Source organism: Aestuariivita sp., from assembly GCF_021404545.1.
Lineage (GTDB): Bacteria > Pseudomonadota > Alphaproteobacteria > Rhodobacterales > Rhodobacteraceae > Aestuariivita.
This window is the reverse complement of sequence record NZ_JAAWWD010000001.1, coordinates 1-56,571: the sequence shown is the minus strand read 5'-3', so window position 1 is coordinate 56,571 and position 56,571 is coordinate 1. Positions and strand designations below refer to the sequence as shown.

The following is a 56,571-nucleotide window of genomic DNA, read 5'->3' as shown; positions in this document are numbered from 1 at the left end:
TCGCAGCGGCACGTAACCTGGGCATTGCCGCCGCTGCGGGTCAGGTGGTGGCGTTCCTTGACGATGGCGCGGTGCCGGAACCTTCCTGGCTGGCGCATTTGACTGTGGCGTTTCGCGATCCCAATGTCGGCATTGCCGGTGGATATGTGCGGGGCCGCGACGGCATCTCCTGGCAATCGCGGGCCCAGTCGGTGGATCTGGCCGGTCAGGCCAGGGACCTGCGGATCACCGGGGACCGTCCTGTGGTGCTCACCCCATCGCCTGGCCGCGCGATCAAGACCGATGCGGCCAATATGGCGATCCGGCGCAGGGTCATTGCCAGGATCGGCGGGTTCGATCCGAACCTGCATGCGTTCCTGGACGATCGGGATGTGAATCTGCGGCTCGCCGCCCATTCGGTGGCCACGGCGATTGTGCCGTTGGCGGTCGTACATCGCGGAGACGGGTCCCATGGACCTGACAGGCCGCCGCGCGATCTGACCCAGCTTGGGGCGAGCTGGGCGGTTTTTCTGGGCAAACACTGTCCCGAGTTGAATGCCGCAGATATCTGGCAGGGTATTCAGGCATCGGAGCGCAGGCGGCTCTTGCGTCACATGGTGGCCGGAGAGTTGGAGCCGCGCGACGTGCGCCGACTGATGGCCGGGCTGCGTCATGGCTATGGCCTGGGACACGAGCGGCAGCCGCTGGATATGGCGCCGATCCAAGCCGCGCGCGATCCGTTCCGCCGGTATCCCGCAAACCCCGACCGGCCCGGGATCACGTTGTCAGGACGCCTCTGGTCGGCGGCAAGGCTACGGCGCCGGGCCGAAGAAAACGCAGCCGCGGGGCGCGTTCCATCGGTGTATCTCTTTTCGCCGACGGCGGCCCGCCATCGGGTTTCGTACAATGCCGGAGGGTTCTGGGAACACCGCGGCGGCCTTTTTGGCAAAAGCCTGCCCGCGGATCCAGGTTTTCGCCTGTGGCGTTTTCGCACGCGGGTCGCTCGTGAGGTCCGGCTTTGGACCGCTTATCGCTGATCTGCATGGATTTCAGGCAACTTGGCGGGAAAATCGGCGATCCGCCGCCGGTCATTGCTGGATCATCAGACGTTCCTATGGCATTTCAGAACAAGTGGCATTTGACCCAGACATCACCTGCGTCTGGGTGGGTGGAATTTTGAGAGGGACAATGAAAAAGAAGGTAACAAAGGCTATTTTTCCTGTTGCCGGCATGGGGACGCGGTTTCTGCCCGCGACCAAGTCGGTGCCAAAAGAGATTATGACATTGGTTGACCGCCCGTTGGTGCAATATGCCATCGACGAGGCGCGCGCCGCCGGGATCAAAGAGTTCATCTTTGTGACCTCGCGCGGCAAAGGGGCACTTGAGGACTATTTTGACCACGCCCCGCAATTGGAGCAAGAGCTGCGCAAGAAAGGCAAGGATGCGCTTCTTGAGACGCTGAAATCCACAAATATGGAAAGCGGCGCAATCGCCTATATCCGTCAACACAGGGCGCTTGGTTTGGGCCACGCAGTTTGGTGCGCGCGGCGTCTGATCGCGGATGAGCCGTTTGCCGTCATGCTGCCAGACGATGTGATTGCGGCAGATACGCCCTGCCTGCAGCAGATGGTCGAAGCCTATGAGCAAACCGGCGGTTGCATGGTCGCGGCAATGGAAGTGCCGCCGGAAAAGACGTCATCTTACGGTATTCTGGACGTGGAGGAGGACATGGGCTCGGTCGTGAAGATCAAGTCGATGGTTGAAAAACCCAAGGCCGACGAAGCTCCCTCGAACCTGGCGGTGATCGGGCGCTACATCCTCACACCATCGGTTCTGAGCAACCTCAACAAGATGAAGTCGGGTGCCGGTGGCGAGATCCAGTTGACCGATGCCATCGCGCAAGAGATCGGCAAGGACAATGGCGGGGTCTATGGCCTGCGTTTCCGGGGTCAGAGGTTCGATTGCGGGTCCAAATCCGGTTTCTTGCAAGCAACAGTCTCGTTCGGTTTGGCGCGGGCTGAATTGCGTGACGATCTGGCAAGATACTTGCACGAGGTGGTCGCGTTGGATAAGGCCGGACAGTAAAGATTTAACACGGGGGCTTCCCTTGTGGCACGGCATGTACTGGTGACCGGTGGTGCGGGCTATATCGGCTCGCACGCGTGCAAGGCGCTCAAGGCGGCCGGTTATGTTCCTGTGACCTTTGACAACTTCGAGACAGGCTGGCGCGACGCGGTTCGGTTTGGTCCCCTGGAAGAGGGTGACCTTCTGGACCGTGCCCGTCTTGATGAGATCTTTGCCAAGTACCGCCCCAAGGCGGTGATGCATTTCGCGGCGCTGTCTCTGGTGGGAGAGGCAATGTCCGATCCCGGCCGTTATTGGCGTGTGAACACCGGTGGCGGTCTGAACCTGATCGAGGCGGCGGTGGACTCGGGCTGCCTGAATTTCGTCTTTTCCTCGACCTGCGCCACCTATGGCGAGCATGATCAGGTCCTGCTGGATGAGGATACCGAGCAGGTTCCGCTCAACGCATATGGCGCCAGCAAAATGGCGCTTGAGCGTATCGTGGAGAATTTTGCCGAAAGCCACGGTTTGCGTCATGTGATCTTTCGGTATTTCAACGTCGCAGGCGGAGATCCAGACGGCAAGATCGGCGAGTTTCACCGGCCCGAGACCCATCTGATCCCACTGATGCTGGATGCGATTGACGGGCGCAGGCCCGAACTGACCGTCAACGGAACGGATTACGACACGCCCGATGGGACTTGTGTGCGTGACTATGTGCATGTCTGCGATCTGGTCGATGCGCATATTCTGGGCCTGAAATGGTTGGAAGAGGACAAGCCCAACTCGGTCTTCAACCTTGGCTCGGGGACCGGGTTTTCGGTGCGCGAAGTGATTGCGCAATCGCGCAGCGTGACCAATCGCAAAGTCCCCTTTTCCGAAGGGCCCCGGCGCGCGGGAGATGCGGCAAGCCTGGTGTCCGGTTCGGTGCGTGCGGAGCGCGAGCTGGGCTGGGCGCCCAAACGGTCAGATCTGGAAACCATGATTGCCGACGCCTGGCGATGGCATCAAACCGGTCATTATGACGCCTAAAGCAGTCACAGGCCGGGCACGAAAGGGCGTCATGATATGGCCGTGATGGGCGATGCCTGGAGGGCTTATCGGATGCGCTGGAAGCGGCGCAGGCTGCGCTATCGGGCTTTCCGCAAGCGCCACGAGATCAGCCCGGTCCGCGATCGCACCAATCAGATCTCGAAGACCGATGTGATCGCCTTCAGCACCATGCGGAACGAAATGCTGCGCCTGCCGTATTTCTTGGATCATCACCGCAGGCTGGGGATTCGTCACTTCCTGATCGTGGATAATCAAAGCGACGATGGCACCGCCGCCTATCTTGCCGAACAGCCCGATGTCTCGCTCTGGACAAGTGCGCACAGCTACAAGGCCTCGCGGTTCGGGGTCGATTGGCTGACCTGGCTGATGCTGAAATACGGGCATGGCCGCTGGTGCCTGACGGTCGATGCGGATGAATTGCTGATCTATCCGCATTGGCCTGATCGCCCACTGGATCAGCTGACCGCCTGGCTGGACCAAAACGGCATCCAGGCCTTCGGCGCACTGATGCTGGACATCTATCCAAAGGGCCCGACCGATCAAGCGCGCTATAAGGCAGGTCAGGATCCGGCCGAGGTTCTGAACTGGTTCGATGCCGATGGATACACCAGCAAGCGTCAGAAGCCGCTGATGAACCTCTGGCAGCAGGGCGGCGCCCGCGCGCGGGTCTTTTTTGCCGATACGCCGCGGCTGGCGCCGACATTGAACAAACTGCCTCTGGTCAAGTGGAACCGACGGTTTGTCTATGTGAACTCGACCCATTCGATGATGCCGCCCCGGATGAACCTGGCCTATGACGGTGTCGGCGGCAGCACCCTGTCGGGCGTCCTGCTGCATACCAAATTTCTCCATTCGATTGCGGACCGCTCGGCCGAAGAGCAAGTCAGAAAGGAGCATTTCTATGACAGCTCGCTTTACGATCCCTATTATGACCGGCTCAAGGAGAGCCCTGATCTGTGGTGCCCGGACTCGGTACGCTATGAAGGTTGGGAGCAATTGGTGCGCTTGGGGCTGATGTCTGCCGGAGATTGGCCTGACCAAATCTGAGCGCATACCGCGACCTGTGAGAAGCCGGTTCCCCGCCTGGGCCGTGTTCGTTAGGATTCACTCAGAAAAAAAACCAATACGGTGAGGGATTCAGACTAGATCCACAAAGCGGCGATATACAAGGATAAGTGTGCTGGTGGCCACCTGGCGGCAGGTCTGGACAGCCCCGATATCTGTAATCGTCCCAGGGATGATGTGTTGTGCGTGTTCTTGAATCATATGGGTTGAGATGGTCCCGCCGTCGTCGGTTGATCCGCGCGCTCTATCGGCAGCGGGAACTCAATTGCGTGACCAATCGCACAAACCGGATCCGAGCGGGCGACATCCTCCTTTTTTCAACCCAGCGCAATGAAAAGATCCGCCTGCCGTTCTTTATGGAATACTACCGTCGCCTGGGCGTGAACCACTTTTTCTTTGTCGATAATGACAGCACGGATGGCGCGTATGAATATCTGGCCGATCAACCGGATGTCTCGCTCTGGCATACGCGCGGCAGTTACAAGCGGTCGCGATTTGGCGTGGATTGGCTAAACGGATTACAGCGCAAATACGCCCATGGCCATTGGACACTGACCATCGACCCGGATGAATTCTTTGTCTATCCGTTTTGCGACACGCGGCCCCTGCGCGCGTTGACCGATTGGCTGGATGCCTCTTCGATCCGATCCTTCAGTGCGATGTTGCTGGATATGTATCCCAAGGGTCCGCTCGACGCTCAACCTTATGTCGAAGGGCAGGATCCGCTCGAAATCGCCTGTTGGTTCGACAGTGGCAACTACACCATGCAGCGTAACAAGCGGTATGGAAATCTGTGGGTTCAGGGCGGCCCGCGCAGCCGCATATTCTTTCCTGAAAACCCGGACAAGGCACCTGCGCTGAACAAGATCCCATTGGTCAAATGGAGCCGCAGATATGTCTACGCCAGTTCCACCCATATGCTGCTGCCGCGCGGGCTGAACCTGGTTTACGACGAATGGGGGGGTGAAAAAGCCTCTGGCGCGCTGCTCCATGCCAAATTCATCGATACCTTCAGCGGCAAGGCGAAAGAGGAGCTGGCGCGCAAACAGCATTACTCCGGCTCGTTGGAGTATCGCGCCTATGCCGAGCAGATGGCGCAAAACCCGGAGATCTGGTGCAAATGGTCCGAGAAGTACATCAACTGGCGCCAGCTTGAGATCCTGGGGCTGATGTCCAAAGGGAATTGGGCATGACCGTCGGGATCTTGATGCTGGTCCATACTGCGCTGAACCGCGCCGAGCAGACCGCCAGGCACTGGACGGCCGCGGGGTGTCCGGTGGTGATCCATGTGGACCTGAACGTCACGACCAAAGCTTTCCGGAGTTTTCAGGAGAGGCTTTCGGACGATCCGTTGATCCAGTTCTCAAAACGTCACAAATGCGAATGGGGTCGGTGGGGTCTAGTGGCGGCGACGCAATCGGCTGCCGAGCTGATGCTGGCCTCAAGCGAGGATATCAGCCACGTCTACCTCACCTCGGGGTCGTGTATGCCGCTGCGCCCGGTGAACGATCTGGTGGATTACCTTGCGGCCAGCCCGCGCACCGACTTTATCGAAAGCGCGACAACGGCGGATGTGCCCTGGACCGTGGGTGGTCTGGATGAAGAACGCTTTACCATGCGGTTTCCGTTTTCGTGGAAACGGCATCGGCGGCTTTTCGATATGTGGGTCGGTATTCAGCGCCGCCTCCATCTGAAACGGAGGATCCCATCGGGTCTGGTGCCACATATGGGCAGCCAGTGGTGGTGCCTGACGCGACAGACCCTTTCGGCCATTCTTCAGGATCCCGAACGGCGCCGGTATGACTCCTATTTCAAGCAGGTCTGGATTCCGGACGAGAGTTACTTTCAGACCCTCGCGCGGCTTTACTCGGGAAATGTCGAAAGCCGGTCGCTGACCCTGTCCAAGTTCGATTTTCAGGGCAAGCCGCACATATTTTATGACGATCACCTGCAACTCTTGCGCCGTTCCGACTGTTTTGTCGCACGCAAGATCTGGCCGCATGCGCATCGCCTTTACGAGGTGTTCCTGGACGGCCGTGATGCCGAGGGGAAACGGACCGAGCCAAACCCGGGCAAGATCGACCGCATTTTCGCCAAGGCGGTCGAGCGGCGAACCCGGGGCCGTCCGGGCCTTTACATGCACAGCCGGTTCCCGAACGAGGATTGGGAGAACGGCGTCACCTGTAGCCCCTATTCGGTGTTCGAGGGGTTTTCCGAGCTGTTCGAGGATTTCGAGACCTGGTTCAGCAAGGCGACCGGAGCCCGGGTGCATGGCCATCTTTTTGCCCCCGACCGGGCCGAGCTGGCGGGCGGCCAAAGTATGATCAATGGCTGTCTCAGCGACAGCGCAAAGAAACGCGACTATAATCCCAAAGCCTATCTCACCAGCCTGATCTGGAACACGCGAGGAGAGCGGCAGGTCTTTCAATACGGTCCGGCGGACAATCAAAAGGTCAGCTGGTTACTGGCCAAGGATCCGAACGCGCAGATCTCGGTCATCTCCGGCGCCTGGGCGGTGCCGCTGTTCAAGACCAACCGCAATTTCGCCGATCTGCGCGCTGAGGCGGCAGAGCTTCAACGGGTGGAAAGCAAACACCTCCAGGTTTTGCGGTCTGTTCACGCAAAGGCGCGCATACGGATCTGGACCATGGCAGAGTTCATCGAAGCACCGATGGAGCCGTTGCAGACCATTCTCGACGAGATTGGCGTGGTGCGCGATCGTCGTCTGGCCGAGGCGCCGAAGATGGTCGATCTCGAGGGGTTCGGTCAGTTCCTGCAAAATCTCAAGAATCAGGGGATGCATCCCTATCTGATGGGCGATTTCCCGGTGGATCCGGCGCCCGTGAACAAGGCGCGCCCGCCGCGCAAACCCTATCTGGTCAGGTGATCCCCAATGCCCCCGCGTTTTGAGTATTTTACCGTGTTTGCCGAAATGCGGACCGGGTCCAACTTTCTGGAAACCAACCTCAACGGCTTTGACGGCATCACCTGCTTCGGTGAGGCGTTCAATCCTCACTTCATCGGTTATCCAAACCGGGAGGAGGTGCTGGGCGTGTCGCTGGCCGATCGCGAGGCGGACCCGATGCGCTTGTTGTCACGGATCCGGCGGGCACCCGGGGTGATCGGCGGATTTCGGTATTTCCACGATCACGATCCGCGCGTGCTGGACAGCATTCTGGACGATCCCGCCTGTGCCAAGATCATTCTGACGCGCAATCCGCTCGACAGCTATGTGTCGTGGAAGATTGCGCAGGCGACCGGTCAGTGGAAGCTGACCAATGTGCAAAAGCGCAAAGAGGCGAAGGCCGTCTTCGATGGCGAGGAGTTTGCCGCCCATATCGGCGCGCTTCAGGATTTTCAGGTGCTGTTGCTCAATCGGATGCAGATCAGCGGTCAGACGCCGTTCTATGTGGCGTATGAAGATCTGCAATCGGTTGAGGTGATGAACGGGTTGGCCAAGTGGCTGGGTGTCGATGCGCAGCTTGAGGGGTTGTCAAAGAATCTCAAGCGTCAGAATCCGCAGCCGGTCGCGCAAAAGGTCGCCAACCCCGAAGAGATGGATCAGGCGCTGGGCAGGCTGGACATGTTCAACCTGACGCGCACCCCGAATTTCGAGCCGCGGCGCGGTGCTGCCGTTCCCAGCTATGTCGCTGCCGCGCGGGCGCCCTTGCTGTTTTTGCCGATCAAAGGCGGCCCGACCGAGCAGGTGGCGCGCTGGCTGGCCAGCCTCGATGATGTCAGGCCGAGCGATCTGATCCGCAGGATGAACCAAAAGGCGCTACGTCAATGGATGCGCCGCCATCCCCGCCATCGCCGCTTTGCCGTTCTGCCGCATCCTGCGGAGCGGGCCCATCGGGCGTTCTGTTCCAAGATCCTGTCGAGCGGGCCTAACAATTACGGGCAACTTCGCCGTAGCCTGCGCCGCAACTTTGGCCTGCCCATCCCCGAAGAGACGCCCGATCCGGGCTATAGCACGGCCGATCATCGGGCCGCGTTTGGTGCATTTGTGGCGTTTCTCAAGGCAAATCTGGCGGGCCAGACCTCGCTTAGGGTTGATGGTCTGTGGTGCAGCCAAGGGCGGATCCTGCAGGGGTTCAGTGAGTTTGCCCTGCCCGATCTGGTGCTCCGCGCGGATGAGGCATCGACCGAATTGCCTGCCCTGGCCACGCGGCTGGGCTGCGATGCGGTGCCTTTTCCGGCGTCCGCGCCCGAGGATGCGCCCCATTCCCTGGCCGATATCATGGATGATGCGCTCGAGGCGCAGATCGCCGACGTGTACCAGCGTGATTACGAAATGTTCGGTTTCGGTCCGTGGCGCGCGGCGTGACGGTCATGCGATCGCCGCAAGACCGCTCTTACGCCGCCTGAACGGACCGCCCTTCGGTCAAGAGTGCATAGAGCGTCGCGGGGTCCTTGTTGGCCCGTAACTTGGCGCACAGCGCCGAATCCCGAAGGGTGCGGGAGACCAGCGCCAGTGCCTTGAGATGTTCGACCCCGGCCTCTTCTGGCGCAAAAAGGGCAAAGGCGATATCAACCGGCTGGCGATCCACGGCCGCGAAATCAATTGGTTTCTCAAGCAAAACAAAGATGCCAGCAACCGATTCCAGACCGCTTAGCCGGGCATGGGGCAGGGCCACACCGTGGCCCACACCCGTCGGTCCGAGGCTCTCGCGCTCCAGCAGCGCATCCACCGTCGCACCAGTGCTCAGCCCGCAGGCCGACGCCGCCAGATCGCCGATGTCCTGAAACAGGCGTTTCTTGCTTGAGACGGCCGACAACACCTTCACTGCCTCAGGTCTGAGGATATGGGAGAGTTCCATCTGATCTTTGCTCCACGCCGGACCTGTGCATGACAGGCGGCTCTTAACGTTTGTTTAAGATCCGGGGTCAATCCAACCGATATTGCCGTCATCGCGGCGATATACGACGTTCAACCCGTCCTTGCTTTCATTCCGGAAGACCAAAACCGGGGCGCCTGCCAATTCCATTTGCATCACAGCCTCACCGACCGACAGGGACGGTATCTGGGTCTGCATTTCCGCAACAATGATCGGCTGAAGCGAATCCGGTTCGGTGTCTTCGCCCGCATCTTCCGAGGCGAGGATATACGAGGACGCTCCGAAAAGTTCAACAGGTTCGACGCGGTCGCGATGATGGTCCTTGAGACGGCGCTTGTAGCGGCGTAGCTGCTTTTCCATCTTGTCGCTGCAGGCATCAAAAGCGGCATAGATTTCAGTGGCATGCGCCTTTGCCTGAGCCGTCAGACCAGTCGAAAGGTGGATCGTCGCCTCGCAAACGAATTCATGCGCTGATTTAGAAAACACGATATTGGCATCGGTGGGTCGTTCGGCATACTTCTCGATAATGGATCCCAATTCGGTCTGAACATGGGTCTGCAATGCAGCGCCGATATCGATTTGTTTTCCACTTATTTGATAGCGCATGTGCTCTCCTTCATATCATGTGCTCGAAACCTGGCGCCCGGTTGCCCCGGATCGTGGTGTTCTCAGCTAGGGTAAGGTGTGTAAGGGTCTGAGGGTGTCCTGGGTCTGACCGGACCCGGTCCGCGAACGGAGGATCGGGTCGCATGCCTGGGACTGTCGCAGATCCATCACTCTATTTGAGGCGATCCGCCCCCAACCTGTCAACGAAAAGAGGGGTCGGATTTCCGGTTTTGTACCCGGTCCGGCGGAAACGGTCTGTCGCCAGGTCATGAGATGCGAAAGCTGTCGCCGAGGTAAACGCGGCGGACATTCTCGTTTTCGACCACATCCTGTGGCGAGCCTGACATGAGGACCTGGCCGTCATGCAGGATATAGGCGCGGTCGATGATTTCCAGCGTTTCACGCACATTGTGGTCGGTGATCAGAACACCGATTCCGCGTTTCTTCAGATCCGCGACCAGATGGCGAATGTCGCCCACGCTGATCGGGTCGACGCCTGCGAACGGCTCATCAAGAAGCAGGTATTTCGGTTCCGCCGCCAGACAGCGCGCAATCTCAACCCGCCGCCGTTCGCCGCCCGACAGCGCCAGAGCAGGCGCGCGGCGCAGATGCTCGATCGAGAATTCCGACAACAGCTCTTCAAGGCGTTCGCGGCGCTTGTGGCGGTCGGGTTGGGTGATGTCGAGAATCGCGGCGATGTTGTCCTCGACATTGAGACCGCGAAAAATCGACATCTCTTGCGGCAGGTATCCGATACCCAGGCGGGCGCGGCGATACATCGGCAGGTTGGTCAGGTCCTGCCCGTCCAACGTGACCTTACCAGCTTCGGGAAAAATCAGACCGGCGATGGCATAGAAGGTCGTGGTTTTGCCAGATCCGTTCGGACCCAGCAGCGCGACGACTTCTCCCTGATCCAACGACATCGACACGTCGCGGATCACGACGCGTTTGCGGAAGGATTTGCGCAGCATGTCGATGCGCAGACCACCGGCCCCTTGGGTTACTGTCAGATCCGGACGCGCCATGTTCAATCGCCGCTGCGCAAGATGGTGGACACGCGGCCCGTCATTTCGGCCGATCCCGTTGTCAGGTTGACGGTCATCCGATCCGACGACAACGCGCTGGGGCCTTGGGTTAAAAGCACATTTCCCGTCATCACGATCACACCGCTGTCGATGGTATAGTCGGCGCGCTGGGCTTCTGCGGCATCCGGGCCGCTGACCAAGGTCACGCCGCCCGTCGCCTCCATCCTTTCGATGGCGCGTGTCTCGGCGTTGTAGACGACCAGCACCTTTGGCGCGGACAGCCGCATGTCCCCTTGGGCAATCAGCACGTTGCCCTGGAACACGGCCTCTCCGGTCTCTTGATCGACGTTCAGCGCGTCAGCGGTCACCTCAACCGGCAGGGTCGGATCAACCTGAAGGGAGCCGAAGGCAACCCGGGTTTCCTGTGCCGTAGCGACGGTTACCAGGGCCAGCATACCCAAAGAAATGGCCAGAACTCGCAGCACAATCACACCTTATCGTTCCCGTTTTTTCGGGTCGTATATCAGCTTAACGCCATTTTTGAAAACCAAATGGGCGGCATCTGTTTCGACATCCGACGTAAGCACGAGTTGCCCCGCTTCCAATTGGCCAAGCGGACCGTTGCCGATCACCGGCCCGTCTGTTTGTATCGCTAATTCGGTGATCGCGGATCGCAAGACATCGGTGGTCAGACGGTATCCGGTTGTCGTGTCGATTCGGACGTCACCGTCGAATCGGGCCAGGTCGCCCTCGGGGTCAAAGGTTCCGCTGAGCGCCTTGAGGGTCACGCGTCCGCCGCTCGCCAGGGTGATCTGAGCAGACAGCTCCTCTGCCGCGGCCAGGCGCCCGCCGGATGCGGGTCGCGCGGAAGTGGCCGTAAAGATGATCTGGTCCCCGCCCGTCGTTGTGCCTGAAAAATAGGGTGCGGTGATGCGCTCCTCGCGCAGACGGTCCGAGATTTCGGCCTCTCCAAACGGCAAGGTCGCAGTCGGATCGACGCTGCGTGACAGCAAAAAGAGCGTCGAGAGGATGCCCAGCGCCGCCAGCGGCAAGACCACTTTGAGGAAGGTCACAAGGCGCGTATTGCGATCCACCGAATACCCCTAACCCAGACCCGCGCGCAGGCAGTCATGGACATGGATCAGGCCCACGGGGCTTTCGGTTGCGGGATCGACAACGAACAGACAGGTGATGCGCGGCGTGGGCAGGGTCATGATCGCCAGCGCCTCCTGGGCCATGGCGTCAGGCGCAATGGTACGCGGCGCGTTGGTCATCACCTGGTCCACGGTATGATCGAGAAGGCCCGCCATATTGCGCCGCAGATCGCCGTCAGTGATGATGCCCGCCAGCCCTCCGTCAGAGGCGGTCACCCCGACGACGCCAAAGCCCTGCGCGCTCATGATCAGCAATGCGTCGCTCATCGGTGTGCCAAGCGGGGCAAGCGGGAGTTCATCGGCCCCGTGCATCAGATCCCGCACTAGCGACAGCTGTGCGCCCAGTTTGCCGCCTGGATGGAACTCGCGGAAATGCGCGGCGGTAAAGCGACGATGCTCCATCAACGCGACGGCCAGCGCGTCGCCCAGAGCCAGCGTCATGGTGGTCGATGAGGTGGGCACCACGCCCGTGCCGCAGGCTTCGTCCGCAATGGGCAGGGGCAGCACGATGTCGGATTGGCCGGCCAGCGTGCTTTCCATGCGGCTGGTCATCCCGATCAACGGGATGGCAAAGCGGCGCGCATAGATCAGCAGGTTCGCCAGCTCCGGTGCCTCGCCCGAGTTGGAAATCGCCAGTACGGTATCGGCCTCGGTGATCATGCCCAGATCGCCATGGCTCGCCTCGGCCGGATGCACGAACTGCGCGGGCGTGCCGGTACTGGCGAGCGTGGCTGCGATCTTACGTGCGATATGGCCTGATTTTCCGATGCCGGTGACGATTACGCGGCCCTTGGTCTCCAGGAGTCGTGTCACGGCCTGATCGAACCGGTCGTCCAGCGCGGCACCCAGCGCGCCCAGCGCCTCGGCCTCGGTCTGGATGACCCGGCGGGCGGTATCCTGATAACCGCTCATGAATGGGCGAAAATGTCGATCTCGGGCCAGCCGGCCAGATCGAGACGCGCGCGGGTCGGCAGGAAGTCGAAACAGGCCCGCGCCAGATCGGTCCTCCCTTCCCGCTCCAGCCGGGTGTTCAGCTCGGCCATCAACTGATGCAGATAGAGAACGTCGGAGGCGGCATAATCGAGCTGCGCCTCGGTCAGCGTTTCGGCGCCCCAATCGCTCATCTGCTGGTGTTTCGAAATGTCGATGCCCAGCATCTCCTGCAAGAGATTCTTGAGCCCATGCCTGTCGGTATAGGTGCGGATCAGGCGGCTCGCGATCTTGGTGCAGTAAACCGGAGCCGTCAGCGCACCGAACGCATGATAGAGAGCGGCGATATCGAACCGGCCAAAGTGAAAGATCTTGAGCACGTCCGCGTTTTCCAGCATCGCGCAGAGATTGGGCGCCGATGTCTGTCCCATCGCCATCTGCACGATATGGGCATCGCCGTCGCCCCCCGACATCTGGACCACGCAGAGCCTGTCGCGATGCGGGTTCAGGCCCATCGTCTCGCAATCGATCGCCACAACCGGGCCCAGATCCAGCCCGTCGGGCAGGTCGTTTTGATAAAGATGGTTGGCCACGCGGGTATCCTTGCTGTTGTTGGGGGGTCAGATACGGGCTTTGGCCTCTGAAAACAACTGCCGCAGGGTCAGAGTGGGCAGAGCCGTGCCGCCTCGCGTATGGTGCCCCAAAAGGGGAGAATGACCGATGCGCGCCTATGACCGGGATGATCTGCTGTTTCAACTCTTTGAGGTTGCGGGGCTGGAAGATCTTATCAACGGGACAGACCTGGATCGAGAGGCTGTGATGGGCATCCTTGAGACCGCCGATCAAATCGCCACGGATCATTTTCTGCCGCACGGTCGGCTGCTGGACGAGCAAGAGCCGGACTTTAGCGACGGGCGCGCGATGATCCCGGACGAGGCGGTGACCGCCATTCGCGCCCATGCGGAGGCAGGGTTCATCGGGTCGGGCTATGCGCCCGAAAGCGGCGGGATGGGCCTGCCCGAAACGGTGCACCAGGCCGCCGCGTTTGTCTTTTCGGCCTCCAACATCTCGCTTGCCGCCTATGGGCTGCTGACCGTGGGCGCGGGGCGGCTGATCCAGTCCTTTGGCACCGAAGATCAGAAAAAGCGGTATCTGGAGCCGATGGCCGAGGGGCGCTTTTTCGGCACCATGTGCCTGAGTGAGCCGCAGGCCGGATCGTCTCTGTCGGATATCACCACCCGGGCCGAGCCGCTGGAGGATGGGCGCTATGCAATCTCTGGTCGCAAGATGTGGATTTCGGGTGGCGAGCAGGAGATTACCGAGAACATCGTGCATATGGTGCTGGCCAAGATCCCGGGCGGGCCTGCTGGGGTGAAGGGCATCTCGCTGTTCATCGTGCCCAAGCTACGCCCGGACGGGACGCGCAACGATGTCACGCTGGCGGGGCTCAACCACAAGATGGGCTATCGGGCGACCACCAACTGCGCGCTGAATTTCGGGGATGCGGGCGCGTGCGTGGGCGAGTTGCTGGGGGAGCCGCACAAGGGTCTCAACTATATGTTCCAGATGATGAACGAGGCGCGGATCGGTGTCGGCATGGGGGCGACTGCCCTTGGTCAGGCGGGGTATCAGGCCGCGCTCGATTATGCGCGCGAAAGGCCCCAGGGCCGCGCACCCACCGCCAAGGACCCGGTCAGCCCGCAACTGCCGATTATCCAACATGCCGATGTGCGGCGCCTTCTTCTTGCGCAAAAGGCGGCCGTTGAAGCGGCGCTTGCGTTGTCGATCTATTGCACCGGTCTGGTGGATCGCGACCGGGCGGGCGATGCGCAGGCGGGTCCGCTGCTGGAGATGCTGACACCTGTGACCAAGTCCTGGCCTTCCGAATTCTGCCTGGAGGCCAACAAGCACGCCATTCAGGTGCTGGGCGGAGCCGGGTATACGCGCGATTATCCGGTGGAACGATACTACCGCGACAACCGCCTGAACCATATCCACGAAGGGACCCACGGTATTCAGGGTATGGATATCCTGGGACGCAAGGTGATGATGGGCAATGGTGCCGCGTTCAAAGCACTTATGTCGGCGATGCGCGCCGATATTGGCGCGGCGCGAGGATCGGAATTTGCGGCCCCTCTCTCGGATGCTGTCCAACGCATCGAGGCCGTGACGCTGCATCTGGCCGGAGAGGTAGTGAAGGCGCCTGATCGCGGCTTGGCCAATGCCACGCTCTATCTCGATTGCATCGGTCACACGGTCATGGCGTGGATGTGGCTGCGCATCACTCAGACGGCGGAGCGTGTCGCCGCCCGTGATGGCGACAGCGCGTTCCTGCGCGGAAAACATCAGGCGGCGCGCTATTTCTATGCGCGTGAGCTGGTGCGGACAGAAAGCTGGGTGCGTACGCTGATGGCCAACGATCAGAGTGCTTTCGACATGGCCGAGGACTGGTTCTAGCGGCTCTGACCCGGTCAAAGGCCTTGGCTCCTTAGGCTTTCCTGCGGTTCGCCGCACGAGGGTGCAGATGATCTCTCTGGATCAGAGGGCGCGCGTTCCAGGCGGTGCGATGGCACGGCGGATCGGTACGACTGACCGAGTGGTGCATGGCATCAGGTCTGCGTCGCTGCCTGCGCGGGTCTTTTTTGTGCGGCGACGTCATCAAGTGAACGGTTGCGGACCTTCGCAAATCTGCTGCTTCATCCAGCAATCATGCCTTGCGTCACTATAGCCGATCAAAACAGTCAAGAATGGCTTGCAATTGCTGTCGATCCTAGTACCCAATAGAAATAGTAAACTAATCATCGGAGCGGTCCCGGGCCCTGATCCGAGTGCGGATCAATCACGGGCCGGGTACATCCCTGCTCAAAGCCATCCCAGCAACCCTGGGGGCCCAACGCTGGACTGACAGAGGAAGGTCACGTGACACAGCATTCGGACAGAACGCCCTCCACCGGGACAGATAAACCCCCCGCGATGTGCCGCTGTCGGGTCGGTGTGACGGTCTCCCGCTTCTGCGCTTGGGGCCTGTCATCCCGTTGCACCGACCGCGCCCTGAACCAGACGACCAAGATGCGGATCCGTTCATGAAGCGCGCTGCCCGAATCGAGCCCGATGAAACCGAAATCGACAGGTTGCCCACCTACGATGCGCGGCAACTGGTTGACGGCGGTTTGCAGGCGCGGCTGATCCTGGATGGAACGCCCTATCTTTTGCGCATTACCCGCGCGGGTAAACTGATCCTGACCAAGTAACCCGTTCACCCTTTACCTCTAACAGCAGCCACGAGTGACATGTCCAAAACTCCAAGCCCCTGCATCGATGTCTGTAAATTCAAGCGTGCTGGCCATTGCATCGGATGTTCGATGACCAAAGCGCAGAAGAAACTGTTCAAGTCGCTCAAGCGAGACGAACACCGTGAGGCCTTCATCGATATGCTGATGTCGCAGCAAAGCGCGCTGGGCAAATACAGCCACTGGCAAGTGGCCTATGCCAAAAAATGCAAGAAAAAGAAGATCAAACCGCCAAAGGCTCTAAAGGCGGCGGCATAGCGTCAGCCGACGGGGCCGAGCCGCTTCTGTCTCAGGGTCGCCCGTGATCCAAGAGCGGCACGGCATGTCCGATCAGCAGTTTGACAAACAAGAGCGGCACAAACCACTCCAGACCTGGTGTCGGTCCGACCGCATAGAGTGACAGGCCAACGGCGGCTGCATAGGCCAGGGCCGCAAGTGGGCTGCGCAGAAGGGTGGGGGCGCGCAGCACGATAACGGCGGATAGAAGAAGCCAGCCGCCAATGACCAGCGTATAGACCACATCGAACCCCGGCCCGCGAAACGCCCAGGCCACGACGATGACGTGAACGATATGCAGGCCGATGAACCCAAGATGATCGCGCGCGGTCTGGCCCGGACGGTGATACCAGCGTTTGGTTGTGTGGGTCATGTTGCAAACCGCCCCGCCGATCACATCCGCAGCGATCACCGCGCCGAGAAGGATCAAGGGCCAGGTCATCCCCAACGACCCAAGGTGAGCGGCCACCAACACACCGCTCGTCACTGTGGTGCCGACAAGCAGCAACGTCTCGCCCCGTGTCATGCCAGGTCCGACAAAGCGATCCCAAGTGCCCAGGACGCCCGCGCGGGGATGAGAAACTGACATCGCAAAATACCTCCATCAATGGTGGTCTGGAAAGACATCATGGCGCGTTGGATTGTACAAATCCCTGCCGGGGTGCCAAGCTTTTTGAACGTCGCTCAACCGCTTTTGAAAAACGGTGGAGCTTTGATGTGTCCGCCGTGGCATGCGCGCGAATATGCGGTCGGGCCAACAAAAACCCCGCCCGGTTTCCCGGCGGGGTCGCTGCGGCCTCAGGCCTGCAAGATCACTGTCATCCCGGGTTTCAGCGCAGGTGAGAGCGCAGGAACCAGGCGAATTTCTCATGGGTCTGACCGCGCGCGATGCACAGATCCTCGGTCAGGGTATCGCCATGCTCGGCGGCGATCTCGCCACAGCCCGCCAGCGTGGAGGCGAGCGTTTCCTGCGCGGCTTGCAGCGCGGCGATCATCTCTTCGGCGGTGGCGTGGCCTTCGTGCTCGGTCACCTTAGAGCGTTTCAGCATGCCCGCAAGCGTGCCGTCCGCATGCGCGTCCAGCGCCTTGACTCGCTCGGCCAGATCGTCCTGGGCGGTAAAGTGATCTTCGTATATCTGTTGAAACAGCTCGTGCAGAGGTCCAAAGGCCATGCCGGTGACGTTCCAGTGAAAATTCTGTGCCATCATGGTGGTCACGGCGGTTTCCGCGACAGATTGGTTCAGGGCGTCAACGATCTGTGCTTTTGCATCAGCCGCGAGAGCCACAGCGGTCTGTGTCATCCCAAGTTCCTCTAAATTGTCTATGATTAGGCTGGCTGGCAGGTGGCTGGCTGACCTGCACCCCTACTTAAACCATTGAACGGCATTGCCAAGAGAAAATTAGAACTATTCTAATCCAGACTAAATGTGTCAGTTATTCGCCGGATCAGAAATCCCAGATTTCGGATCGCCCATTTGTCGACACGCGACGCCATCAAAAACGTGAAACTGGCCTCGTCTTTGGTGGCGTGGGCGCGCGCAAGCGACACCAGCCAGCGTTCGTCAAAGGAAATCTCGGCCTCACCGGGTCGAAAGAAGATCGGACGTGTGTTCAAGGCGGAACCGATGCAGCGCATCAACGCGTCGGCATGCGCGTTCCTGGCGCGGTTGCGATCGGTGCTCAGAAGGGCGCAGGCCTCGAACAAATCGGCCCGCGCCGCAGACCGGCACCGCAGGGCGGTCATCCGCAGATGGTTCAGAAGGTCCCGCTCCGCCATGGTCAAAGCGACCGGCAGATTACTCTGCGGGTTGCGTGTCTCGGTCCGGGGCTCAATGCGTCTTAGCTGCATGGGGTCCTGCGTTTTATCGCTCCTTTTGGTCCGGCGACTCATCGGAGCTTATTCCTGACTATAAGTATCAGCTATTGCGTCTCTTTCAACGCCCTTGCCGCACCCTGCGTCATTTTCGTCAGCTCTGTCACGCTGACGTGCTGGAAATGACCGCGATTGACCTGCTCGGATATAGTAAGTACACATAGCAAATGATGTGGACAGAGGAGAGGGAGGAATCCGATGTCGGACCAGCTGGGAACCATTGAAGAGCTGCCGCAGGATTATCGAGCCGCCATGACCGAGGCGGGGGTTGCACCGCTCTGGCCGATGATGCGCAATGTCTTGCCTCATGACGCGCCAAACCCGGTTACTCGATCCGGCCACTGGTCGTTTCAAGCGGTGCGCCCCTTGTTGATGCGTGCAGGCGAATTGACCCCTGTCGAAAAAGCCGAGCGGCGCGTGCTGGTGCTTTCGGATCCGGGCCGCGGGACGGGTGCGATGCAGGCAACCTCGTCGATCTATCTGGGTCTTCAGCTCCTCTTACCGGGCGAAAGCGCGCCCGCCCACAAACACACCCCGTCCGCTGCGCGGATCATTGTGGAAGGGACGGGCGGCTATACGGTTGTCGATGGGGAAAAGCTGCCGATGCAGGATGGCGATCTGGTTCTGACCCCCGGTGGCGACTGGCATGATCATGGCCATGATGGGGACACCCCGGTGATCTGGCTCGACGCGCTGGATCTGCCGCTCTTTGTCTATCTTGAAGGGTCTTACGCAATTGAGGGAGAGTTGCAGGCCCAGCGCAACCGCCCCGATGCCAGCGAGGTGGAGTATCGCGCCGCCGGGCTCGCGCCGTCGCGCAAACTGACCTCACAGGTACGGCGCTATCCGATGATGCGCTATCCTTGGACGCAGACCGAAGCCGCGCTGCGCCAGATGGCCAAATATGGTGAGGGCGAGGTGGCCGAGCTGGACTATATCAACCCCGAAACTGGACAGGACGTGCTGCCCACCATGGGGTTCACCGCGATGATGCTGGCCGCAGGCCAGTCCGAGGCGCCGCCGCTGCGCTCCGCCTCGGCCGCGTTTCACGTGGTCAAGGGGCGCGGAACGTCCCTTGTCAACGGGCAAGAGATCGCGTGGGCGCCAAAGGACACGTTTACCGCGCCGGTCTTTGCCGACATCACCCACCGGGCCGAGGAGGAAAGCTTCCTTGTTCGGATCCATGACCGCCCGTTGCAAGACAAGCTGGGCTATTACGAGGAACGCGCCAAATGAGCGAACTGCTGTTCGATCTTCCCCCCATCCCCGCAATACCGGTCAAAGGGTCTGACAAGGCCTATCCGATTGGTCGTATCTTTTGTGTGGGCCGGAACTATGCCGCGCATGCGGCCGAGATGGGGTTCGAGGTGGACCGCGAAGCGCCGTTCTATTTCACCAAATCGCCCGCCAATGCGATGCTGACCGCGGGCAGCACGCCCTATCCGCCAGGCACAGAGAATTTTCATCATGAGATGGAGCTGGTCATCGCCATCGGCAAACCCGTTTTCCGCGCCAGCCCGGAGGAGGGGATGGCCGCGATCCATGCCTATGGCTGCGGTCTGGACATGACGCGGCGTGACCTTCAGATTGCCTCGCGCAACAAGCAGCGCCCCTGGGATCTGGGCAAGGATGTCGAGAACAGCGCGGTTTTTGGGCCGCTTACCCCTGCGGAAGAGTTCGGCGCGGTCGCCAATCAACGCATTTGGTTGGAGGTCAATGGCGAAAGCCGCCAGGACGCCACCCTTGAGGAGTTGATCTGGAAGGTGGACGAGGTCGTCTCGGACCTGTCGAAATTCTATCATCTGCGCCCTGGCGATGTGATCATGACAGGCACCCCTGCCGGGGTCGGGCCGGTTGCGGCGGGTGACGTGATCACCGGCGGGATTGACGGGCTCCATCCGATTTCACTCACGCTGACGGACCCGGAATAACGCATGTCGGAGCGTATCCTCATCGCAGGTGGCGGTATTGGTGGGCTGGCAACCGCGATTGGGCTGGCGCAGAAGGGCATCGCCTCCACCGTTCTGGAAAAGGCATCTGAACTGGGGGAGATCGGCGCCGGGATCCAGCTGGGCCCCAACGCCTTTCACGCATTCGACTATCTGGGCGTGGGCGACGCCGCGCGGCGGATGGCGGTCTACATCGACAACCTGCGGCTGATGGATGCCCTAACGGGAAAAGAAATCACCCGTATTCCGTTGGACGAGGCGTTTCGCACGCGATTCGGCAATCCGTATGCGGTGGTTCATCGTGGGGATCTGCACGGGGTATTCCTCAAGGCCTGCATGGCACATGATCTGGTGAGGTTGCGCACCAGTGCCGCCATAGCGGGTTATGTCCAGAACGGCGAAAGGGTCACTGCGACCCTCGCGGGAGGGGAGCAGATCACGGGGCGCGCCCTGATCGGTGCGGACGGGCTTTGGTCCACCATCCGCAAACAGGTGGTTGCCGATGGCCCGCCGCGCGTGTCGGGGCATACCACATACCGCTCGGTCATTCCGACCGATCAGATGCCCGAGGATCTGAGGTGGAACGCCGCCACGCTCTGGGCCGGGCCAAAATGCCATATCGTGCACTACCCGCTTTCGGGCTGGAAGTATTTCAATCTGGTCGTGACCTATCACAACGATGCGCCCGAACCGGTGGCCGGGGTGCCCGTCTCTCATGACGAGGTGCGCAAGGGGTTTGACCACGTTCACCCCACGGCGCGGCAAATCATCGACAAGGGTTCCGACTGGAAGCTGTGGGTGCTGTGCGACCGCGACCCGGTGATGACCTGGGTGGATGGACGGATCGCCTTGCTGGGCGATGCAGCGCATCCGATGCTGCAATACTTTGCCCAGGGCGCGTGCATGGCGATGGAGGACGCTGTGTGTCTGTCCCATGAGATGAGCCAGACCGACGATGTCCCGCAGGCCCTGCTGGCATATCAGAATCGCAGACACCTGCGGACCGCGCGCGTGCAACTGCAGTCGCGCCAGATCGGTGAGCATGTCTATCATCCCGCAGGCGCGCATGCCGCACTGCGCAATGCGGTGATGAGCGCGCGCGGACCGCAGGACTGGTACGATCAGATCGCATGGCTCTATGGATCGACCGGGTTGGAGGGGGCCATTTCGGCCGAGACCCGGCAGGTTGGCTGACAGGTCATGACCGGAGGTGCATTATATGCCATAAATGGCAAAATAGTGCGGATTGAGGGCGTGATGCTTATCAGTTTGGTTAATCTTAATGCGGCTTTCCGTTATATGGAATAACTAAACCTTGATCGGTTGAAGCGACCGTACTTATTCTAGCGGCGGCATTGATGCGCGCCGCGGTCACATGTCAGGGGAGGAAATGACATGACCACACGCAGAACTCTTATCGGGCTTTTGGGCGGCGTTGCGCTGGCTGGCGTGATGGCCACCGGGGCTGTCGCGCAGGAGGTAACGCTCAAGCTTCACCAGTTCCTGCCGGCGCAAGCCAATGTGCCGAAACTGGTGCTGGATGTCTGGGCAGACCGGATCGAAGAGGCCTCTGACGGCCGGATCGAAATTCAGCGGTTTCCGTCGATGCAACTGGGCGGCACGCCGCCGCAACTGATCGATCAGGCCATAGACGGTGTGGCGGATATCGTCTGGGGTGTGAACGGGTTTACACCTGGCCGGTTCCCGCGGACGGAGGTGTTCGAGCTGCCGTTCTTTACCACCGATGCGGCCTCGGCCTCATCCGCGTATTGGCAGATGTTTGAAACCCACATGGCCGATACCGATTTCCAGGACCTCAAGATCCTGGGCACCTGGGTCCATGGCCCCGGTATGCTGCACACCAACCGGCCCGTTGCCACACCTGCAGATATGTCCGGCCTCAAGGTGCGCGGCGCCTCGCGCATGGTGACGCAGCTTTTGGATGAGCTTGGCGCGACGTCGGTCGGGATGCCAGTTACGTCGATTCCGGAATCGCTCTCCAAAGGGGTGATTGACGGGGCCGCCATCCCATGGGAGGTGACAACCGCGCTCAAGGTCGCGGAACTGGTCGACAACCATACCGAATTCGCGGGCCCCGCGCTTTACAACGTCACCTTCGTTCTGGCGATGAACAAAGATAGCTACGAAAGCCTGCCCGATGACCTCAAGGCAATCATTGACGCAAACTCGGGCCACGATTTTTCGGTCTTTGCGGGCACAACGCAGGCCAGTGCAGATGGCCCCGCACGCCAGCTTGCCGCAGAACGGGGCAATAACATTATCACCATCAGCGCGGAAGAAACTGCGCGCTGGGCTGAAATTGCCCAGCCTGTCTATGACAAATGGGTGGCCGATATGGACTCCCAAGGCATTGACGGGCAGGCTCTGATCGATGAAGCGCGCAGCCTGATGGAGGCGTACGCGTCAAACTAATACGGGCGGCCCGGTCGGGGCCTCCCCAACAAGGTCAAAAGGGAGGATACCAATGACCAAACGGAGAACGCTTCTGGGTCTGGTAGGGGGTGCTGCAATTGCAGCCCTCTCGACCGGATATATGGCGACCCAAGCCTATGCCCAGGAAGTGACGCTGAAATTGCACCAGTTCCTGCCTGCGCAAGCCAACGTACCGAAGCTGGTTCTGGACGTCTGGGCCGACAACATCGAAGAGGCATCCGAGGGCCGGATCAAGATCGACCGCTTTCCGTCGATGCAACTGGGCGGGCGCCCGCCCGAGCTGATTGACCAGGCTATTGACGGTGTGGCGGATATCGTCTGGACCGTCGTCGGCTACACCCCCGGTCGGTTCCCCAGCACGGAGGTGTTCGAGCTGCCGTTCATGATGACGAACGCGCGCGCGGCCAGCCGTGCCTATTGGGAAATGTTCGAAAAGCACATGAAGGATACCGAGTTTCAGGACGTGCATATCCTGGGCACCTGGGTCCATGGTCCCGGCCTGATCCACACCAAGGATCCCGTGACCGCGCCCGAGGATCTGCAAGGCATGAAGATCCGCGGCGGCTCGCGCTCGATCAATTCATTGCTGACGCTTTTGGGCGCAACCCCGGTTGGCATGCCGGTGCCTGCCGTCTCGGAGGGGCTGTCCAAGGGGGTGATCGACGGCACCACTATCCCGTGGGAGGTGACGGCGGCGCTGAAAGTGCCGGAACTGGTATCCAATCATACCGAGTTCTCGGGCAACGCGCTTTATGTGCTGACCTTTGTTCTGGCGATGAACAAGGACAAGTACGAAAGCCTGCCTGCCGATCTGCAACAGATCATCGACGACAATTCGGGTCTTGAGTTTTCGGTCTTTGCCGGTGGTACGCAGGAAGACAGCGACGGCCCGGCGCGCCAGCTTGCGGTGGATCGCGGCAACACCATCATCACGCTGGATGCGGATCAGACCGCACAATGGCGCGAGGTGTCCCAGCCGATCTACGACCAATGGGTCGAGGATATGAACGGGCGCGGCATCGACGGTCAGGCTCTGATCGACGAGGCGCGGATGCTGATCGACAAGTACACGCCAGAATACACGAACTGATCGAAGCGATACCTTAGGCCACGGCGCGAGGTCCGTGCCGTGGCCCGATCATGTCCGGGGCGCCGATTGGGCAGGGAGAGATCATGTATAGACTGATGTTGGGGTTGGCCAAATTGATGGCGATCCTCGGGGGGTTCGTGCTGAGCGCGCTGATCCTGCTCACCTGCATCTCGGTGTTGGGACGCAGCCTGAACGGCATCTTTCACAGCGATGTCATGGAGCGGATCGCGCCCGGGTTTTCGCAGTGGATGATCGACATCGGGGTCGGGCCCGTGAACGGCGATTTCGAGCTGGTCGAGGCCGGTGTGGCCTTTGCCATTTTCGCCTTTATTCCGCTGTGTCAGATCACATCTGGGCACGCGGCGGTGGATATCTTTGCCAATACGTTCCCGCGATGGCTGGACCGTGCCTTGCGCACGCTGACAGAAGTGGTCTTTGCCGCCGTTCTGATTCTGATCGCGTGGCGGCTGTTTGAGGGTATGAGTTCCAAGATGCGGTTTGGCGAGACGACCTTTCTTATTCAGTTTCCGATCTGGTGGGCCTATGCGGCCAGTCTGGTTGGCGCTGTCGTTGCCGCGCTTGTCGGCGTTTATATGGCCTGCATCCGGGTCATCGAATACATTACCGGCCGTACGCTGGTCCCTGAAGGTGCGGGAGCGGACCATTGAGCACACTTGAGATCGGGATTGTTTCTTTCCCGGCATTGATGGCGCTGATCTTTCTGCGGGTTCCGATTGGATTGGCGATGTTTCTGGTCGGGCTGGTGGGCCTGGTAATCGTCACCGACGGCACCAACGTCGCCTTTTCGCGGCTCAAGAATGAGACCTACACGACGTTTTCCAGCTATTCGCTGTCTATTGTACCGATGTTCCTGCTGATGGGGCATTTCGCGACGCTGGGTGGCATGTCGACGGCGCTGTTTAAGGCCGCCGAGGGGTTTCTGGGCCACCGCAAGGGTGGCGTGGCCATGGCCTCCATTGGGGCGTGCGCAGGGTTCGGTGCGATTTGCGGCTCGTCGCTGGCTACGGCGGCCACGATGGGCCGCGTGGCCCTGCCCGAACTGCGCCGTTATGGCTATGCGGGCGGGTTTTCAACCGCGACGCTGGCGGCGGGCGGTACCTTGGGTATTCTCATCCCGCCCTCGGTCGTGCTGGTGATCTATGCGATCCTGACCGAGCAGAACATCGCCAAACTCTTTCTTGCGGCGTTTATCCCAGGCCTGTTGGCCGCGCTGGGCTATGTCATCGCGATCTCGATCTATGTCCGGCTTTATCCCGAAAGTGCAGGCACGCGGGAACCGATCCCGATGGGCGAACGGTTCCGCAATCTGGTTGCCGTCTGGCCGGTTCTGCTGGTTTTTGGCCTGGTGGTTGGCGGTATCTATGCCGGGTGGTTCACCCCCACCGAAGGCGCCGCCGTGGGTGCGGCAGGCACCGGGCTGATCGCGCTTTTGAATGGTGGGCTGACACGGTCGACCCTGATCGAAAGCTTTCTGGTCACTGCGCGCTCGACCGCGATGATCTTTTTCATCGTGCTGGGGGCGGCGTTCTATAACGGCTTTCTGGCGCTGACGCAGGTCCCGCAGGAACTGTCGAACTGGGTGGTGGAGCTGGGTCTCTCGCCCTGGATGGTGCTGTCGCTGATCCTGGTCTTTTACCTGATCTTTGGCTGTCTGATGGATAGCCTGTCGATGATCTTGCTGACCATCCCGATCTTTTTCCCGGTGATCAGCGTCCTCGATTTCGGGATGAGCGCGGAAGAGGTGGCGATCTGGTTCGGTATTCTTGTGCTGATCGTGGTCGAGGTCGGGCTGATCACGCCGCCGGTGGGTATGAACCTTTTCATCATCAATGCGATGGACCGCACCACCCGCATGATCGAGACGTACAAGGCTGTGTTGTTCTTTGTCGGATCCGATCTGGTCCGGGTGGTCATTCTGGTGATGTTCCCGGCAATCACGTTGTTCCTGGTTCCGAACTAACCCGAAGAACGGGCGCCTTGACGGGCGCCCCTTCGCGCGGCATATTAGTTATTATTAATAACTATTATTCAAGCCACCTAAACCAGAGAGGTGTTCGATTATCGCCAAGATGCCTGAAACCGATGTCCTTTTGATCGACATGCAAGGGGATGTTGCGGTTCTGACGCTGAACCGTCCTGACAAGCGCAACGCAATGTCCGAGGGGATGTTAGACGCGCTTGAGACGTTCTTTGCCGCGCCGCCCGACGGGGTGCGCGCGGTCGTGTTGCAAGGGTCCGGCGGGCACTACTGCTCAGGCCTGGATCTGAGCGAGCACAAGATGCGCGATGCAGAAGGCACCATGCGCCATTCGCGCAACTGGCACGGGGTGATGGACAGGATCCAGTTTGGCGGGCTGCCCGTGATTTCGGCCATGACAGGTGCCGTGATCGGCGGCGGCCTGGAACTGGCGACGGCCACCCATGTGCGCGTCGCCGAGCCTTCGGCGGTGTTCCAGTTGCCCGAGGGGCGGCGCGGCATCTTTGTCGGTGGCGGTGCGACGGTGCGTGTGGGGCGTATCCTGGGCGCCGACAGGATGACTGAAATGATGCTGACGGGGCGCACATACACCGCAGATCAGGGGCTTGCGCTGGGTTTGTGCCACTATGCTGTCGAGGGCGGCGGCGCGTTGACCAAGGCGATGGAGCTGGCCCATGGCATCGCGCAGAATGCAACCCTGTCGAATTACATCATGATCCAGGCGCTGGCCCGGATCGAAGATATGTCAAAGGCCGACGGTCTTTTTACCGAAAGCCTTGCTGCGGCCCTGACACAGACAAGTCCCGACGCGGTCGAGGGGCTGGCTGCGTTTCTCGAAAAGCGCAAACCGGGATTTCGCTGAGCCATGGCGCGCAAACACAATCCCGCCGATCCACCCCCCACGATCAGTGACGCCACGCTGCGCGGGTTTTCCGGCTATGTGATGAAACGGGCCTTCAACGCGATCCAGGCTGACGTGAATGCGTCGCTGGCGCCATTGGATCTGCGGATGTTGACCTTTTCCGCGCTGTCGGTGATCGTCGACAATCCCGGTCTGCGGCAATCGCAACTGGCCGATGCGCTGTCGATCGAACGACCGAACCTGGTGATTGTCGTGGACGAGCTGGAGCGGCGCGATCTGATCCTACGCAACCCGGCCCCGGGTGACAGGCGGGCCTATGCCTTGCAGGCGACACTGAAGGGGATGCGGCTCTATACAAAGGCATTGGGCGCCGTTCAGGCCCATGAGGCTCGCATGACCAAGGGTCTGAGCGAAGACGAACGTCAGGCCCTTATCGCCATGCTGTCACGGATCGAAACCTGAGTTTGGGAGGACCGACATGACCCGCTATCGCCCGCATAACGTGATCCGCGAGGACCGCGCCGATGGGACGGTGCTGCTGCGGTCGGGGTATGAGATGTCGGAAATTGCCGAGACATCCTCTGTCTGGCTGCGTCGCTGGGCCGAAGCGCGCCCCGACACGGTGTTTCTGGCCGAGCGCAGCGGCTCGGGATGGCGGGACGTGCCCTATGCCGACGCTTTGGAGCAGGTCGAGAATGTGGCCGCCGCCTTGTTGGCACGTGGCCTGGCGGCGGAGACGCCCATTCTGATCGTATCAGGCAACGGGGTCGATCACGGTGTTCTCAGCTTGGCCGCACATCTGGTCGGCATTCCCACCATCCCAGTGGCCGAGCAGTATTCGCTGATCCCGGGGGCCGAGAAACAGCTGCAATATATCGCGGCATTGACCCGCCCTGCTATGATCTTTGCCGAGGATGGAGAGAAATTCGCCCGCGCGTTGACCGCGCCGGGCCTCGCCTCGCTACAGATTGTCGTCAGCCGCAACGTGCCAGACGGGGCAACCCCGTTCGCCGATCTGCTGAAAGGCGCGCCTGCCGTCGATCTGGCAGTAGAGGAGGCCAAGGTCGGACCGGACTCGGTCGTGAAGATCTTGATGACGTCCGGCTCCACGTCCGACCCCAAAGGGGTCGAGACGACGCATCGGATGATGTGCGCCAATCAGGCGATGATCGCCGATGCGCTGCCGTTTCTGCGGGATCGCCCGCCCCGGATAGTGGATTGGCTGCCGTGGAACCATGTCTTTGGCGGCTCGCATAACTTCAACATGATGCTGGCGCAGGGCGGCAGCCTCTATATCGACAATGGCAAGCCGATCAAAGGATTGGTTGAGGCGACGATCGAGAACAACCGCCTGATGAACGGCACAATGGCATTCAACGTACCGGTGGGCTTTGCCATGCTGCGCGATGCGATGCGCGACGACAACGCCTTGCGTGAGATGTATTTCAAGGACCTCGACATGCTGTTTTACGCCGGGGCGTCGCTGCCGCAGGATGTGTGGAGCGACCTGCATGAGATGGCGATGGACGTGCGCGGAGACGTGCCGCTGATGAACTCCTCCTGGGGGCTGACCGAAACCGCGCCCGCGCATCTCGTGCAGCATGAGCCGACGGAGTTGTCCGGTGTCGTCGGGGTGCCGATGACCGGCGGTACAGTCAAACTGGTCCCGGATGAGGGCGCCCGTTGGGAAGTGCGGGTCAAAGGCCCCAACGTTTTTGAACGCTATTTCAAAGAGCCCGATCGGACGGCGGAGGCGTTTGACGAGGAGGGGTATTTTCTAACCGGCGACGCGATGGTCCTGCTGGATCCGGACGACCCGAACAAGGGTTTGCAGTTCGATGGCCGCATCTCTGAGGATTTCAAACTGATGACGGGCATCTGGGTGCGCGCGGCGGCTTTGCGGCTGGCGCTTTTGCCTGCCCTTGCGCCTTTGGCCCAGGATGTGGTGATCACGGGCGATGGGCATGACGAGGTCGGAGTGTTGATCCTGCCCACACCCGATACGGTCGCGGATCATGAGGTGACCGAAGATCGGGGGGTGTGGCGTGGGCCGGGTTTGGAGGCCGACATCGCACAGCGCCTGGGTGCTATGGCTGCGGCGGCCAAGGGCGGGTCGAACCGGATCGGACGGGCCTTGATCCTGTCGGAGCCGCCCTCCCTCGCGGAGGGAGAGATCACGGCCAAGGGCAATCTCAATTTCCGCAAACTGCTGACCCGCCGCGCGGCTCTGCTCGACCGGCTCTACTCCAACGATCCGGCTGTGATACGGGTCTGAGCGGATGATCGACCTCGACACCATTCGCGCCATCGACATCCACGCACATGCGGAGGAGCCATGCGGATGTCACTCCGATGACGGCTATGATGCGTTGCAGGCCAGCATGGCTCAATACTTTCGCGCGCCCTGGACGCATCCGCCCACCGTGCTGGAAACAGCGGCGCATTACCGTGCGCGCAACATCGCCGCCGTGATCTTTCCCGTCGATGCCGAGCGTGAGACCGGGTATCGGCGTTATGCCAATGAGGAAGTCGCCGAGATCGCCGCCCAGAATGCCGATATCCTGATCCCTTTTGCCTCCATCGACCCGCACAAAGGAAAGATGGGCGTGCGGGAGGCAAGGCGCCTGATCCGTGACTTTGGTATCAAGGGGTTCAAGTTTCACCCCACGATGCAGGGCTTTTATGCCAACGATCCCATGGCCTATCCACTTTATGAAGCGATCGCAGAGGAAGGCGGGATCGCCCTCTTTCATACCGGCCAGACTGGCGTGGGATCGGGTATGCGTGGCGGCAACGGGATGCGTCTGAAATATTCCAACCCGATCTACTTGGACGATGTCGCAGTCGATTTTCCGGACATGACGATCATCCTCGCGCACCCGTCGTTTCCCTGGCAGGAGGAGGCATTGGCCGTCGCCCAGCACAAGCCCAACGTCTATATCGACCTGAGCGGATGGAGCCCGAAATACTTTCCCGAGATTCTCGTCCGATACTGCAACTCGATCCTACGCAAGAAGGTGCTCTTTGGATCGGACTGGCCGATGATCAGCCCTGAGCGCTGGTTGAGTGATTTTGAGGAGATTGGGATCAGGGATGAGCTGCGTCCTGATATCATCAAGAACAATGCAGCCCGGCTTCTGGGTCTAATGTAAGGCAATATATTGCAATAACAGCAGTATGTTGCATAGCGCGCGCTTTGGTGCATGATGTCGATCAAGACGCGACTCGCGCTGATTGATGGGAGGAAATCAGTCAGTCACCCGGGTCCGCGTCAGACGGACGACCCTCGCCCCAAGGGAGGCGGGACCGGAGGGAGGATAGGATGGAGAGCAACCGCAACGCGGCGTGCTGGTTCGTGGATCGGCATATCGCCGAAGGTCGCGCGGATAAGGTGGCCTTTCGCAAAGCCGCCGCACCCCGGCGCAGCCTGACCTATGGCGCACTGGCCGAGCAAAGCGGCCAGGTGGCCGATGCGTTGACCCGCGCGGGCATCATGCGTGAGGAACGCGCGGTGATGCTGATGCTCGATCAGCTCGAATTTCCGCCGGTCTTCTGGGGATGCCTTAAGGCCGGTGTGGTGGCCGTGCCGCTCAACACGCTCTTGGCGACGGATGTCTATGAGGTAATCCTTAACGACGCGCGTGCCGCGATCCTCTTTGTCTCGGCCGAGCTGTTGCCGATCGTCCTGCCCGCGGCGCGCAAGACGCGCTCGCTGCGCCAGATCGTTGTGATCGGAGAGGCGCCCGAAGGCACGATCAGGTTCGACAGTTTCACCGAGGGCGCGCACGCCATGGATCCGGTTCACGTGAGCGATGATGAATGTGCGTTCTGGCTCTATTCCTCGGGATCGACCGGGCAGCCCAAGGGCGTGCGCCATGTCCATGCCAGCCTTAAGGCCACCGCCGACACCTATGGCGCGCAGGTTTTGGGTATTCGCGAGGACGATACCGTCTATTCGGTGGCCAAGCTCTTTTTCGCCTATGGGTTGGGCAATGGCATGACCTTCCCGCTCAGCGTGGGCGCTACGGCGGTGCTGTTCAATGGCCGCCCCACGCCGGACGGGGTGGCCGATATCCTGGCCGCTGAACGCCCCACGATCTTTTGCGGTGTGCCCACGCTTTACGCCGCGCTGGTTCAGCACCTGACGAGCGTGGGCACCCCCGACGCCCCGTTGCGCGTCTGTATCTCGGCGGGCGAGGCGCTGCCCGAGGAGATTGGCAAATCCTGGGCCGGGATCTGGGGGGTCGATATCCTCGACGGTGTCGGCTCGACCGAGATGTTGCATATCTTTCTGTCGAACGCGCCGGGCGATGTGGTTTATGGCACCTCCGGTGTTGCGGTGCCGGGATATGAGCTGCGGCTGGTGGACGAGACCGGCGCCGATGTGGGCGCGGGCGAGATCGGTGAGCTGTTGGTGCGCGGGGCCTCTGCCGCGGACGGCTATTGGAACAAGCGCAACAAGAGCCGGTCGACATTCGAGGGCGAGTGGACGCGCACCGGCGACAAATACGAGCAGCGCGCAGATGGGCGGCTGGTTTATTGCGGGCGCACCGATGACATGTTCAAGGTCTCGGGCATCTGGGTGTCGCCGTTCGAGGTGGAGCAATCGCTGATCTCTCACCCTGCCGTGCTGGAGGCCGCCGTGGTCCCGGCCCGCGATGAGGAAGGGTTGGAAAAGCCCAAGGCCTTTATCGTACTCAAGGATGGTGGCACCGTGCCCGCTGCCGCCCTTCAGGATCACGTCAAGGACAAGATCGGCAAATGGAAATACCCCCGTTGGATCGAATTCGTCGACGATCTGCCCAAAACGGCGACGGGCAAGATCCAGCGTTTCAAACTGAGGGAGACAACATGATGGACTGGTCTGGGTCTGGCCACGTGACGGTCAAGGGAATCGCGCTGGAATACGCCTGTTATGGCCCGCCACCTGCGGAGGCGGCCACCATCGTGATGCTGCATGAGGGGCTGGGCTGTGTCGCGCTTTGGCGTGATTTCCCGCAAAGGGTGGCGGATGCGACGGGTCTGGGCGTCTTTGTCTATTCGCGCCAGGGTTATGGTCAGTCCGATGCCGTGAACTTGTCACGCCCGCTGGATTTCATGACGCGGGAGGCGGTGGATGTGCTGCCGCCGCTGCTCGACGCCATCGGGTTCCGGCGCGGCATTCTTTTTGGTCACAGCGACGGGGCCACAATCGCCGCGATCTATGCGGGAAGTGTGGAAGATCTGCGCATTCGCGGTTTGATCCTGATGGCGCCGCATTTCTTTACCGAACAGAGCGGTCTGGCCGAGATCGCAACGGCGCGTGAAGACTATCTTAACGGGGACCTGAAAGCGCGTCTGGCCAAGTATCATGCAGATGTGGACGGCGCGTTTTTGGGCTGGGCCGAGACCTGGCTCGATCCCGGCTTCCTGGACTGGAACGTGGCCGAGGCGATAGATTACCTGCGTATTCCGGTGTTGGCCATTCAGGGGCGCGAGGATCAGTACGGGACGCTGGCGCAGGTGCAAGAGATTGACGACCGTGCCTATTCTCCGGTGGATATGGCGATCCTGGATGATTGCAAGCATGCGCCCCATCTCGAACAGCCCGAGCAGACTTTGGCGGCGGTGACCGATTTCATCACCCGGTTGGAGCGGATCGAAGCGGCCGAGGTCGAGATTGCCTGAGATCGACCTGCCCGGTCACGCCTATATCCCGGGGCAGACCCCGCGCCACGATGAGGTGGCGTTCGAGAGGTTCCATGCCTCCGTCACGCCGGGGATGGATACGGCCGCCTTGCAGCGGACGCTTGCCTGGCGGGCCGGGCTGGTGTTCCTCGATCAGGGGTTTTTCTGGGAAGCGCATGAAGTGCTGGAGCCTGTTTGGATGGCCACCTCGCGTAACTCGGCCGAACATCAAATGGTGCAGGCGGTGATCCAGCTTGCCAATGCGGCGCTGAAACACAAGATGGGCCGTGCGGGCGCCGCGCGTCGGCTGTGTGACCTGGCCCGGGGCCATGCGCGCGCCGCGCGGTCCGCGGGCGGGGCCGAGGTGATGGGTTTCGCGGTGGATGATCTGGTTGATCGGGTCGAATCGTTGGAGCGGGAGATGGCGAGAGATATGCAGTAAAATGCATTTTTTGAGATGTAGGCGGGGCGTACTTTAACCAAGTGCCTGATGATACTGCGGATTTATTAAGCATTATCATGCATCACGACGCTTTACTCATACCGCATAGCGCATTAAAGTGCATGCAACTTACAGCTTAGGGAGGGCTGTCGATGTCCAAGGTGATCGACTTTCAAATGGACCCGTCAAAGTACCGCCATTGGCGCGTCGACTATGACGGGCCGGTCGCGACCCTTTACATGGATGTGGATGAGGCAGGCGGTCTTTTTGACGGCTATGAGCTGAAGCTGAACTCCTACGATCTGGGCGTGGATATCGAGCTTGCCGACGTGGTCCAGCGGATGCGGTTCGAACACCCCGAGGTCAAGGTCGTCGTGATGCGGTCGGGCAAGGACAATGTTTTTTGCGCCGGGGCCAATATCCGGATGCTGGGCGGGGCCGCGCATGCACATAAGGTGAATTTCTGCAAATTCACCAACGAGACGCGCAATACCTATGAAGCCGCCGAAGAAGACAGCGGCCAGAAATACATCGCCGCCGTGAAAGGCGCCTGCGCCGGGGGCGGGTATGAGCTGGCGCTGGCGTGCAACCATATCATGCTGACCAACGACAGCAGCTCCTCCGTTGCGCTGCCCGAGGTGCCGCTCCTGGCCGTGCTGCCGGGCACCGGCGGCCTGACCCGGGTGACGGACAAACGCAAGGTGCGTCGGGATCGGGCGGATGTGTTCTGCTCCATCGAAGAAGGGGTCAAGGGCCAGCGCGCCGTCGATTGGCGTCTGGTGGACGAGGTCGTGCCGAACTCCAAGTTCGACACGGTGGTGGCCGAGCGCGCGCAGGACTTCGCGGCAAAGTCCGCGAAGCCCGATGTCGCTAAGGGGATTACGCTCACACCGCTCAACCGCAGCTTTGCGGAGGACGGGTCGGTGTCCTATTCGCTGGTCGAGGTCGCGGTGGACCGCAAGGCGAGCTGCGCCACGATCACGTTGAAGGGCCCCGATCAGGATGTGCCCGCGTCGATGGACGAGGCCCAGGCGCTGGGGGCCGAGCTTTACCTTTTGCGCCTCGCGCGTGAGTTGGACGACGCCATCCTGCACCTTCGTTTGAATGAGCGGGAGGCCGGATTGGTCGTCTTTCAGACCCAGGGCAATCCGGCGACGGTGCTGGCGCATGAGGCATTGCTCTTGGACAATGCGGATCACTGGCTGGCCAATGAGATCCTGAAATACTGGAAACGCGTTTTGAAACGTGTGGACATGACCTCGAGGAGCCTCGTGGCGCTGGTCGAGCATGGCTCGTGCTATGCAGGCGTTCTGGCGGAGCTGCTGTGGGCCGTCGACCGCAGCTATATGATGCTGGAGGAGTTCGAGGGCGATAACCGGCACATGGCGACGGTCACGCTGTCGCCCGCCAATTTCGGCATATATCCGATGTCGAACGATCTCAGCCGTCTGGAAACCCGCTTCCTGGGAGAGCCGAACCAGGTCGAGAAACTCAAGAGCTCAATCGGGGAACCGCTGGAGGCGGAGGACGCCGAAGAACTGGGCCTTGTCACCTATGCCTATGACGATATCGATTGGGAGGATGAGGTGCGTATCTTCCTTGAAGAACGCGCCAGTTTCTCACCCGATGCGATGACCGGGATGGAAGCGAACCTGCGCTTTGCGGGGCCAGAGACGATGGAGACCCGAATCTTTGGCCGTCTGACCGCCTGGCAGAACTGGATCTTCCAGCGCCCCAATGCGGTGGGCGAGGACGGCGCCTTGCAACGCTATGGCTCGGGTCAGCGGGCCGATTACAACATGGAGCGGGTCTGACCCGCTCGGGCGGCGGGACAAGTCCCGCCCTACGGGTTTCGGCGGCGGCCGGTCCCGGATCAACGCTGTAGGGCGGGATTTATCCCGCCGCACCCTCGGAGGAAAAGATGCTCGATCTCATCAACGTAAGCTACGACACGCAGATCCCCAACAATGTGGGTCTCAGCCAAGACAAGAAGGTGCTCAAGGCGCTGGAGAAATGGCACCCCGGCTATATCAACTGGTGGAACGATCTGATCCCGCAGAATTTTCAGGAGTCCATGGTCTATCTGCGCACCGCCGTCTCCGTCGACCCCAAGGGCTGGGCCAAGTTCGACTACGTCAAGATGCCGGAATATCGCTGGGGCGTTCTGCTGGCCCCGCAGGTCGAAGACCGCCGCATTCCCTGTGGTGAGCATTTCGGCGAACTGGCCTGGCAGGAAGTGCCCGGTGAATACCGCAACATGCTCAAGCGCCTGATCGTCATTCAGGGCGATACCGAACCCGGATCGGTCGAACAGCAACGGTTCCTGGGCCTCACGGCACCCTCGCTTTATGACATGCGCAACCTCTTTCAGGTTAACGTCGAAGAAGGTCGCCACCTTTGGGCGATGGTCTATCTGCTGCAGAAATACTTCGGCCGGGATGGCCGGGAAGAGGCGAATGACCTGCTCGTCCGCTCGTCGGGGTCCGAGGAAGCCCCGCGCATGCTGGGGGCCTTTAACGAGGAAACGCCGGATTGGCTGTCTTTCTTCATGTTCACCTATTTCACCGACCGCGACGGCAAGATGCAGCTGGAAAGCCTTGCGCAATCGGGGTTCGATCCGCTCTCGCGTACCTGCCGCTTCATGCTGACCGAAGAGGCCCACCACATGTTCGTCGGCGAGACCGGCGTCGGCCGCACCATTCAGGCCACGGTCGAGGCGATGAACAAGGCGGGCATTACCGATCCTTATGACATCAACAAGATCCGCGATCTGGGCGTGATCGACCTGCCCACGATCCAGAAGAAGCTGAACCTGCACTACACGCTCTCGCTCGATCTGTTCGGCCAGGAGGTGTCGACGAACGCCGCCAACGCGTTCAACGCCGGCATCAAGGGCCGCTATATGGAGATGCGGATCGACGACGATCACAAGCTAACGGGCGACACCTATCATGTGCTGGATCTGGTGGATGGCCAGATCGTCGAGCGTGAGGTGCCTGCGCTCACGGCGATCAATATGCGCCTGCGCGACGATTATGTGCGCGACGCGTCAGGCGGTGTGGGTCGCTGGAACAAGATTATCGACCGTGCGGGTGTCGAGTTCGAGATGAAGCTGCCGCATCAGGCCTTTAACCGGAAGATCGGTGTCTTCGCCAACAAAAACTTCGATCCGGATGGCAATCTGGTGTCGGGCGCTGAATATGACAAGGGCATGATGGACTGGCTGCCGACCCACGCGGATGGCGATTTCATCCAGTCGCTGATGAAGCCCTGCTTTGAACCCGGCAAATTCGCCAGCTGGATCTCGCCGCCCAAGGTGGGTATCGACAACAAGCCTGGCGATTTTGAATATGTGAAACTGCATATGGCATGACGCGCGGGGCGGGATAAATCCCGCCCTACCGCAAACGCCCACGGAGAGACGAGACATGAAGACCCACCAAGTGGCCGCCTTCGCGCCCCGCACCCGCGCCGTTGCCAACGATTTGCAGATCCCCGATCAGCCATGCTTGGGGTGCCCTGGGTGCAAGGGTCTTTGCCTTGCGTTGATCGAGGCGATGACCTTGCCAGATGCCATCCTTGCAAAGGACCGACACGCATGACGGCCCCCTTCAAGCAACACCTGATCGACCCGGAGATCTGTATCCGCTGCTATACCTGCGAGATGACCTGTCCGGTTCAGGCGATCGAGCATGACGACAACAACGTGATTGTGGACGCCACCAAGTGCAATTTCTGCATGGACTGCATCCCGGTTTGCCCGACAGGCTCCATCGACGAATGGCGGGTGGTGCCCGACAAGGACAGCGCTTACTCCCTTGAAGAACAGTATTCATGGATGGAGCTGCCTGAACAGGAAGAGATCGAAAGCCCCTGTGGCGCCGATGCCGATACAGACGGTCTGGAAGAGGCCATCGCCGCATTGCTGGCCGAAGCTCATGCCGGTGCCGGTGGAAAGGCGAAGGCGCCTGCCACGGCATCGAAACCCACGATCAACATGTATAATCTTGCCAAACCGGCGGAGGCGACCGTGCAGGGCAATTACCGCCTGACGGCAGAGGACAGCGATAGTGATGTGCGTCACATCATCCTCGACCTGGGTGCGCAGCCCTTTCCGGTGCTTGAAGGACAGAGCGTGGGTATCATCCCACCGGGAACCGATGAGAACGGAAACGCGCATCTGCCCCGCCTCTATTCGATATCCAGCCCGCGCGATGGAGAGCGGCCCGGGTTCAACAACATCTCGCTCACCGTCAAGCGGGAGGATGAGGGCCTCTGTTCCAACTTTGTCTGCGACCTCAAACCCGGCGACACCGTCAATCTGACCGGGCCATTCGGCGCAACCTTCTTGCTGCCCTCCGACCCGGACGCACATCTGATGATGATCTGTACCGGTACCGGATCTGCCCCATTCCGTGGCTTTACCATGCGCCGTCAACGTGAGGCTCCGATGTCCGAAGGTAGTCTGACGCTTGTGTTCGGTGCCCGCAGGCCCAAGGAATTGCCCTATTTCGGACCGCTCAAGAAAGTGCCCGAAGCGTTTATGGACAGGGTCTTTGCCTTTAGCCGGGAAGAGGGGGAGCCGAAGGCCTATGTGCAGGACAAGCTGCGGGAAAACGCCAAGAAGGTTGCCGATCTGATGGCCGATCCAAAGGGCCATATATACATCTGCGGCCTCAAGGCGATGGAGCACGGGGTCGAAGAGGCGCTTTCCGATATTGCACGCGGGGCCGGTCTGGTGTGGACCGAACTGCGCGATACCATGCGCGAGGATGGCCGCTATCACGTGGAAACCTACTGACCCGTGGCCGATCCGTTTGAATATGTGATCCGTGTGGGTTGGGGCGATTGCGACCCGGCCAAGATTGCCTATACCGCACGCATTCCTGCCTGGGCTATCGAAGCGATTGATGCGTGGTGGGAACATCATCTGGGCGGAGGCTGGTACCAGATGGAGCTTGACCGCAACGTGGGCACGCCGTTTGTCCATATGACCCTCGATTTCCGCGCACCGATCACGCCGCGCCACCGACTGCACTGTGCGGTCTGGCCGACAGAGCTGGGTCGTAAGTCGATCACATTCCATGTGGCGGGATCGCAGGACGGGCAGCTTTGCTTCGAGGGCACATTCGTCTGTGTGTTCACCGTTGCCGACGCTTTTCAGAGCCGCAAGCCGCCCGATGAGATCCGCGCGCTGGTGGAGCCCCTGATCCCTACGTGATTTGTGCACTTTCTTGCATTGAAAGCAGCCCAGCCTCCCGTCTAGTATGTTGCACTATTCTACAAACCCGTTGAGCGCGCATGGCTGGGACACCCACCCCGAACACCGAGACCGATGAAACCTCTGGCACGGCGGATCACGCTGTCGCGGCAGTGATGACGCGGGTGGGCGAACGGGTCCGCCGTGCGCGTGAACGCAAAGCCATCCCGCGCCGGGTTCTGTCGAATATCTCGGGCGTCAGCCCCCGCTATCTGGCGCAGCTCGAGGCGGGGGAGGGCAATATCTCCATTGGGCTGTTGCAACGGGTGGCTATCGCGCTCGATCATCGGATCGAGTGGTTTTTGGCCGAGGATGACCCCTGGAGTTCGGAAGCGCTGCGGGTGGCCAATCTGTATCGCGGCGCCCCCGAAGAGGTCCGTGACGCGGCGATGAAAATCCTCAGCCCCGAACCCATCGCAGCAATGCGGGCCCGCCGGGTCTGTCTGGTTGGCTTGCGCGGGGCGGGCAAGTCGACGCTCGGTCGTCGCGTGGGTGAGGTGTTGAGCCTTCCCTTTGTCGAACTGAATGACGAGATCGAATCCCAGAGCGGCATGCCGGTGGACGAGGTCATGGCGCTTTATGGTCCCGAAGGCTATCGCAAGCTGGAGGCGCAGGCGCTGGCACGGATCGTGGCCAGCCATGACAAGATGATCCTGGCTGTCGCGGGCGGTATCGTGGCAGAGCCCGAGACGTATTCGTCGCTCCTTGCGCATTTCCATACGGTGTGGGTCAAGACCTCGCCCGATGAGCACATGGCGCGGGTACGCGCGCAGGGCGACGAGCGGCCAATGGCGGGCAACCCCGAGGCGATGGAACAGCTTCGATCGATCCTGACCAGCCGCGAGGCGCAATATGGCAAAGCGCTGGCGCAGCTCGATACCTCCGGCAAACCGGTGGAGCGGTCTCTGGCCGAATTGCTGCAGCTGATCCAGGACCACCGGTTCCTGATCTGACCGCGCATGCAGGATCAAACCATCGTCATTCTGGGCAGCAGCGGCGCGGGGATTTCTCTTGCATTGGCGGCGGCTCGGGCGGGATTGGGTGTGACTGTGATAGAGCCGGACGCAGGCACGCTGGAGCGCGTCCAAGTGTTCGCCGACCGGGACGATCCAGATGTCGCAGCGCGCGTGTCGTTCACGGTCTCAACGGATGCGCCGACCGACACGGCGTTCGTCTTCGACGCTTTGGAAAGCGGCGCAGATCCGGCTCCTTTCCAGGTCCCGGACCCTGCGATCTTTGCCACGCCTTTTTCAGGTGTGACGGGCCATGTCGTCGCTCACCCTGCAGCTCGGGTCCGGTTCGTGCCGTTTCAGCCCATGCAGTTCCGTGCCCTGACCGAGATAACCGGGTTTCCCGAGACCTCTGGCGAGACGCTCGATTGTGCCACCACGCTGGCCCGCCGGATCGGGCGCAAGCCTGTTGTCTTGCCAAAGGGGTATCCTTCCGTCGGGCTAAGGCTATCGGACCGGCTGGAGCAGGTGGCGGATCAACTTTTGCTTGAAGGTGCCGTCCTGTGGGAACTTGATGAGGCCATGGTTGCCTTCGGCTTTGACCTGGGTCTTTACGAGGCGCAGGACCTGACCGGCCTCGACGTGGCCTATGCCCGGCGGCGCGCGCAACGGCGCACCAGCCTGATCGCGGATCGTGCCGTCGCCGAGGGCCGCATCGGCAAGAAAGTGGGCTGGGGCTGGTACCGTTATCCCGGTGGCGGAGGTGCCGTGATCGACCCGCTGATCGAAGATCTGATCCGCGAGGAAGCCTGGTTTGCCAAGGTCACGCAGCGCAGCTTTTCAGCCGCAGAGATGATGGAGAGGTTGATGATGGCGTTGGTTCAGGAAGCCCGCCTGATCCTGTCCGAGGGACACCTGATACACGCCCGGGATGTGAATACGATTGCCTGCCATGGCCTGGGTTTTCCACAAGAGCATGGTGGGTTGATCGCCCATGCCGCGCGCATTGGTCGGCCACTTCCGCCTTAGCGCGGATCCGCCGGAGGATAACTCCACTCCAGCTCTGATACGAGCTTGTGGCCCAGTGCCGGATCGGCATCGTCCGTTGGTGGACGGGTGTGCAGCCAAGTGTCATTTCCAGTCGCGACCGCGAACATGGATTTCAGTGCGGGAATGAAACCGGCGCCCTGCACGGCCTGCCTGTGCCGGATCATATCAGGCTCTAACAAAGCCATTTTGGCGGTTTCATCCCCCCGATGCGCATCGAAATAGGCACGGATAACGGAAGGGTTGGAATTGCACGTCGCAGAGATACAGCCCGCCGCACCCTGATCCAGCCCTTTAATGAGCTGGGTCTCGGAGGCGGGAAAAACCGACACGCCTGGGGCCGCGTCGATCACGGCCTTGGCGTTGTCCCAGTTGCCGCTGCTGTCTTTGTAGGCCACAATCGTCCGAGGGAAATCCGTCGCCAGCCGCGCTGTCAGTGCGGGCGAAATCGAAACGCCTGACATTTGGGGTATGTGGTAAAGGCAGATCCGCAGCCGGTCGGACGCAACTGCCTCAATCAACCGCGCGTAATAGGCATAAAGCCCTTCGTCGGAGGCGGGATAGTAGAACGGTGGCAGCACCATCGCAGCCACAGATCCCAGATCGACCGCATGGCGGGTGAGAGTGACCGTATCGGGCAACGCACAAAGCCCCGTTCCCGGCATCATCCGGGCGGCGGGTAAGCCGCATTCCACCAGATGCTCGAGCATCGCCATCCGTTCCGACATGCCGACCGCGACGGCCTCCCCTGTGGTTCCGAAGGGCGACAGGTAATGAAGGCCCGCTTCCAGCGAAAACCGTGCATGATCGGCATAAAGGCCGCGGTCGATCCAGCCATCGCTTTGAAACGGGGTCAGGATGGGGGAGATGACGCCGTGGAAATCCGGATGGCTCATGGAGGCCTCGCTGAAGGTGTTCGCGCCGAGCCAGACATGTTGAGCCAACCGTTGTCAAACCGAACCTCATCCAACCCGGCAAACCGGGCGACCCGCTGCAATTCCGCTTCCAGCCTGCGGGTGCGCGCGTCTGACCAGCGGAGGGATGGCTCGGGCCAGACCGCGCGCACGGCCAGCGTACCGGCGTCGCGCTGGGATTTCATGTCGATCCGCCCGATCAGGCGATCCCGCTCCATCAGGGGAAAGACGTAATAGCCGTATTTTCGCTTGGCTTCGGGTACAAAAACCTCGATCCGGTAATGGAAATCAAAGAGCCGCTCGGCCCGCTTGCGGTCCCTCAGCGCCGGATCGAACGGCGACAGCACGCGGATGCGGCCGGAGGGTTCAGGGGCCTTGGCGGCCTCTTCCAATAGATCGGGCCGGGCAAAGACCCGGCGCAGCGTGCCGTTGGCACAGGTGATTTCGGCCTCGATAATCCGGCCTTGGGTCAGGGCATCGGCGCACCAGATCTTCGCCTCTGCCGGGGTTACCGTGTCCCAGAACGCGGCCAGTTCACCGGATGTGGCAAAGCCGAGACGATCCAGTGCCGACGCGCAACACCAGCCGATCGTCTCTGCCGCTTCGGGCCGAGCATTGGTCTCAAGCAGCGTCCGGTCGATCACCCTTTCTGTCAGGTCATAGCGTTTCTGAAATCCGCGTCGCCCGACGACCGTCAGCGCCCCGGACCGCCAGAGGTACTCAAGCGCGGTCTTTGATGGATGCCAGTCCCACCAGCCGCCAGAGCTTTTCTTTTCATCGGTCCCCACATCCGACGACGAACAAGGCCCGTGATCGCGGATATGCGCCAGCACTTCGGCAAACCGTGCCTCGAACCCATCACGGCGCCAGTTGCTCCAGCGCCGTTTCAGCAGATCCGCATCGCGCTGAAACCGTAGGTTCCAATGCGGGTAAAAGGCCATGGGAATAACGGCGGCGTCATGAGTCCAGTGTTCAAAGAGCGCACGATCCTTTTCGTAGACCCTTTGCAGGTTCTGGGCCCGATAGGCGGGCCTGCGGGCATAGAGAATCATGTCATGGGCGCGCGCTACGGTATTGATGCTGTCGAGCTGGACAAATCCCAGCCTTTCGATCAGCGTCAAAAGGTCGGCACCTTTGGCGCGCCCGCTGGGCTGTTCTGCCAGCGCATGTTTGTGCAAAAAGAGCCGCCGCGCCTGGGCGTTGCTCAGTCGGGGCAGGGTCACGGCTCAGCGCCTGCGCAGCGTGTCGCCATAGGAGATCTTGGGCGACAGGGTGACCTGTTTGTCGATCTCGGCCTCCGGGTCTTTGAGCTGCGCCGCCACGATCTGAGCGGCGGTGCGCCCGATCTCCAGTCGGCAGGCATCCATCGTGGCCAGCTTGCGCGGCAACCCCTGCAACAGTTCGACCCCATTGAACCCCGCCAGTCCGATCTGGCCGGGGATGTCGATGCCCTGTTCGATCAGATACAAAAGTCCTCCCGCTCCGATCAGATCATTGGAGTAATAGAGAAAATCCAGCTCGGGCGAGCGCGCCAGCATCTCGGCCGTCATCTCCCGCCCCTTGGCCAGCGCTGAGCCGCCGGAGTAAAACGCGCGGTCCTCGATCTCGATCCCAGATTTGGCCAGATGCTCGGTGAAGCCCTCGAACCGTTTGCGCGCGCGATGATCGAGCGGCATCTTGGTGCCCATGAACCCCACCCGCGTGTATCCGGCCTTGAGGATCGCCTTGGCCATCTCGCGGCCCGCCCTGCGGTGGGAGATACCAACCATCGCATCGACCGGCGTGCCGTCGCTGTCCATGATCTCAACCACCGGGATTCCGGAGGCCTTGAGCATGATGCGTGCAGCCTCGGAATGTTCAAGCCCGGCAATAATCACGCCGGAGGGGCGCCATGAGAGCATTTCGTAAAGGACACGCTCTTCTTTCTCCGGCAGGTAATCCGTGACACCCACGACCGGCTGCAGCTCGGTATCTTCAAGCACCTGATTGATGCCTGTCATTACCTCGGGAAAGACCATGTTTGACAATGACGGAATAATCACCCCCACCAGATTGACCCGGTTGGAAGCCAGCGCTCCTGCGATCTTGTTTGGCACATAGCCGAGGTCTTTAGCGGCGGCGAGGACCCGTTCGCGGGTGCTGTCGGACACATCGCCCCGATTGCGCAGGACCCGGCTGACGGTCATTTCCGACACGCCGGAGGCCTCGGACACGTCTCTCAGCGTAAGGGGGCGTTTCTGCTCGATCGACATGGGGCGGCGCCTTGTGCTCTGGTTCGCTTGTGTCAAGTGTTAACGCAAACGCAGTGGGCGGGGCAAGCACGCAGGTCAGGCGATGACAACTGGGATCACCCAAGGTATGAAGACCCGGCACGGCCCCGTGGCTCAACTGGATAGAGCAGCCCCCTCCTAAGGGGCAGGTTGCAGGTTCGAATCCTGCCGGGGTCGCCAAAAACGCCTGAAAAATATGACTTATTTTCAGCCTGTTGTGTAGAAGCGTGCAGAAACGCCCGTTTCGTTTTCCGCCGAATTCTCCGAAAACGGGCGAAATCTCGTACAAAACCTGTACAAAATTCGCACGTCCTTGCGGCTTTTGGTGCCGTCCGATGAGCTGGCGTGTCGCAAACGCCTGCGCCGAGCGGAAGTTTGGAAGTGCGACGCGCAAGCAGGTCATCATGTTCTTGGCGGACAAGGCCTCGGATGATGGCTCGGGCATCTGGTGTTCCAAAGGCACCATTCAGCGGCACACCGAGCTGGGAGAGACAACGGTCAAGCGCACGATCCGGGACTTTCTAAAGGAGGGCATACTGGTCGAGACCGGGGCACGGGGGTGCAAGAACGGATTCACGGTCGTTTACCGGATCGATCTCGCTCGGATAGAGGCGCTGGAACTGACCGCTGAACCCGATATCGAGACGGGGGCCACAGTGGACCCCGTCCAGACTGGACCCGGATCGGGGGCCACAGTGGCCGGGGTACCGGGGCCACCACGGCCCCCAAACCATCCTAAAACCATCCATAAACCTCTTACGCGCGAGCGCGTCGCGGCGGAGGATGAAGAAGCTGAGAAGGTGTTGGCCTGCTATCAGGCCCATCTCCGTCAGCTCTGAGCGCGTCAGGTGCACCGTCCAGAAAAAGCTCGCGGCCATCATCGAGGCGATCCCCGTCAGCACCAGCGCCGCGATCAGCCAGGGCGAGATCGTCAGCCAGAAGCGGATCGATCTCAGCCGTGTCTCGAACAAGCTCGCGGTCTCGGTCTGAAAGCGGTGCGTATCGCTCGCGATGGTATGCTGCGCGGCGCCCACAATGTTCTTCAAATCGATCCTGAAGCTCTTGAGCTGGGATGAGATCGAGGCGACGTGTTCGGCTCGGATCGTGTCGAGTTCCGCGTTCAGTTTCTCGCTCAGCCGGGTCGGCTTGCCAGTCTTCATGGAAAATCTCTCCTTTCAAACGCCAGCGTTCGCCGGTGTCGGGGTCTTGGGCGGTGAGGTAGGTTTTGCCTGCGCGGGGAATGTCGAAGCCCGCATAGACGAGCGCGTCGAGCATGCTGGCGCGGTCCGTGATCAGGCCGACGCTGATCTGGTCTTGCAGCCATGCGTGCAGCTCATCGCGGCCTTGAGCGCGGGTTGGTGCTTCGACGGTGTCGCGGACCTCCCGCGCGCGCTCCACGTCCATCGGATCGGCCCAACCGTGACGCTGGTTCATCACGTCCCGCAGACTGTCATAGGCGTCCTGGTAGCCCGGCGGTGCGATGTTGAGGCTCTTGCCCGTCGTCAATTCCAGGCGCGGCGTGCAGAAGTGCAGCTCGACCCGGCCTTCGTGGCGATGGCGGACCCAGAGCACCTCATATTGCTCAGGGTCCAGCCCCGCGAAGGCCAGCCGCTCGAACCCATCCATGACCTCGGCCTGCTGGTCGTCGGTCGGGTTGTCGCTGTCGGCAAAGCTGATGACGCCAGCGCGGTAGGTCCATTGGTGGCGGCTGGCGTCGATCAGGGCCTCGGTGCGCTCGGAGTTTCCGCGCAGGACCTCGGGCAGCGGAGTGCGCGTGACGGTCATGGGCTGACCGCCTGCATCGCGGATCAGATCGCGATTGCCGTCGTAGGCCAGCACGCGCTCGGCCACGAGGTAGCCAACCGGCCCCGCGCCCACGCCTTTGCCGTTGGGGAAGAACTTGATCAGCACCGCCGCGCCTCATTGAGGAGCGCGGCGACACGGATCGAGCGGCCCGAGGGGACATGGTTGATCCTGAACCCATCGAAGACGCGGCTCAGGACCTGCACGATGGACGGACGACACGTCACATGCATTCGGATCGAGGTGGATTAGATGACCCAACTGACAGCCTTGGAACGCGACTTACTCGCCTGCGTCGAGCGGTTGGTGACGGCCTCAGAGGCCTCCGCGAAGGGTTTGACCGCCTTGGAGACACGCTCGACCGGCAGGATCGAGAAGGAACTAGCTGGTTTGAAAGACTGCGTGACCTTGCTCATTCGTTCACAAGCCGCATCCATGAAGGCCTTGAGCGGATTGCTGAACGACGAGGCGAGTTACAAGACGCTGAACGAGAACTTGCAGCAGAGCTTGACCTTAGCGAAAGCCGCCGCCGAGAGATTGGGGGACAGCTAGATAGCCAAGAGGCGCATGCGGAGCGGGGGTTGCGGCATTGAAAAGTAAGGATGCATTTGGTTGATTCTGAAGCGGCAGACCGTATTTTGTATAAGGCACAAACACATAGCTCCGAAGCGATGCTGACGACGGAAGTATCCTGACAGTAGGGCATGGAGCGCCAGAGGGCTGGGTGCATTTGGACTTGCTTGCATACAAAAACTATGATCTCGCCACATTATTGAACTAGTAACACTGCTGTACTACATAGGAGTAGGAGAAGAAATTCTCCTGATTCGTTTGTTCGTCACAAAGTGTATGTGACGGCTATGCCTAGGAGGACTACGTTCGGTCTACTTGCCGGCAACGGTGACTGACCCATGCGAATGCGACAACAGATGCTCCAGATGTTGTTCGCTTCCCTTTCAGAAGTTCCTTGAAGCCGCAAGACGTTGCGCCTTCGGGTATTCTTTGAGGGATAAGGTACGATGCAGGCAATGTTTGCACAGTCGGAGCTTGGCAAAATTTATTTCGCGAAATATGGGGGCTTTTGCCCCCATATTTTTATCTAACAAATTCATTGGGATAGATGTTTGCGTGCGTCGGTTTGCTGCAAGTCATCTCTTGCTCATGGCAGCCAACAAAAGACAAGCTTTTCATATTCCCCCGCCCTGTTACCTTTTCGGGTTCACAGTCATAATGAAAAGCAGATCGGATCTTCGCGCCAAACCTATAATGTGCTCTAAACCAACAAGTTGCACTATGCCCCAGATCAGGCCCGAATTCCGGACGCCGTTCTCCATGCTCATACTTTCCGGGCGTCTTAAACCTTAGGCCCTTCCCGCTACGAAAAAACGCGCCACCGGATTCAACATTCTTGGGGCAAACCCTTCTTAGACCTTTGATCGCCCTGCTAATTTCGCCCTGATCGTTTCTCCAAACAGCTTCCTTGACCACATTGACCTGGCGGTTTGTCTTCTTGCAGCTAAAGTTCTGAAACGGCAGTGGTGCTGGCGTGTTGTTGGCTTGATGAAGTTCGGGAGACAGAACTTTTTTCTGAATTCTGTAAGCCTCCTCAACATCATTCAAAACTACTTGGAAGACTGCCTTCTCGCGCGCATTGGGGTTGGATATGCTCACTCCTACATCGACACAACACACCTGAAATGCCAGAGTGTAATTAGCCTTCACCTCTTTGCAAAAGCCTGAACTGCTTTCCAAAATGAAACAGACAGGCATCGCTTTGCGCGACGCGCTCCCTGCTAGGTATTTGTGGAGCCAATCGTCGAACTCGCTAAGCGAAGCGCCACCGTTTTCATTCAGCCGACTGCCAATGCCATCAAAAACCAAATTTGGTTTGGCCCTGCGCAATCTACGAATCAACGACTGATGTAGAGATGCTTCGAATCCAACTAGAACAAAGATCATTTTCCAAGCAGTTTGACTACCAAATCCAATGGTACGGAAATGCGGCTCAAGTCCCGCTCAGAAAGTCGAGACATCGCCAAGAAGAAGTCATTCTGACTTCCTCTTTGGGCTTCTTTCCGCTGAATCACGACTGTCTTATCGATGTCAGCCTGGTTGTCTTCGAACCAACGACGGAGATTTTTTTCCGTTACATCCCGGTCGACCTGGTCATTGCCACTGTGCAAGTATTGCGCGGGTATGTGAGACCAGCCCTCTGGCGCTTCATTTCCAGACTCAACATTCAAGAAGGATGGCTTCCCGGTCAGGTTGAGGTATCGTTCGGTCTGGTCCTGCTTAGGTATATGAAATGCACTCCAAATGGCCTTGTGGAAGCGCGGTGCTTCAGCGGAATTGGTGGGGCTACGCTTCTCTTCTTCATATTTCTTAAAGACTTCATCCCGAGACAAGTGTTTCGGTGCTAGGGCCCAAGCAACGTCTTTTGGATCATCGGTTGGTCGAACGATCTGAAAGAAGTCGCTAGCATGGATTTCCAAATAGTCCTTTACACCGATGGAATGAGCCTCACTTGGGAGATCGAGCCCGGACTTCTTGAGTAGAGGGCGAGCTTGCGACAGAAAGACAGGTTTGCCCACCGCTGCCCACCGCTCGGCCACCAACTCGTTGAGTTTCTCTTTCCAAGTTCCCAAGACTCAATCCCAACCTTCACATTTCATGTATCAAACGACCGCTGCAAAGCCTTATCACCCATTGCAAATCGTCGCATCTGATTTCTGAAGTTCGCCCCTATCGAGGAGACTACTGCCTCGCATTCTTCAGCACGTTGCCGCAACTGGTTACTCAGATGGTATCTCACTGCCTGCTGCGACAGCTTGTCGAAGTCGAGCCGAACCATGTCGATCGATTGTTCCCTTCGTTCAATGCTTGAACACGTGGTCTCGATGCCACCTCACAAACTCAGTTCTTGGTCGACTGGCCAAACGATCTGGGATCAAGAGTTTCCCTGTTGAGTTGATCATCGCGCCAACCGCTTCCGCATCATTGCTTTGTCGAGAAACAAGTACTTGGAGAAAGCCGAGTGGGATGCAATAGAATGGGATGACGAAGGCATCATTCCTGATCGGGTCGAATCGGCTGATCTAAACCGATGGCTATTCAACAAGGATACTGTGGACAAGGTGCTTGAACACCTGATGACCCACGGGATCAAAGTCGCTGGAGGTGACAGGCTTGGGAAAACCATTATCTTCGCGAAGAATAGCGACCACGCGAAGTTCATTGTCGAGCGCTTCGATGCCAACTACCCGCACCATAAGGGGCAGTTCGCGCGTCTCATTGACTACAGCGTTACCTACGCCCAATCGTTGATCGACGATTTTTCCGAAGCCGAGAAGGCACCACATATCGCGGTGTCAGTAGACATGCTGGACACAGGCATTGATGTACCGGAAGTCGTAAACCTAGTCTTTTTCAAGATCGTCCGATCAAGAACAAAGTTCTGGCAGATGGTTGGTCGAGGCACCCGAACTTGCCAGGACCTGTTTGGACCCGGGCAGGACAAGGAAGAATTCATCGTCTTCGACTTTTGCCAGAACTTGGAGTTCTTCAACGAAAACCCCCAAGTAACAGATGGTCCTGCCGCGCGACCAATTGGCGAACGCTTGTTTGTGTCGCGCGTCGACCTGATCAACTCCTTGGTCGAAGACGGGAGCAAAAGCTCCTTGCTTGTTGATGTAAAGAGCCGTCTACATCAAGAAGTTCTAGGGATGAACCTTGAAAATTTCATCGTCCGACAAGCGCGCCGATCAGTGGAACGATTTCAAAATGCGGAAGCATGGGACACGTTGGACCTTGATGCACGTCTGGCATTGGTCGAGGAGGTTGCAGGTCTTCCAACAGCCTTCGAGGATGGAGGACTTGCCGCGAAGCAATTCGATCTTCTGATCCTCAACGCTCAATTGCTATTGCTTCGTGGCGACGCCGCCTTTGCCAATCTACAAAGGCGGATCATATCATTTGCTTTCGCGTTGGAACGTCTCTCAAACGTTCCGACTGTCGCAAAAGAACTCGAGCTTTTGTTGGCGATCCAAACGGATGAGTATTGGCAGGATATCACAGTTGAAATCCTAGAGGACGTTAGGCGACGACTACGCAACCTGGCGGAATTGATCCAGCCCAAGGAACGAAAGAACGTCATCACGGATTTTGAGGACAGCATTGGTGCATCGACGACCATCGACTTGCCCGAGGTCGGGAGTGGCGTGGACAAAGTGCGTTTCAAGACGAAAACACGAAAGTTCATAGAGGCGCACTCGGACAATATCGCTCTTCAGAAAATCAGGCGCGGCGAGCAACTTACCCCGGCCGACTTGGAGGAGCTTGGACGGATGCTGATTTCGGAAGGCATTGCCGACAAAGAGGGACTCGAACGTCTTCAGAACGAGGGCGGTCTGGGAATGTTCCTGCGCTCTTTGACAGGGCTAGATCGAGCCGCTGCAAAAGCCGTGTTCAGTGATTTCGCCGCAGCCAACCAGCTTTCAGCAAACCAGACCGAATTTATCGAGCTGATTATCAACAGCCTGTGCGAGAACGGTGTTGTGGATCCCAAAACTTTTTATGAGAGCCCGTTTACCGATCTTGATGACATGGGGATCATGGGTGTCTTCAGCAAAGCGCAATCCGCCGAAATTATCCGACTGGTCAGAGAGACCAATCAAACCGCTGCGGCGTGACCGGTCGAAGTCAACTCCTACGTCGCACTTGTCCTGCGATGTGAGGGAAGGTGGTCTATGATGGTTTGTTGGGTCTCAGACTCCCAGAAGTAGTAAATCCTCAGACACCTTTTGGGATCTCGCACGTTGCCGCCGTTTTTCACATGCCAATCAACTTCGTAGCGCCTACCTTTCCAGTCGGCCGCATATGTATCTCCACCACATGGTGAATTCAGAATGCCGTTCTCGACTTGAACATCCCTGAGGCTTCCCCCGCCATTTACCCGCCGGTCATGTTGAACAGTTGCCAGCCATGCGATTGCGCGAGCTACCTGCGTCACGTCTTCAAACTCGGGGGAGCGAGCCATCCTACGTGCGGCCGGGCTCAACAAGACTTTGTCGGGATAGGTCTGGTCGAGCCAATCGGTGAACTCTGACCAATCTTGCGGCAATGGCGGCTCCTCCGTTGGGGTTTCGCCACCTTCGGCCAGTGCAGCCTGTAATTGCCTGATACGGAACAACAATGAGCGGTTTTCTTGCTCAGCGGCCTGCGCACGCTCTTCCGTTGTCACGATCTCTGCTACATAGCCGTCTATCTCCTTTTCCTTCTCTTCGACCTGCTTTTCGAGGCTTTCAGCCCACTCTTCCGCAAACTTGAAACGCTCAGCGTCGGGTACCTCTTGGTTGATAACATCGGTTTTCCGAAGCTTCTTGCTTGCGGTTCGTACCGATACAAAATCAAGAACATCCTTACCTAGCCGCGTTTCCGAGATACTGACCTCGGCGGCCAATGCACGCAAACTTCGAACACAGGCGACCTCAGCGCCGTCTTTGCGCAAGTCAGCTTCAAGGAACAGGCGATGGCGGAAGGGGTCGTCAGTCGCGGAAAAACCCCGTAGATAGGCCCTGATCCCACCGTTGAACACGGAGCGGTATTTGCCGAAGCGCTTGGTCAAAACCCAAGTCAATTCGGCAGGCACGAGCACGATGCGGGCAAGACCAGCAACAGCTTTGGCCAACGCTGCAACATCGATACGGGGGGCTCCGCCATCCTCGGGCATGGCCACGACAAAGATCGGTAGTTGTCGATCACGGTCTTCAAGATGATCGCAAAGGTCTTCGGCGTCGTTTTCCTTCTGGATCGCCACTGGCTCCGAGTCGAGTCGCCGAGCGCCCCGGATTAGCCCAGGTGCTTTAATCATCTGCAACACTGGCCCCGGCACGTGGGGTTCGATGGCAAAATCCGACTCAGTTGTACTGACAATCAAGCGAAGGCTGACGTGTGGACGACTGCCGACTTCGCCACCAATGACAATCTCCGTGGACCAGACGCGCCCGGCCACATTTTTATCGGGGTCCTCCGTCCGTAGCGCCCAGAGATCAAGCGCATCATTCTCGATCCGCACTGCTGTGCTACTTCTCCCTCCCACCGGCAGCTCGAAATCCTGCAATTCCCAAGCGGCCTGGGGCAGCGCTCGTCCTGCTCGCTTCTTTGCCCATTTCAGTGCCTCTTTCCGCGCAGCCTCCGCAGAGGTCGCGTAGTCTTCGCCATTGAGCTGCGCCGAGACACGCAGGATTTCTATGTCACGCACGGCGCGTGGCATCCGTTTGGACAGCGGTGCGAGGGCTTCGGAAAAAGTTGTGGTCATCGACATCCCCAAAAGTGTTTTTGCTTTATGTGGGATTCTACCCCTTCACATATACTATTGGTTGTGCGAACTGCGGTCTACTCCACATAAGGGATTAGACGGACAAGCCACTCATTGGGAATGCAGCTGAAACAGCGCCTTAGGCCGACGCAGCATTGTGCTCAACATCTTCCCAGTGCTTGTTGACCGGCAATGTCTTGGCCCGCTGCTGAATGTCACGGATTGTGACAGGTACATAGCCCCAAACATCCACCCCGACGTTTACCGCGTTTCGACTGCCCATCCATTGACCATGCACATGCCCGAATAGCTGGAGAGCGCCCTTGCGTGCTCTATGCCAGGTGATCATCGGGTAGTGGCACAGCACAGACGGCGCGCCGCCGCCGTCGGCCACCTCGGTCAAATGGGTAACACTCGTCCATGGAAGCGCTTGTGTCGCTTCGCCGTCATGGTTTCCAACGACCAGGTGCTGTTCTGCACCCGGAAGCCGCGCAAACAGGTTTGCGAGCCACGTTTGGTCCTTCGCTTTCGGACCGAAGGCGAAATCGCCAACGATCCAAAGCGCGTCCTTTGGTCCAACCCTGGAAGCGAGGTTTTCGAGCAATAGGGCATCCATGTGGCTCGCAGACCGGAATGGGCGGCCAGAATGCATGATGATGTTTTCGTGGCCGAAGTGCGTGTCGGCCGTGTACCAGTTGATCATGGTCTTTTCTCGGATGAATGGCCGACGGATGCCGGGTGCAGGCGGTTATCATCGGCGGTCGGACTAAGCCAGCGCAACCTGCCTCGCGCCGTGCATATCCCGAACCTCGGTGTCCGATGTGATGCCCGCTGCCACCAGGGCTTGCTCGACCTCGGCACAAACACGTTTGGCCCTCTCATGTGCCCATGCCGTAAGCTTGGTTGAGGCCCACCACGCCACAGGCAGTAAGACAAAGGGATAGAACTTCAAGGCTGCTGCGGACATGCTGTCGCTCATGTTCGGAAACAGCATCACGAGGAAGGTGTAGTAGACCAGCAGGCCCGGCAGAGCTCCGAAGAACGCGATCAGAAAAGCGGCCGACACGCGACCGCCGCTCTCGGACGTGTCCGGATCAGCAGAGCCATGCAGTTGCAGGAACTGCCCCGTCAGATCGGCGAGTGCAATCGGTTCACGCCCCCTTGGGGCAAGCACAACCGCCACATCGTCACCGTGGCGCGCACGGTCAAGAACCTCACCAACAAAGGCATGCTCTTGGCCATTCGGTTCCCTCAGTGTCATCTCGCGCCATTGACGCGTCCGCTCAACACGATGGGTCCGCCGGTTCACATCGCGCTCGACGCGGTCGACGATGTCCACGACATTGCCCCGGATAACTTGGTATCCGAACGGCATTTCGGGCTTGATCTTCGGGGAACCGGACACGATCGCCTCCATATTATCCCATAATGGGATAATACCAGAACAGGATTACGCGGCAAGGGCTTAGCCCGAATGGAGATGCCGCATGACCAGAAGTCTGCGAACGCCGGGGCACCAGGCGTTGATGCAGGTGCTGGTTGAAACGAGGAAGTCAAAAGGTGTTACACAACAAGAGCTTGCTGATCGCCTAAAGCGGCCCCAGTCCTATGTCGCCAAAATAGAAACTGGTGAACGACGGCTGGATGTCGTCGAGTTCGTTGAATGGTTTCAAGCGCTGGAAGCTGATCCGAAAGCTGCGTATTGGCTATCTCAGCAGTGCTTCCCGATTAAGCCGTCAGTGCCGCTGTGCGGGCGTCGACTCCTTCCCAGGTACAAGCCTGCAGTTCATCCGGAAAATCCACAGGAAGGGCGCGCTCTGTTTCCAACATTGCTGCCGGAACGCGGACGAGAAGAGCATCAATTGCGTTTTCAGCCAAATCGCCACCCAGCCCAACCGTTTTGGCCGTCTCAAGGAAGTGGCGCCTTACCACCTCGTTAATCCGGTAGTGGTTCTGATCGCCAACGCACATTGCGAGGCGCATCCGATTGTGGCGGATTTGCCCGTCCGCCACCGCCTTCTGTGCCGTGAGAACGTCATAGAGCGGGGTCATGCGAAACCCGCCGCCGGGGCGCAGGGCAATACTAAAGTTCTTCGCGTGGCCATCCGTCGCGCCAAGAAGCCAGAAGACGACCTGTGCCTTGAAGAAAGCCAGACGGTCGTCGTTAGGATCGTCGCTCGCAGACAAGAGCTTCATGCCTTCCGCAATGCCAGGACCGCCGTCCATCTGGTACTTCTGGCTTGGCGGGTAACCAAGCGCCTGGCAGAAATCCTCCTGCGGCAAACGGATCAGCCTGCCGTCGCGAGTCCAGCGCCGGTCGAAGCGCGTGACCACCAGCGAGCGCACATCCTCGAAATCGGCGATCTCAACCTCGGCCACATCAAACCCCATGGCCTTGCAGAACGTCATGCAAAGGAATTCGTTCTCGACGCTATCGGACAGGTTGATCCCGTTTGGCAGCACGCCAAGCTGCGTCTTCAGGATATGGGTCGTCGGCGTCATGCCGACTGGTCGGATCCAATCACCATCTTTTCTCAGCAGCGCTGTCTTCTCCTGCGCACCAGCGAGCGAAATCCGAAAATCGTCGTCCTCGATCCCAAGCGGAGCCGTCGCGAGGTTGCGGAGCACGTCTGCCACCTCTGCGTCGGAAACCGGCTCCCCCTCTAGTCCTTTCGGCTCCGGCAGGTCGTCGCCGACGACAAATTGCAGGGCTCCCACACAGTCACGACCGATCTTCTCAAGCAAGTTATAGGCATCCGTCCCGCCTGCCCCGGTTTTCGCGGCCACCCGCTCCCGGATCGCCGGATTGTCCGGCAACAGGTTTTCCAAATAGGCAATGACCGGCGCACCCTGATGGGCCTGCTCTTGCAATGGCAGGGACAGGGAAACGGGAAGCGTGTGCTCCCATGCTAGCCAGTCCGGCGCATAGCAGAACGAGATCGCGCCGCTACGTGCCATGTCGATTTCACCCACAAGGCGTCCGTTCAAAAGAACCGTCAGCCTGCGTGCCATCAGAAGATATCCTCGATATCAGGCTGATCCTTGCGACGCTCGCCGATCCGAAACTCCAGGCCAAGCGCCATCATGATCGCCAGGATTGTCTTGAGCTGCGTTCCCTCGTCGCCGTTCTCGACCGAGGAAATCGTGGCGATGCGCAAGCCGGATAGAGAACTGACCTCTTTCTGGGTCAGCCCCTTTGATTTACGCGCGCGCCGTAGGGCAGTGCCAATTTGTTCAGGTGTGCGTGCCAGAGTTTCCATGATGCGCTCCATTTACGCCAGAGCGTACATCTTCAATAATTACGCCACAACGTAAAAATAAAAAAGTTACGCCATGGCGCAACTTTTTCGTATCACTGGCTCAACCCGCGCCCAAGGCCGCGACGAACTGCACGCCTGGATACAGGACCTGATCGACATGAGCCTGATCACCGACCGCGCCTTCGCGCAGGGACTTCTTGATCGTATTGCGAGACAATCCCGTCCGACGGGCAATCTCTCGAATTGGCATTTTATCACGCAATGCCCAGCGTCGAATGACACTCAAAAATCCCATGTCGATCACTCCAAATCTCCCCAACCAAAACCGTCGGGGCAATGTGTTCACATGGGTCAATTCTCAGTGACAATTTATGGGCATACCGGGTCAGTTCTCAGTGACATTCAACACTTTGAGGACGAAGATTGTGAACACTAACATTCCCTACTTTTTCCAGGTAAGTGACCTACCCCGTTTTGTCGAGCTTGATGAATTTCAACTGGATCACCTAGAGCGTCTTGAAGGCATCTCGACTCCAGACGAACTCTCTGCGGAGATTTCCCGGTATAACGAAGCTCTTGCGAAGCAAAATAGGCAGGGGAAAACTGGCAGCAGTGAGAGTGAAATTCAAATTGGCGGGAGAACCTTTTCGGTAGCACACCAGGAGGGAGAAGCCGAGTATTTGATCGCTGCGGCCAAGATGTTGGATGCCGAGGCTACAGTTCTCTCAAAGGAGGTTGGTAGGATGCCAGAGGCTAGAATGCTGTTGATGGCTGGCTTAATGCTTGCGGACAAAACCGCGGCCCTTGAGGAAAAGGTCCGAGAATTGGAGGAGAAATTGGCTGCCAAAAATCAAAACTCAATTTGAGTCATCATTGACGGCTTTCTTTTCCGTCTGTTTGATAGTGAACGAAATGAAGGATCAGGCGTTTCCGTATTTTGCACCTTATCGGCAGTTACTCGATACTCGCTACGAACTATTTGGTCAAAATCTTCTCTTTATCTGATCCCAAGAGCTAATACGCTATCAAGATAACAGTTTATTCTACGACTGCATTAAGCGGCGACCAATGGCTCAATATTGGACACATCTATCTCCTTGGCCGCCAAAGCCATGTCATAGTTTGTCTGCAAGTTCACCCAGTAGGCTGGCGTCGTGTTGAACACGCGGGCAAGGCGTAGCGCTGTGTCAGGCGTGATCCCAGTTGTACCCTTGATCAACCGCTCGATCCGAGTCCGAGGCACGCCCAGACGCCGCGCAAACGCGATGGCCCCCATTTCCAAGGGATCGAGGTAAAGCTCCTTCAGGACTTCACCGGGGTGCATCGGATCTTCAAGCAAGCTCATCAGCGTATCCTCTCAATGGTAGTCCATAATCTCGACATCAGCAGGGCCGTTCGACGTCCAGACAAAGCAGATGCGCCATTGCCCGTTGATCCGCATGGAGTGTTGCCCGGCCCGATCCCCTTTCAGTTCTTCAAGGTGATTGCCGGGCGGGAACCGTAAATCCTCAACAACCACCGCAGCATCCAGCGCCGAAAGCATCGCCTGCGTGCGCTTCACCAAGTCACTCGGGAAGCCTTTGCCATACTTGCCTTTCACGGCACTGGCAGCGAGTTTGCCCTTGGTACTTTAGATCATGGACAGCGCGTATCATAAAGAGATACATGTGTCAAGGTATGATACATATGCTTTGTTCCACTAAGTCTGCAATTTTGATCGCTGTTTTCATTGGAAGCAGAACAGGTGATCTGGATACAGCCCTCTTGCCAGTCAAAATGAGAGAAGAAAATGCAGCCCCAGCAGCATCAAGAACTTCGTGTTCACTTAGCCGAGGCCGGTGACGGGGCGGTGTTTGGCGTCTGAGCCTTGTGGCGTTGAGCACGTTTCCTAGCGAGCCAGCACCGTCTCTCTTCATGGTCTCGAACAGTTGAGTGCGGCCGATCAGGACCGCGGAGCAGACGGAAGAGAGCGTGGGTAAATTATCACAGGCAAGGATCATCGGGTTAGATGTCAGCCGCGATTGGTTGGATATTCACTGTCTGCCGGAAGGGCACGCGGGCGGACGGCCAAAAGGTCCCGCGGGTTATCCGTCGGTTGGGGACCTTTCCCGGTCCTACGATGCCCTCGTCTTTTT

Annotated in this window: 56 protein-coding genes, 1 tRNA gene and 3 pseudogenes (1 of these 60 only partly in view); 36 read left to right on the top strand and 24 right to left on the bottom strand. The window is 59.5% G+C overall.

Annotated elements, in window-relative coordinates:
• The 7 genes from HEP69_RS00300 to HEP69_RS00270 form a co-directional block, all read left to right on the top strand.
• Positions 1-1,016 carry the 3' portion of a glycosyltransferase gene (locus tag HEP69_RS00300; RefSeq protein WP_290556513.1) on the top strand. 199 nt of this gene lie to the left of the window's left edge, so the window shows 1,016 of its 1,215 coding nt (coding positions 200-1,215); its start codon lies off the left edge, out of view; the stop codon is at positions 1,014-1,016.
• Between the two features lie 151 nt (positions 1,017-1,167).
• Positions 1,168-2,064, top strand: a complete 897-nt coding sequence (galU, locus tag HEP69_RS00295; RefSeq protein ID WP_290556512.1) for a UTP--glucose-1-phosphate uridylyltransferase GalU — start codon at positions 1,168-1,170, stop codon at positions 2,062-2,064.
• A gap of 24 nt (positions 2,065-2,088) precedes the next feature.
• A complete protein-coding gene (gene galE, locus HEP69_RS00290) occupies positions 2,089-3,075 on the top strand; it encodes a UDP-glucose 4-epimerase GalE (protein WP_290556511.1) in 987 nt (328 codons plus the stop codon).
• Between the two features lie 36 nt (positions 3,076-3,111).
• Positions 3,112-4,143: a glycosyltransferase family 2 protein gene (locus tag HEP69_RS00285; RefSeq protein ID WP_290556510.1), complete on the top strand. Its 1,032-nt coding sequence runs from the start codon at positions 3,112-3,114 to the stop codon at positions 4,141-4,143.
• Positions 4,144-4,343: 200 nt separating this feature from the next.
• The gene (locus HEP69_RS00280) at positions 4,344-5,354 is read left to right on the top strand and encodes a glycosyltransferase family 2 protein (RefSeq protein WP_290556509.1); all 1,011 of its coding nucleotides are present in this window, start codon (positions 4,344-4,346) and stop codon (positions 5,352-5,354) included.
• Positions 5,351-7,048 (top strand): beta-1,6-N-acetylglucosaminyltransferase, encoded by a 1,698-nt coding sequence (locus HEP69_RS00275; protein WP_290556508.1) that lies wholly within the window; start codon positions 5,351-5,353, stop codon positions 7,046-7,048. Before HEP69_RS00280 ends, HEP69_RS00275 begins: the two co-directional genes overlap by 4 nt.
• Positions 7,049-7,054: 6 nt before the next feature.
• Positions 7,055-8,488, top strand: coding sequence for a nodulation protein NodH (locus tag HEP69_RS00270; RefSeq protein ID WP_290556507.1), 1,434 nt, complete (start codon positions 7,055-7,057; stop codon positions 8,486-8,488).
• 28 nt (positions 8,489-8,516) lie between these two features.
• Here the strand turns inward: HEP69_RS00270 and HEP69_RS00265 are convergent, their stop codons facing one another.
• The 7 genes from HEP69_RS00265 to HEP69_RS00235 all read right to left on the bottom strand — a co-directional run bounded on the left by HEP69_RS00265 (position 8,517) and on the right by HEP69_RS00235 (position 13,307).
• Entirely contained in the window at positions 8,517-8,981 is a 465-nt protein-coding gene (locus tag HEP69_RS00265) for a PTS sugar transporter subunit IIA (protein WP_290556506.1), read from the bottom strand.
• Between the two features lie 54 nt (positions 8,982-9,035).
• Positions 9,036-9,605: a ribosome-associated translation inhibitor RaiA gene (gene raiA / locus HEP69_RS00260; RefSeq protein ID WP_290556505.1), complete on the bottom strand. Its 570-nt coding sequence runs from the start codon at positions 9,603-9,605 to the stop codon at positions 9,036-9,038.
• Positions 9,606-9,871: 266 nt separating this feature from the next.
• The gene (gene lptB, locus HEP69_RS00255; RefSeq protein ID WP_290556504.1) at positions 9,872-10,630 is read right to left on the bottom strand and encodes an LPS export ABC transporter ATP-binding protein; all 759 of its coding nucleotides are present in this window, start codon (positions 10,628-10,630) and stop codon (positions 9,872-9,874) included.
• Positions 10,631-10,632: 2 nt separating this feature from the next.
• The gene (locus HEP69_RS00250; protein ID WP_290556684.1) at positions 10,633-11,085 is read right to left on the bottom strand and encodes an LptA/OstA family protein; all 453 of its coding nucleotides are present in this window, start codon (positions 11,083-11,085) and stop codon (positions 10,633-10,635) included.
• Positions 11,086-11,124: 39 nt separating this feature from the next.
• Positions 11,125-11,724 (bottom strand): hypothetical protein, encoded by a 600-nt coding sequence (locus tag HEP69_RS00245; protein WP_290556503.1) that lies wholly within the window; start codon positions 11,722-11,724, stop codon positions 11,125-11,127.
• A gap of 9 nt (positions 11,725-11,733) precedes the next feature.
• Positions 11,734-12,696 carry a KpsF/GutQ family sugar-phosphate isomerase gene (locus tag HEP69_RS00240; protein WP_290556502.1) on the bottom strand — a complete coding sequence of 321 codons (963 nt, stop codon included), beginning with the start codon at positions 12,694-12,696 and terminating at the stop codon, positions 11,734-11,736.
• Complete coding sequence (locus tag HEP69_RS00235) at positions 12,693-13,307, bottom strand: ribonuclease D (protein ID WP_290556501.1); 615 nt, start codon at positions 13,305-13,307, stop codon at positions 12,693-12,695. Before HEP69_RS00235 ends, HEP69_RS00240 begins: the two co-directional genes overlap by 4 nt.
• A 127-nt stretch (positions 13,308-13,434) precedes the next feature.
• Here HEP69_RS00235 and HEP69_RS00230 point away from each other — a divergent pair, with 127 nt between their 5' ends.
• The 3 genes from HEP69_RS00230 to HEP69_RS00220 all read left to right on the top strand — a co-directional run bounded on the left by HEP69_RS00230 (position 13,435) and on the right by HEP69_RS00220 (position 16,262).
• Positions 13,435-15,171: an acyl-CoA dehydrogenase gene (locus HEP69_RS00230; RefSeq protein WP_290556500.1), complete on the top strand. Its 1,737-nt coding sequence runs from the start codon at positions 13,435-13,437 to the stop codon at positions 15,169-15,171.
• Positions 15,172-15,797: 626 nt separating this feature from the next.
• Entirely contained in the window at positions 15,798-15,965 is a 168-nt protein-coding gene (gene hemP, locus HEP69_RS00225; RefSeq protein ID WP_290556499.1) for a hemin uptake protein HemP, read from the top strand.
• A gap of 39 nt (positions 15,966-16,004) precedes the next feature.
• Positions 16,005-16,262 carry a DUF1289 domain-containing protein gene (locus HEP69_RS00220; RefSeq protein WP_290556498.1) on the top strand — a complete coding sequence of 86 codons (258 nt, stop codon included), beginning with the start codon at positions 16,005-16,007 and terminating at the stop codon, positions 16,260-16,262.
• A gap of 31 nt (positions 16,263-16,293) precedes the next feature.
• Here HEP69_RS00220 and HEP69_RS00215 read toward each other — a convergent pair whose 3' ends face one another.
• The 3 genes from HEP69_RS00215 to HEP69_RS00205 form a co-directional block, all read right to left on the bottom strand.
• Positions 16,294-16,869, bottom strand: coding sequence for a hypothetical protein (locus HEP69_RS00215; protein ID WP_290556497.1), 576 nt, complete (start codon positions 16,867-16,869; stop codon positions 16,294-16,296).
• A 241-nt stretch (positions 16,870-17,110) separates the two neighbouring features.
• Entirely contained in the window at positions 17,111-17,581 is a 471-nt protein-coding gene (locus tag HEP69_RS00210; protein ID WP_290556496.1) for a DNA starvation/stationary phase protection protein, read from the bottom strand.
• 110 nt (positions 17,582-17,691) lie between these two features.
• On the bottom strand, positions 17,692-18,129 hold the full coding sequence (locus tag HEP69_RS00205; protein ID WP_290556495.1) for a hypothetical protein: 438 nt from the start codon (positions 18,127-18,129) through the stop codon (positions 17,692-17,694).
• Positions 18,130-18,351: 222 nt separating this feature from the next.
• Between HEP69_RS00205 and HEP69_RS00200 the strand changes: the two genes are divergently transcribed.
• The 20 genes from HEP69_RS00200 to HEP69_RS00105 all read left to right on the top strand — a co-directional run bounded on the left by HEP69_RS00200 (position 18,352) and on the right by HEP69_RS00105 (position 39,855).
• Positions 18,352-19,389 carry a cupin domain-containing protein gene (locus tag HEP69_RS00200; protein ID WP_290556494.1) on the top strand — a complete coding sequence of 346 codons (1,038 nt, stop codon included), beginning with the start codon at positions 18,352-18,354 and terminating at the stop codon, positions 19,387-19,389.
• Positions 19,386-20,084 carry a fumarylacetoacetate hydrolase family protein gene (locus tag HEP69_RS00195; RefSeq protein ID WP_290556493.1) on the top strand — a complete coding sequence of 233 codons (699 nt, stop codon included), beginning with the start codon at positions 19,386-19,388 and terminating at the stop codon, positions 20,082-20,084. The genes HEP69_RS00200 and HEP69_RS00195 overlap by 4 nt, the downstream gene beginning before the upstream one ends.
• 3 nt (positions 20,085-20,087) lie before the next feature.
• Positions 20,088-21,296, top strand: a complete 1,209-nt coding sequence (locus HEP69_RS00190; protein ID WP_290556492.1) for a 3-hydroxybenzoate 6-monooxygenase — start codon at positions 20,088-20,090, stop codon at positions 21,294-21,296.
• A gap of 201 nt (positions 21,297-21,497) precedes the next feature.
• A complete protein-coding gene (locus tag HEP69_RS00185) occupies positions 21,498-22,535 on the top strand; it encodes a TRAP transporter substrate-binding protein (RefSeq protein WP_290556491.1) in 1,038 nt (345 codons plus the stop codon).
• A gap of 52 nt (positions 22,536-22,587) precedes the next feature.
• On the top strand, positions 22,588-23,646 hold the full coding sequence (locus tag HEP69_RS00180; RefSeq protein ID WP_290556490.1) for a TRAP transporter substrate-binding protein: 1,059 nt from the start codon (positions 22,588-22,590) through the stop codon (positions 23,644-23,646).
• Between the two features lie 83 nt (positions 23,647-23,729).
• Complete coding sequence (locus tag HEP69_RS00175; protein WP_290556489.1) at positions 23,730-24,314, top strand: TRAP transporter small permease; 585 nt, start codon at positions 23,730-23,732, stop codon at positions 24,312-24,314.
• Positions 24,311-25,627: a TRAP transporter large permease gene (locus HEP69_RS00170; RefSeq protein WP_290556488.1), complete on the top strand. Its 1,317-nt coding sequence runs from the start codon at positions 24,311-24,313 to the stop codon at positions 25,625-25,627. The genes HEP69_RS00175 and HEP69_RS00170 overlap by 4 nt, the downstream gene beginning before the upstream one ends.
• A 109-nt stretch (positions 25,628-25,736) precedes the next feature.
• The gene (locus HEP69_RS00165) at positions 25,737-26,507 is read left to right on the top strand and encodes a crotonase/enoyl-CoA hydratase family protein (protein ID WP_290556487.1); all 771 of its coding nucleotides are present in this window, start codon (positions 25,737-25,739) and stop codon (positions 26,505-26,507) included.
• A gap of 3 nt (positions 26,508-26,510) precedes the next feature.
• The gene (locus tag HEP69_RS00160; protein WP_290556486.1) at positions 26,511-26,969 is read left to right on the top strand and encodes a MarR family transcriptional regulator; all 459 of its coding nucleotides are present in this window, start codon (positions 26,511-26,513) and stop codon (positions 26,967-26,969) included.
• Positions 26,970-26,985: 16 nt separating this feature from the next.
• Entirely contained in the window at positions 26,986-28,782 is a 1,797-nt protein-coding gene (locus HEP69_RS00155; RefSeq protein ID WP_290556485.1) for an AMP-binding protein, read from the top strand.
• Positions 28,783-28,786: 4 nt separating this feature from the next.
• The gene (locus HEP69_RS00150; RefSeq protein WP_290556484.1) at positions 28,787-29,659 is read left to right on the top strand and encodes an amidohydrolase family protein; all 873 of its coding nucleotides are present in this window, start codon (positions 28,787-28,789) and stop codon (positions 29,657-29,659) included.
• 170 nt (positions 29,660-29,829) lie between these two features.
• A complete protein-coding gene (locus HEP69_RS00145) occupies positions 29,830-31,362 on the top strand; it encodes a benzoate-CoA ligase family protein (RefSeq protein WP_290556483.1) in 1,533 nt (510 codons plus the stop codon).
• Positions 31,359-32,174 (top strand): alpha/beta hydrolase, encoded by an 816-nt coding sequence (locus HEP69_RS00140; protein ID WP_366111284.1) that lies wholly within the window; start codon positions 31,359-31,361, stop codon positions 32,172-32,174. The genes HEP69_RS00145 and HEP69_RS00140 overlap by 4 nt, the downstream gene beginning before the upstream one ends.
• A complete protein-coding gene (locus HEP69_RS00135) occupies positions 32,167-32,616 on the top strand; it encodes a DUF309 domain-containing protein (RefSeq protein ID WP_290556482.1) in 450 nt (149 codons plus the stop codon). Before HEP69_RS00140 ends, HEP69_RS00135 begins: the two co-directional genes overlap by 8 nt.
• A gap of 152 nt (positions 32,617-32,768) precedes the next feature.
• Positions 32,769-34,430, top strand: a complete 1,662-nt coding sequence (gene boxC / locus HEP69_RS00130) for a 2,3-epoxybenzoyl-CoA dihydrolase (RefSeq protein ID WP_290556481.1) — start codon at positions 32,769-32,771, stop codon at positions 34,428-34,430.
• 107 nt (positions 34,431-34,537) lie between these two features.
• Positions 34,538-35,989: a benzoyl-CoA 2,3-epoxidase subunit BoxB gene (gene boxB / locus HEP69_RS00125; RefSeq protein ID WP_290556480.1), complete on the top strand. Its 1,452-nt coding sequence runs from the start codon at positions 34,538-34,540 to the stop codon at positions 35,987-35,989.
• A 225-nt stretch (positions 35,990-36,214) separates the two neighbouring features.
• Positions 36,215-37,417 carry a benzoyl-CoA 2,3-epoxidase subunit BoxA gene (boxA, locus tag HEP69_RS00120; RefSeq protein WP_290556479.1) on the top strand — a complete coding sequence of 401 codons (1,203 nt, stop codon included), beginning with the start codon at positions 36,215-36,217 and terminating at the stop codon, positions 37,415-37,417.
• A 3-nt stretch (positions 37,418-37,420) separates the two neighbouring features.
• Positions 37,421-37,837 carry an acyl-CoA thioesterase gene (locus HEP69_RS00115; protein WP_290556478.1) on the top strand — a complete coding sequence of 139 codons (417 nt, stop codon included), beginning with the start codon at positions 37,421-37,423 and terminating at the stop codon, positions 37,835-37,837.
• 80 nt (positions 37,838-37,917) lie between these two features.
• Positions 37,918-38,829 carry a helix-turn-helix transcriptional regulator gene (locus HEP69_RS00110; protein ID WP_290556477.1) on the top strand — a complete coding sequence of 304 codons (912 nt, stop codon included), beginning with the start codon at positions 37,918-37,920 and terminating at the stop codon, positions 38,827-38,829.
• Positions 38,830-38,835: 6 nt separating this feature from the next.
• Positions 38,836-39,855: a 3-hydroxyacyl-CoA dehydrogenase family protein gene (locus HEP69_RS00105; protein ID WP_290556476.1), complete on the top strand. Its 1,020-nt coding sequence runs from the start codon at positions 38,836-38,838 to the stop codon at positions 39,853-39,855.
• Here the strand turns inward: HEP69_RS00105 and HEP69_RS00100 are convergent.
• The 3 genes from HEP69_RS00100 to HEP69_RS00090 are packed head-to-tail and all read right to left on the bottom strand — an operon-like array spanning position 39,852 to position 43,039.
• Positions 39,852-40,769, bottom strand: coding sequence for a dihydrodipicolinate synthase family protein (locus tag HEP69_RS00100; protein WP_290556475.1), 918 nt, complete (start codon positions 40,767-40,769; stop codon positions 39,852-39,854). The two genes, HEP69_RS00105 and HEP69_RS00100, sit on opposite strands and share 4 nt — an antisense overlap.
• Positions 40,766-42,010, bottom strand: coding sequence for a crosslink repair DNA glycosylase YcaQ family protein (locus HEP69_RS00095; RefSeq protein WP_290556474.1), 1,245 nt, complete (start codon positions 42,008-42,010; stop codon positions 40,766-40,768). Before HEP69_RS00095 ends, HEP69_RS00100 begins: the two co-directional genes overlap by 4 nt.
• 3 nt (positions 42,011-42,013) lie before the next feature.
• A complete protein-coding gene (locus HEP69_RS00090; protein WP_290556473.1) occupies positions 42,014-43,039 on the bottom strand; it encodes a LacI family DNA-binding transcriptional regulator in 1,026 nt (341 codons plus the stop codon).
• Between the two features lie 121 nt (positions 43,040-43,160).
• On the opposite strand from HEP69_RS00090, the gene HEP69_RS00085 reads away from it, so the two are divergent.
• Both HEP69_RS00085 and HEP69_RS00080 read left to right on the top strand, forming a co-directional pair.
• A tRNA-Arg gene (locus tag HEP69_RS00085) sits at positions 43,161-43,237 on the top strand.
• Between the two features lie 155 nt (positions 43,238-43,392).
• Positions 43,393-43,896: a hypothetical protein gene (locus HEP69_RS00080; protein ID WP_290556472.1), complete on the top strand. Its 504-nt coding sequence runs from the start codon at positions 43,393-43,395 to the stop codon at positions 43,894-43,896.
• Here the strand turns inward: HEP69_RS00080 and HEP69_RS00075 are convergent.
• Positions 43,814-44,968: a relaxase/mobilization nuclease domain-containing protein gene (locus tag HEP69_RS00075; RefSeq protein ID WP_290556471.1), complete on the bottom strand. Its 1,155-nt coding sequence runs from the start codon at positions 44,966-44,968 to the stop codon at positions 43,814-43,816. The genes HEP69_RS00080 and HEP69_RS00075 overlap by 83 nt on opposite strands.
• A 144-nt stretch (positions 44,969-45,112) precedes the next feature.
• Between HEP69_RS00075 and HEP69_RS00070 the strand changes: the two genes are divergently transcribed.
• Entirely contained in the window at positions 45,113-45,412 is a 300-nt protein-coding gene (locus HEP69_RS00070) for a hypothetical protein (RefSeq protein WP_290556470.1), read from the top strand.
• Between the two features lie 543 nt (positions 45,413-45,955).
• Here HEP69_RS00070 and HEP69_RS00065 read toward each other — a convergent pair.
• Entirely contained in the window at positions 45,956-46,819 is an 864-nt protein-coding gene (locus HEP69_RS00065; protein WP_290556469.1) for a hypothetical protein, read from the bottom strand.
• Positions 46,816-47,505, bottom strand: a complete 690-nt coding sequence (locus HEP69_RS00060; protein WP_290556468.1) for a hypothetical protein — start codon at positions 47,503-47,505, stop codon at positions 46,816-46,818. Before HEP69_RS00060 ends, HEP69_RS00065 begins: the two co-directional genes overlap by 4 nt.
• A 375-nt stretch (positions 47,506-47,880) precedes the next feature.
• Between HEP69_RS00060 and HEP69_RS00055 the strand changes: the two genes are divergently transcribed.
• Positions 47,881-49,548, top strand: coding sequence for a type I restriction-modification enzyme R subunit C-terminal domain-containing protein (locus HEP69_RS00055; protein WP_290556467.1), 1,668 nt, complete (start codon positions 47,881-47,883; stop codon positions 49,546-49,548).
• 17 nt (positions 49,549-49,565) lie between these two features.
• Here the strand turns inward: HEP69_RS00055 and HEP69_RS00050 are convergent, their stop codons facing one another.
• The 3 genes from HEP69_RS00050 to HEP69_RS00040 all read right to left on the bottom strand — a co-directional run bounded on the left by HEP69_RS00050 (position 49,566) and on the right by HEP69_RS00040 (position 52,581).
• Positions 49,566-51,176, bottom strand: a complete 1,611-nt coding sequence (locus HEP69_RS00050; protein ID WP_290556466.1) for a hypothetical protein — start codon at positions 51,174-51,176, stop codon at positions 49,566-49,568.
• A 139-nt stretch (positions 51,177-51,315) separates the two neighbouring features.
• Entirely contained in the window at positions 51,316-51,879 is a 564-nt protein-coding gene (locus HEP69_RS00045; protein ID WP_290556465.1) for a metallophosphoesterase, read from the bottom strand.
• 63 nt (positions 51,880-51,942) lie between these two features.
• Complete coding sequence (locus HEP69_RS00040) at positions 51,943-52,581, bottom strand: hypothetical protein (RefSeq protein ID WP_290556464.1); 639 nt, start codon at positions 52,579-52,581, stop codon at positions 51,943-51,945.
• 82 nt (positions 52,582-52,663) lie between these two features.
• Here HEP69_RS00040 and HEP69_RS00035 point away from each other — a divergent pair.
• Positions 52,664-52,834: pseudogene (locus HEP69_RS00035) on the top strand (helix-turn-helix transcriptional regulator); the annotation flags it as partial.
• Between the two features lie 70 nt (positions 52,835-52,904).
• Here the strand turns inward: HEP69_RS00035 and HEP69_RS00030 are convergent.
• The 3 genes and pseudogenes from HEP69_RS00030 to HEP69_RS00020 all read right to left on the bottom strand — a co-directional run.
• On the bottom strand, positions 52,905-54,188 hold the full coding sequence (locus tag HEP69_RS00030; protein ID WP_290556463.1) for a type II toxin-antitoxin system HipA family toxin: 1,284 nt from the start codon (positions 54,186-54,188) through the stop codon (positions 52,905-52,907).
• A complete protein-coding gene (locus HEP69_RS00025; protein WP_290556462.1) occupies positions 54,188-54,436 on the bottom strand; it encodes a helix-turn-helix domain-containing protein in 249 nt (82 codons plus the stop codon). The genes HEP69_RS00030 and HEP69_RS00025 overlap by 1 nt, the downstream gene beginning before the upstream one ends.
• Before the next feature lie 178 nt (positions 54,437-54,614).
• Positions 54,615-54,731, bottom strand: a pseudogene (locus tag HEP69_RS00020) (helix-turn-helix domain-containing protein); the annotation flags it as partial.
• Between the two features lie 328 nt (positions 54,732-55,059).
• Between HEP69_RS00020 and HEP69_RS00015 the strand changes: the two are divergent.
• A pseudogene (locus HEP69_RS00015) lies at positions 55,060-55,284 on the top strand (cell division protein ZapA); the annotation flags it as partial.
• A 206-nt stretch (positions 55,285-55,490) separates the two neighbouring features.
• On the opposite strand, the gene HEP69_RS00010 reads toward HEP69_RS00015, so the two are convergent.
• Together HEP69_RS00010 and HEP69_RS00005 are read right to left on the bottom strand one after the other, a co-directional pair.
• Complete coding sequence (locus HEP69_RS00010; protein ID WP_290556461.1) at positions 55,491-55,781, bottom strand: HigA family addiction module antitoxin; 291 nt, start codon at positions 55,779-55,781, stop codon at positions 55,491-55,493.
• A gap of 12 nt (positions 55,782-55,793) precedes the next feature.
• On the bottom strand, positions 55,794-56,036 hold the full coding sequence (locus HEP69_RS00005) for a type II toxin-antitoxin system RelE/ParE family toxin (RefSeq protein WP_290556460.1): 243 nt from the start codon (positions 56,034-56,036) through the stop codon (positions 55,794-55,796).
• Positions 56,037-56,571: the final 535 nt, after the last annotated feature.

Coding starts and splice junctions, on each gene's coding strand:
- HEP69_RS00220 (WP_290556498.1), top strand. CDS start 16,005: ATGTCCAAAACTCCAAGCCCCTGCATCGATGTCTGTAAATTCAAGCGT.
- HEP69_RS00105 (WP_290556476.1), top strand. CDS start 38,836: ATGCAGGATCAAACCATCGTCATTCTGGGCAGCAGCGGCGCGGGGATT.
- galU (WP_290556512.1), top strand. CDS start 1,168: ATGAAAAAGAAGGTAACAAAGGCTATTTTTCCTGTTGCCGGCATGGGG.
- raiA (WP_290556505.1), bottom strand. CDS start 9,605: ATGCGCTATCAAATAAGTGGAAAACAAATCGATATCGGCGCTGCATTG.
- boxB (WP_290556480.1), top strand. CDS start 34,538: ATGCTCGATCTCATCAACGTAAGCTACGACACGCAGATCCCCAACAAT.
- HEP69_RS00180 (WP_290556490.1), top strand. CDS start 22,588: ATGACCAAACGGAGAACGCTTCTGGGTCTGGTAGGGGGTGCTGCAATT.
- HEP69_RS00270 (WP_290556507.1), top strand. CDS start 7,055: ATGCCCCCGCGTTTTGAGTATTTTACCGTGTTTGCCGAAATGCGGACC.
- HEP69_RS00050 (WP_290556466.1), bottom strand. CDS start 51,176: ATGACCACAACTTTTTCCGAAGCCCTCGCACCGCTGTCCAAACGGATG.
- HEP69_RS00025 (WP_290556462.1), bottom strand. CDS start 54,436: ATGGAAACTCTGGCACGCACACCTGAACAAATTGGCACTGCCCTACGG.
- HEP69_RS00070 (WP_290556470.1), top strand. CDS start 45,113: ATGACCCAACTGACAGCCTTGGAACGCGACTTACTCGCCTGCGTCGAG.
- HEP69_RS00240 (WP_290556502.1), bottom strand. CDS start 12,696: ATGAGCGGTTATCAGGATACCGCCCGCCGGGTCATCCAGACCGAGGCC.
- HEP69_RS00080 (WP_290556472.1), top strand. CDS start 43,393: ATGAGCTGGCGTGTCGCAAACGCCTGCGCCGAGCGGAAGTTTGGAAGT.
- HEP69_RS00275 (WP_290556508.1), top strand. CDS start 5,351: ATGACCGTCGGGATCTTGATGCTGGTCCATACTGCGCTGAACCGCGCC.
- lptB (WP_290556504.1), bottom strand. CDS start 10,630: ATGGCGCGTCCGGATCTGACAGTAACCCAAGGGGCCGGTGGTCTGCGC.
- HEP69_RS00285 (WP_290556510.1), top strand. CDS start 3,112: ATGGCCGTGATGGGCGATGCCTGGAGGGCTTATCGGATGCGCTGGAAG.
- HEP69_RS00155 (WP_290556485.1), top strand. CDS start 26,986: ATGACCCGCTATCGCCCGCATAACGTGATCCGCGAGGACCGCGCCGAT.
- HEP69_RS00010 (WP_290556461.1), bottom strand. CDS start 55,781: ATGAGCTTGCTTGAAGATCCGATGCACCCCGGTGAAGTCCTGAAGGAG.
- HEP69_RS00145 (WP_290556483.1), top strand. CDS start 29,830: ATGGAGAGCAACCGCAACGCGGCGTGCTGGTTCGTGGATCGGCATATC.
- HEP69_RS00140 (WP_366111284.1), top strand. CDS start 31,359: ATGATGGACTGGTCTGGGTCTGGCCACGTGACGGTCAAGGGAATCGCG.
- HEP69_RS00165 (WP_290556487.1), top strand. CDS start 25,737: ATGCCTGAAACCGATGTCCTTTTGATCGACATGCAAGGGGATGTTGCG.
- HEP69_RS00090 (WP_290556473.1), bottom strand. CDS start 43,039: ATGTCGATCGAGCAGAAACGCCCCCTTACGCTGAGAGACGTGTCCGAG.
- HEP69_RS00110 (WP_290556477.1), top strand. CDS start 37,918: ATGGCTGGGACACCCACCCCGAACACCGAGACCGATGAAACCTCTGGC.
- HEP69_RS00185 (WP_290556491.1), top strand. CDS start 21,498: ATGACCACACGCAGAACTCTTATCGGGCTTTTGGGCGGCGTTGCGCTG.
- HEP69_RS00045 (WP_290556465.1), bottom strand. CDS start 51,879: ATGATCAACTGGTACACGGCCGACACGCACTTCGGCCACGAAAACATC.
- HEP69_RS00190 (WP_290556492.1), top strand. CDS start 20,088: ATGTCGGAGCGTATCCTCATCGCAGGTGGCGGTATTGGTGGGCTGGCA.
- HEP69_RS00250 (WP_290556684.1), bottom strand. CDS start 11,085: ATGCTGGCCCTGGTAACCGTCGCTACGGCACAGGAAACCCGGGTTGCC.
- HEP69_RS00205 (WP_290556495.1), bottom strand. CDS start 18,129: ATGCAGCTAAGACGCATTGAGCCCCGGACCGAGACACGCAACCCGCAG.
- HEP69_RS00150 (WP_290556484.1), top strand. CDS start 28,787: ATGATCGACCTCGACACCATTCGCGCCATCGACATCCACGCACATGCG.
- HEP69_RS00200 (WP_290556494.1), top strand. CDS start 18,352: ATGTCGGACCAGCTGGGAACCATTGAAGAGCTGCCGCAGGATTATCGA.
- HEP69_RS00265 (WP_290556506.1), bottom strand. CDS start 8,981: ATGGAACTCTCCCATATCCTCAGACCTGAGGCAGTGAAGGTGTTGTCG.
- hemP (WP_290556499.1), top strand. CDS start 15,798: ATGAAGCGCGCTGCCCGAATCGAGCCCGATGAAACCGAAATCGACAGG.
- boxC (WP_290556481.1), top strand. CDS start 32,769: ATGTCCAAGGTGATCGACTTTCAAATGGACCCGTCAAAGTACCGCCAT.
- HEP69_RS00030 (WP_290556463.1), bottom strand. CDS start 54,188: ATGGCACGCAGGCTGACGGTTCTTTTGAACGGACGCCTTGTGGGTGAA.
- HEP69_RS00175 (WP_290556489.1), top strand. CDS start 23,730: ATGTATAGACTGATGTTGGGGTTGGCCAAATTGATGGCGATCCTCGGG.
- HEP69_RS00195 (WP_290556493.1), top strand. CDS start 19,386: ATGAGCGAACTGCTGTTCGATCTTCCCCCCATCCCCGCAATACCGGTC.
- HEP69_RS00230 (WP_290556500.1), top strand. CDS start 13,435: ATGCGCGCCTATGACCGGGATGATCTGCTGTTTCAACTCTTTGAGGTT.
- HEP69_RS00215 (WP_290556497.1), bottom strand. CDS start 16,869: ATGTCAGTTTCTCATCCCCGCGCGGGCGTCCTGGGCACTTGGGATCGC.
- boxA (WP_290556479.1), top strand. CDS start 36,215: ATGACGGCCCCCTTCAAGCAACACCTGATCGACCCGGAGATCTGTATC.
- HEP69_RS00210 (WP_290556496.1), bottom strand. CDS start 17,581: ATGACACAGACCGCTGTGGCTCTCGCGGCTGATGCAAAAGCACAGATC.
- HEP69_RS00100 (WP_290556475.1), bottom strand. CDS start 40,769: ATGAGCCATCCGGATTTCCACGGCGTCATCTCCCCCATCCTGACCCCG.
- HEP69_RS00065 (WP_290556469.1), bottom strand. CDS start 46,819: ATGATCTTTGTTCTAGTTGGATTCGAAGCATCTCTACATCAGTCGTTG.
- HEP69_RS00160 (WP_290556486.1), top strand. CDS start 26,511: ATGGCGCGCAAACACAATCCCGCCGATCCACCCCCCACGATCAGTGAC.